Origin of the sequence: Fusicatenibacter sp., assembly GCF_050872605.1 — a bacterium.
In the GTDB taxonomy this organism is placed as follows: Bacteria; Bacillota; Clostridia; order Lachnospirales; family Lachnospiraceae; genus Fusicatenibacter.
Genome location: NZ_JBNMHD010000025.1, coordinates 1 through 46,113, shown reverse-complemented (window position 1 = coordinate 46,113; position 46,113 = coordinate 1). Strand labels below are relative to the sequence as shown.

Here is a 46,113-nt window from a genome sequence, read left to right as displayed (position 1 = left end):
GACCCGAAAATAATGCAAAAAAGGCAGTGCTGCAGAGCGCGAATTGCAAGGAACAGATTTGAAGGCGTACCGGGGTACGACGAAAATCTGTGACGCAGTAATTCACGCTCTGCGGTGCTGAATTTTTTGCATTATTTTCGAGGATTGCTATAAGCATCCGAATAAATTCACTGCATCAAAAAGACACAGCGGGAAGTATCCTTCTGCTTCCCGCTGTGTCTTTTTTGTTATTTTTCTACTATATAGTATGTTTCATATTATGCTCTCGGAACGCTGACAATGCGCAGATCGTATTTCTTCAGCATCTCGCCGCCCTGTACTTTTTCTCCAGTCAGGATATCTTCTTTTCCGTCGAAGACTGCCGGAAGCGGAAGCTCCTCATCCTTGAAGTTGATGATAAAGTACAGATCCTCGCCGTCTGCCTGGCGTTTTGTGATTTCCAGTGCGGTTGCTTCTTCGATGACCGGCTGAATAGCTGCGCCGTCTGCTGCCATGGCAAGTACTTTTGCAAGGCCGTTCTCGGAGAGGTCGGTTCCGACATAGTATACGATTCCTTTTCCGAACGAATTCTTCGCAACTGCGGTCATGCCTGCGTAGAAGTCATCCTCATATTTGGCAACTTCTTCGGCTCCCTCGAGGTGCATCAGGTCGCATACGAGACGGCACTCTTCCTCGGTTCCGTCTGCGAAACGGATCTTGTTTCTCTGCTCCGGTGCAAGAGCGTCGATCTCTTCTACCCATACGCCTGCCATTTTTCTGAGCGATCCCGGGTATCCGCCGAGATGAACGTTGTCCGACTGTCCGACGATACCGCTCATGTAGGTGGTGATGAGAGTTCCGCCTGCCTGTACATAAGCTTCCAGGCTCTCTGCCACACCGTCTTTTACCATGTAGAGAACCGGTGCTGCAACGAGGTCATATTTGGAGAAGTCCGCGTCGATCGGGATCATATCGACAGCGATGTTCTTGTTATAGAAGTAATTGTACATCTGCTCGATCTGATCTACGTAACGTAAATCGCGGTTCGGTCCGCTGGTGTACTCCAGTGCCCAGTAGTTTTCCCAGTCGAAGATGATGCCGACTTTTGCGTGGTTCTCGGAGCCCATCACACGGCTTCCGATTTTCTCCAGTTCTTTTCCGAGCTGGGTTACCTCACGGAAGACACGGGTATCTGCGGTTCCTGCGTGTGCGATAACAGCACCGTGGAATTTCTCGCATCCGCCGACGCTTCTTCTCAGCTGGAAGAACTGAATCGTGTCTGCGCCGTGTGCAACGGTCTGATAGCTCTGTGCGCGCATCTGGCCCGGTTTCTTTAAGGAGTTGTACGGCTGCCAGTTCTGCTGGCTCGGAGTCTGCTCCATCAGCATGAACGGTGCGTCTTTGAGGCCGCGCATCAGGTCGTGGGTCATGGCTACGTGGCTCCATGGCGTATTGTAGCTCGGGTAGTTGTCCCAGGATACGATATCCATTTCTTTTGCCCACTTGAAGTAGTCGAGGCCTTTGTACGTTCCCATCAGGTTTGTGGTGATCGGGGTTTCTTTGTCGTATTTACGGATCGCGTCGCGCTCCATTTTGTAGTTATTCAGCATGCCGTCGGAGTTGAAACGCATGTAGTCAAGAGAGATACCTGCGAATGCAGTGCCGCATCCCCATGCCATTCCGTCTCCCAGATCGTTCGGCGGTACAATCTCGTCCCAGTCGTAGATCGTGTGGCCCCAGAACTCCATGTTCCATGCCTTGTTGACTTCGTCGAGTGTTTTATATTTGTCTTTCAGCCATACGCGGAATGCCTTTGCACAGTTCTCGCAGTAGCACTCGCCGCCGTACTCATTGCTGATGTGCCAGCAGACGATGTTTTTGTTGTCGCCGTAGCGCTCAGCCAGTTTTTCTGCGAGGCGTTTTGCATATTTCTGGAAAACCGGGCTGTTCGGGCACGCATTGTGGCGATGGCCGAATTTGTGATGGCGTCCTTCGAAATCGGTCCTTGCCACTTCCGGATAACGGTGTACCATCCATGCCGGGAGTGCGCCGGTGGATGTTGCCATGACGATCTGAACGTCCTCTTTTGTCAGGGTGTCTACGATCTCGTCGAGCTCGGTGAAGTCGTACTCATTCTCGGACGGCTGGATTTTTGCCCAGGAAAATACGTTGATCGTGGTGCTGTTGATGCCGGCCTGATGGAAAAGTTTCATATCCTCATCCCAGATCTCTTTTGGCCACTGGTTCGGGTTGTAGTCTCCTCCGTATAACATTTTTTTGAATTTTGGCTGCATTTTTTTGGTTCCTCCTGTGTTTGGATATCTCGTTTTGATGGCTCTATTATATACTGGTCTTTGTGAGAAAAGTATGATATGCTTGTCTAAAAAGTATGAATTTTCGAAACTCATTCCGGAATCTTATTTTAGACTTTTCTTTCAGAAAGGAACTGACTGTTATGCCTATTTTCTTTAAACCATCCGCCTCGGATTTTTCCCTCTCCGCTGACAGCATCGGCAACCGCTGGCTGCAGGAGCCCGTTGTGCGCCCGAACGGCTTTCCCCTGTATCACTGGATCCAGACGGAACGCGGCGAAGGGCTGCTGACCCTCGAAGGCCAGGAACTTTTGCTGAAACCAGGCGACGGGGTTCTGATTGCTCCGCATGTGCCGCATGAATACCGCGAAAACGGCGGAAGCGGGATGTGGTTTACATCCTTTCTGACCTTTGACGGAAAACTCTCCGAGGATCTCTATAAAATCTGTGCCGTCGCGCCGTATCTTTTTGTCCCGGCCTCGGAGGGTACGTGGTTTCAGGAATGGATTGACCGCATGATCGACTCGCATTTTCTGAAAAATGAAATCGATGATACTGCGCTCTCCGTCGGATGCTTCGAGTTTCTGACACGGCTTTCCCAGCTCCGCACCGGCCTTTCCCGGACGGAGCATCCGCTGTATCTCCAGTATGTCCGCCCGGCAATGCAGGAAATCGAAAGTCACCTTTCCGACCCGCTCGATGTGGATGATCTGGCGGAACAACTCCATATCACGCCGCAGTACCTGACCCGCCTGTTCCAGCGTTTTGTCGGCAGCTCTGTCCGCTCGTACATCAGCGTTCTGCGCATCAGCCGCGCCAAGGAGCTTCTCATCAGCCGTCCTTACACTACGCTCGACGGCATCGCTGCCCTCTGCGGCTACCGCGATGTCAGTTACTTTATCTCGGTTTTCCGCCAGCAGACCGGGACAACGCCGAAGCAGTTCCGGAAGCTGTACGGCGTATAATCTGCAGCATCCCACTTTCCGGCACAAAAAAATCCCCCGTCTCATTTTACAGACGAAGGATCTTTTTTTCATTCTCTCTTATTTCATGCTTTTCAGAATGCTTCTCGCAACCGACAGTCCATTTGCGCTTGCCTGCTGGAGGCCGCGGGTCACGGATGCGCCGTCGCCGATGGCGCGGAGGCCTTTGACGCTGGTGCAGAAGTCTTTGTCTACGACAACTTTGTTGGAATAGAATTTTACCTCTACGCCGTACAGCAGAGTCTCATCGCTGGCGATACCCGGGGTAACTTTATCGAGGGCTTCGATCATCTCGGCAATGTCGACCATGATACGGTGCGGGAAGACCAGGGAAAGGTCGCCCGGAACGGCATCTTTTAAGGTCGGGATCAGGTTGTTGCGGCAGAGACGCTCTTCTGTCGTTCTTCTTCCGCGCTTGAAATCGCCGTACGTCTGAACAAGGATCTTGCCGTCGCAGAGCATGTTGGAGAGCTGTGCGATCTGTTTGCCGTACTCGATCGGGGTCTTGAACGGTTTCGTGAAGTTTTTCGATACCAGAAGGGCAAAGTTTGTATTGTTTGTCTTGAACTCCTGGGATTTGTAAGCGTGACCGTTTACAACTGCCAGACCGTTTTCATAATACTCGGTTGCCACCTCTCCGGACGGGTTCGTACAGAAGGTACGCACTTTGTCATCGAAGGTCGGGGTATAGTAAACGAGTTTTGCCTCGTACAGGTTCTTGTTCAGGAACTCCATGACCTCGTCGCGGACTTCCACGCGGACACCGATATCGACAGTTCCGACCTCGGTCTCAATGCCGTGACTGTTGCAGATATGGGAGAACCAGTCGGCTCCCTCTCGGCCTACTGCGGAGACAATCTCATCTGCCTCGTAAACCGTTCCGTCCTCAAGCGTTACAGCTGTCGCACGGCCGTCCTCGATCATAATATTATTGACCATCGTGTTGAATTTCATCTCCACGCCGATCTCTTTTAAGTGATCCTCGAGGCGGCTGTAAATCTTGTAGCCCTCCTCGGTTCCGAGATGGCGGATCGGACATTCGATCAGTTTCAGGTTGGCGTTGATCGCTCTGCGGCGGATCTCACGGATCTCTTTTTCTTTATCGACACCGTAAACGTTCTTGTCTGCGCCGAAATCCAGATAGATCTGGTCGGACTCGTGGATCAGCTCAACCGTCTTTTCATATCCTAAAATCTCCGGCAGATTTCCGCCGACATCCGGGGAAAGGGAAAGCTTTCCGTCGGAGAATGCGCCTGCTCCGGCAAATCCCGTTGTGATCGAGCACGGTTTGCAGTTCACGCATTTTTTCGTTTTTCTCTTTGGACACTGACGGCTTTCGATCGAACGTCCTTTTTCGATCATCAGCACCTTCAGATCCGGTTTTTCTTTCAGCAGTTCATAGGCACAGAAAATACCTGACGGGCCTGCGCCGATAATAATGACATCATATTTCATTCTTTTTTAATTTCCTCTCGTTTTTTACCCCATCACGATCAGATACTGGCCGTCCGGCAGGGCAAAGACTTCGCTCTGCTCTTCTAATTCTGCATCCGACATTTCTTCCACGTCCATGCCCTCTTCTTCCATGTAGGCGCGCACGTCGTCCAGATTGTCGGCAACGACTGCAAGGCAGTCCTCCAGAAAGGCCTCTGCCTCATCGTAATTTTCAGCCACCGGCTCATCGAATAACTGGCCCTGGTTCATTAAAAATGTGTTGATGCATTCTTCGGTATATTCTCCCATTCTGGTTTCCTCCTCTGTTCGTTTTATTGATTCTTTCTGTGAAAAAGCGTTAAGATTTCCTCCGGCCGGTCGAGCAGTTCCATCGCGTGGTTGTCGATCAGCTCCTGGCGCGGACGGAATCCCCACGTCACACCAACGGTAAACATGCCTGCGGCGTTTCCGGTCTGCATATCCGTATTGGTATCTCCAAAATATAGGCACTCTTCCGGTCTGGCGCCGAGTGCGTCTGCAATCGCGAGCGCACCGATCGGAGACGGCTTTCTCGGGATTTCTGCGGTCTGCCCCTGAATCCGGTTGAAAAATCCCGGTCCGTACACACTCTCCACGACGTGGATGGCCGCCTCGTGCGGCTTGTTGGAACATACGGCAATCGGAACTTCTTCCCGCAGCGCGGTCAGGGTTTCCCGCATATTAGGATACGGCTTTACATGATACAGCGGGTCCTCGTTGAACCACGCGCGGCCAAGGCGGATGCCCTCCTGCAGATAGTTCAGTTCTGCATCTCCGGCGTCTTTTAAGGCGCGCTCCACTGCCAGATCGAAACCGTCTCCGGCGTAAAAGTTGAAGGCTTCTACCGGGCGCGGCACAAGTCCAAAATGTTCCAGAACGCGGTTGACTGCATGCGCAATCGACTCTACGGTGTCTGCGATGGTGCCGTCCAGGTCAAAGATACAAGCTTTTATCATATTCTGACTTCCCTTCGTTGTCTCTTTTGTTCTTCGATTTTCTTTCTTCTCTCTCTTCTTGTCCGCAATCATTATATCCTGTATTTTCTCCCTGCGCAACCATATTTTCTTTTCCTGCACTTTGTGCTAAAATGAAGCTGTTTTTCAGATTCTTGGAAAGGAAAAAAACAAAATATGAATCAGACTTTGAAAATATTTTTTACCGATATGGACGATACCCTGCTGAATTCCGAAAAGCAGGTGACAAAAGAAAACATGGATGCCATTTCAGAGGCACTTGCCGCCGGCCACAAAATTGTGTTCAACACCGGCCGCCCGCTCTCCGGCTTTCTGCCGATCTTAAAAGAGCTCGGACTTGACCGCGAAGGCTGCTATGCCATCGCTTTCAACGGCGGACTGATTTACGACTGTGCTGCGCAAAAAACGCTGTACCGCCGCACGATTCCGCTCGAATATGCACGCGTCATTTTCGAAAAAACGCAGGAGGCAGGCCTCTACTGCCACACCTACTCCGACACCTCTCTTCTCTGCCGCCATGCGGGCGAGGAAACGCGTATTTACACGCAGGCAATCCACATTCCCGTTGTGGAGGATCCGCTTCTGCCGGAACACCTCTCCGAGGAGCCGTGCAAGATGATTGTAATTGATCTCCACGACCGTGCCAAAATGGATGCTTACCGCGCTGCCATGGAGCCGTGGGCGAAAGGAAAAATTTCGATGTTCTACTCCAGCCCGCATTACCTCGAGCATGTCCCGGAACACGTTTCCAAGGGCCATGCCGTGAAAAAACTCTGCGAGCTTCTTCAGATTCCGCTTGCCAACACCGTGGCCGCCGGAGATCAGGAAAATGATATTTCGATGATCGAGGCCGCTGCCATCGGTGCCGCCATGAAAAACGCAACCGATGCGGTAAAAGCAAGTGCGGATTATATCACAGAAAACGACTGCAACCACAGCGGTGTGGCAGAGATTCTTCGTAAGTTTATCCTTGCCTGATGCTGTTTCTGTGTCAAGAAACCTTCTTTTTCTTGTTTTCTTTGGCACTTTTTCCGAATTCTGTAAGATTTTACTTTCTTTTTTGTTGAAACTGTATTACAATAGTTTCAAAAGACAGCATTTGAAAGGAGACTTGAATCGATATGTCACGGAAATCAAAACGTATTCTGCTTACTCTGGCTTCTGCCGCTGTCGGCGCAGCCTGCGGTGCGGCAGTCTATTTTATCCGGAAAGGAAAAGCAGATCTTGAAACAGATTTTGACGATTTTAAAGACGAATTTGAAGAGGAAGAGTCCGCTCCTGCTGAACGTACTTATACGCCCCTTCCGAAAACGAAAAGTGCAGAGGATGCTGCACCGGATCCGGAATCTGCAGCTTGCAATGAGGGTTCCGAAACAGCTGATGCAGAAGCTGAAAGCGAAACCGCAGAGTCCGAAGAAGAAGACACGGAAAAAGAAAGCGGTGCGGACGATAGCGAAAGCGCATGTGAAGCGCCGAAAGCTGAATCTGGCGATGATGAAGCGGATTCTTGCAAGGAAGAAACAACAGAAGAAACTGCAGGCGCCGCAGAAGAAACACCGTCTACGGCGGATTGTGAAGTTTCTCCGCAGGAAAAAAGCGAAGTAACCGCAGAATAAAACCTAAAAACAGAATATAGAAACATAAGGAAGTAATTCCTGGGGAGGGAAACCTCCCCTTTTTTATGGAAAGGAGATTGTTATGGAACTTGCAAAACGCGATGACGTCCCTGCAGAACTTACATGGGACCTGTCTTTAATCTATCCAGCCGAGGAGGCCATGCTTGCCGATGCGCAGAAAATGAAAGAATTAAGTCTTTCTATGGAAGCATCCTACAAAGGAAACCTCACCGACGCAGCCACGATCAACCACTGCCTCGACGATTACCAGGAGGTCTACCGTCTGATCACACTGACCGCCAACTACTGCGATCTCGCCGTCTCTGTCGACTATTACAACAGTGCAAACCAGACGCGCAACGACCGCATCAACAGCCTGATCTCTGAGGTTTTCAGCCGTCTCACCTTTATCGAGAGCGAGCTTTCCGAACAGTCAGAGGATGTTTTGAACGAGGCCATGCAGCAGTCAGATACGAACCGCTGCTATCTCGCCGAGATTCTCCGCAACAAGGCACACCGCCTGAGTCCGGAAACCGAGCGTGCCATTTCCGCTCTGTCCCAGACCTTCTCAGCTCCATACCAGATCTACAACATGGCAAAACTTGCCGATATGAAATTTGATTCTTTCACCGTAAACGGAAAAGAATATCCGCTCGGCTACTCCCTGTTTGAAGATAATTATGAGTACGAAAAAGACACCGATATCCGCCGCAGTGCATTCTCCGCCTTTTCTGCAAAAATCAGACAGTATGAAAATGTAACGGCAGCTGCTTACAATGCCCAGCTGCAGACAGAAAAGACCATGGCCACGCTGCGCGGCTTCGATTCCGTCATCGACTCCCTTCTGTTCCCGCAGCAGGTCAGCCGCGAGCTGTACAACCGTCAGATCGATCTCATCACCACCCGTCTGGCTCCGCATATGCGCAAATATGCCCGCCTGCTGAAAAAGATCCACAACCTTGACCACATGACTTTCGCCGATCTGAAAATCGCCGTCGACCCGGAGTACGATCCGTCTGTCACGATCGAGGAATCGAAACAGTACATCGAAAAAGGCCTTGCCATTCTCGGCGACGATTACGTTTCCATGATTCAGGAGGCGTACAAAAAACGCTGGGTTGACTTTGCACAGAACCAGGGAAAATCCACCGGCGGCTTCTGCGCCAGCCCGTACGGAAAAGGTTCCTTTATTCTCTTAAGCTGGAATAACCGCATGGCAGATGTTTTCACGCTGGCGCATGAACTCGGCCACGCCGGCCATTTCCGTCTCTGCAACGGCGCACAGGCGATTCTCGATACCGAGGTTTCCTCTTATTTTGTCGAGGCGCCGTCTACCATGAACGAGCTTCTGATGGCTCATTATCTGCTGAAAACGAACCCGGACAAGCGGTTCCGCCGCTGGGTTTTAAGCTGTATGATCAGCAACACATATTATCACAACTTTGTCACCCATCTGATGGAGGCTGCTTACCAGCGCGAGGTTTACAAGCTCATCGATGCCGGCGACAGTGTACAGGCTGAGACGTTAAGCAGCATCATGAAAGAGACCCTGCAGAAGTTCTGGGGCGATGATGTGGAAATTTCCGATGACGCAGCGCTCACCTGGATGCGCCAGCCGCATTACTATATGGGACTTTACTCTTACACCTACAGCGCCGGACTGACCGTTGCCACACAGGTCTGCAAGCGCATCGAAAACGAAGGCCAGACCGCTGTCGATGACTGGAAAAAGGTACTGACTGCCGGAAGCACAAAGACACCGGAAGAACTGGCAAAGATGGCCGGCGTTGATATCTCGACGGATGCGCCGCTTCTCGATACGATTGAGACGATTGGATCGATCATCGATGAGATCTGCGAGCTGACCGAAGAGCTGGGCTGCTGATCCCGTCCGCATTGCAACTCTCTATCAAACAGTAAAAACGGATTGTTCCGTCAGTTTCTATCACTGACGAAGCAATCCGTTTTTTTCATATCTTTTTTCACGCATTCCAGCATTTTTTCAGAATCGCAGCTGCCTCTGCAATCTTCTCCTCCGAAAGCCCCGCATACCCGAGCAGCACCGTGCCGCCCTGTGCGGGATCTGCGGCAGCGCCGATGCAGTACCGCTCCAGCCCATACACACGCACGCCATCCTCTTTTGCCCGCTGTACCGCCTCCGCTTCAGAGAGTCCTTTCGGCAGGTGGACCAGCACATGGACACCCGCATTCTCGCCGGACACCGTGTACTCCCGCCCAAACTCCTTCAGAAGCCGGATCAGCAGGTCGTGCTTTCCTTTATACTGCGCACGCATCCGGTTCAGATGGCGCTCGAACGCGCCGCTCCGCATAAATTCTTCCAGAATCTTCTGATCCGTCTTCGAAACTGTCGCGGAAAAGCATCTTCCGTTCTCCTCGTAGGCAGGCAGCAGCGTCTCCGGCAGCACCATGTAGCTGATGCGGATGGACGGCGCAATCGCCCGCGAAAACGTTCCAAGATAGATCACTTTTCCCTCTGTGTCATTGCCCTGCAGTGCCGGGATCGGGCGGCCCTTGTAGCGGAATTCACTGTCGTAATCATCCTCGATCAGATACCGCCCATTTTCCCTCGATGCCCACGCAAGGAGCTGCATCCGCCGCTTCATCGGCATGACCATGCCCATCGGGAACTGGTGGGACGGCATGATGTACGCCAGATCCGCCCCGCTCTTTTCCAGCTCCGCCGGCCGCATGCCCGCTTCGTCCATTGAAATCGTGCACATCGCATAGCCGAGCTTTGCAAAGCAGCGGTAGGCACTGATATACGTCGGGTTTTCCATCGCCACTTTATGACCACGCCCTAAGATCACCGAAAGCAGCATCAGCAGATAATCATTTCCCGCTCCGACGATGATCTGCTCCGTGCGGCAGTTCACGCCGCGTGCGTGGTGCAGATAGTCGCGGATCGCCTCCCGGAGGCCGTGCTCGCCCTTCGCATCCCCGAGCTGGAACAGGCTGTCATCTGCGTCCAGCAGGACTTCTTTCGAGATCTTCTTCCAGCTGTTCTGCGGAAATCCGCCCGGCGCCGTGCCGGTCACCGCAAAATCGTAGCGGAACGGCGTCTGCTCCGCGGCATCATCCTCTTTTGTCTCCTCTTTCTTTTCATCGAGGCGGTACAGTCCCTCAATCTCACAGACAAAATATCCTTTGCACGGCACACTCTCCAGATACCCTTCGGATACGAGCTGCTCATACGCCAGATCCACGGTACTCCGGCTCACCGACAGATAGCCCGAAAGCGCCCGCGCCGACGGCAGCCGCTCCCCTGCACGGATCCGTCCGCCGCGGATTTCCTCGCGGATAAAACCGTAGATCTGCTCATAGAGCGGTGTCTTCCGGTGCGGATCCAGCGAAATCGTCAATTCATTCATCTTCCCATCTCCCCTGACAAAAAGCACAGCCGCCTGGGATGTCGGTTTCATCCAGGCGGCTGCTCTGTTCCATTTCAAAATTCTTATTTATTTCGCTGCCGGCAGCTTGAAAGAGCTCTTCAGGGATACGATGCGGTTGAACACCAGTGCATCCTCTCTGGAATCTTTTGCGTCTACACAGAAGAATCCGTTTCTGACAAACTGGAAGCTGTCGTATGCTTTCGCATCTTTTAAAGACGGCTCCAGATAGCACTCTTTTAATACGGTCAGGGAGTTCGGATTCAGGTTCATGGAACCATCCTCGTTGTAAACGCCCTTCTCCTCGTCGATCAGGTTTTCGTACAGACGGCACTCTGCTTTGACGGCTGTCTTTGCTGCTACCCAGTGGATCGTTCCTTTGACTTTTCTTCCGTCCGGGGAATTTCCTCCCTTGGACTCCGGATCGTACGTTCCATGGATTACGGTAATGTTTCCGTTCTCGTCTTTCTCGCATCCGGTGCAGGTTACAAAGTATGCGTTCATCAGGCGGACCTCATTGCCCGGGAACATACGGAAGTATTTGCGGACCGGCTCCTCCATGAAGTCTTCGCGCTCGATGTACAGCTCTCTTCCGAACGGTACCTGGCGGCTGCCAAGCTCCGGATTCTCGAGGTTGTTCTGTACTTCCAGCATCTCGATCTGGTCTTCCGGATAGTTGTCGATGACAAGTTTCACCGGATTTAAGACTGCCATGGTACGGGCTTTTTTCAGCTTCAGGTCCTCGCGGATGCAGTACTCCAGCATCGCATAGTCAACGGAGCTGTTTGCTTTTGATACACCGCACAGATCTACGAATTTCTTGATGGACTCCGGTGTAAAGCCTCTGCGGCGGAGTGCTGCGATGGATACGAGACGCGGATCATCCCAGCCGTCTACAACGCCGTCCTCTACCAGCTTTTTAATGTAACGTTTTCCGGTAACCACGTTGGTCAGATACAGTTTTGCGAACTCGATCTGGCGCGGCGGCATCGGATATTCCAGCTCACGTACAACCCAGTCGTACAGCGGACGGTGATCCTCAAACTCCAGGGTACAGATGGAATGGGTGATGCCTTCGATGGCGTCCTCGATCGGATGCGCGAAGTCGTACATCGGGTAGATGCACCAGGTATCGCCGGTTCTGTGGTGATGCATATGGGCTACACGGTAGATAACCGGGTCTCTCATGTTGATGTTCGGTGATGCCATATCGATTTTCGCACGGAGTACTTTGCTTCCGTCCTCGAATTCGCCGTTTTTCATGCGCTCGAACAGGTCCAGGTTTTCCTCTACGGAACGATTGCGGTACGGGCTCTCTTTTCCAGGCTCGGTTAAGGTTCCGCGGTACTCACGGATCTCCTCTGCGGACAGATCGCAGACGAATGCTTTTCCTTTTTTGATCAGTTTTACGGCTGCCTCATACATCTGCGGGAAATAATCGGATGCGTAGTACAGATGATCTTTCCAGTCTGCGCCAAGCCACTGGATATCGGCTTTGATGGAATCGACAAACTCGGTTTTCTCTTTTGTCGGGTTGGTATCATCGAAACGCATGTGGAACTCTCCGTTGTACTCCTGTGATAAACCGTAGTTTAACAGAATGGATTTTGCATGTCCGATATGAAGATAGCCGTTTGGCTCCGGCGGGAATCGTGTGCAGACATGGTCGTAAACGCCCTCTGCCAGATCTTTGTCAATCGCAAGCTCGATAAAATTTTTGGAAACAACTTCTTTTTCTTCCATAATAAGGTCAGGCCTCCCTCAAATCTTTTCGTTTGGAGCACTGCCCCGAAAAGGGCGCAAAATGCTCTGTGTATTTTATCACTATAACACAAAAGCATTCTCCTGCAAAGCATTTTTTTCGGTACACAAAGCCGCCGAAGCGGACCGGTGCCTATTCTTCTGCCTCGTGTGCGGTCACCTGGCGGTGCTCCACGGAGGTCGAGAACACGATCTGCGTCCGCGTCCGGCCGAAATGCTGCAGCTCCCCGATGAACTGGTCGAGCTCAATGGTGCTGACAAAAAGGCCCTCAATGAGCATGGAGTAATCACCGGTAACGCAATTACATTCCACGACATTGTGGACCTTTTCAATATAGGGATAAAATTCTTTCTTCTGAACCGGCTCAACCTCGAGGTTAATAAATGCTTTAATCGGATATCCTAAAAGCGCCGGATTTAATTTTACCTGATATCCTGTAATGTAGCCTTCCTTTTCCAGCCGCTCGATTCTGGCCGAGACTGCCGGGGAGGATAAAAATACATGTTCCGCAATTTCTTTCAGCGGCATCCTGGCGTTTTCCCGAAGGAGATTCAGGATTTTTGCATCGATATGATCGAGCTCATGGCGCGCCGCATCGTTTCTGCTTTTTTCATGTTTCATACGCTGCTCTCCTGTTTTTTCACTTTTATACTGTTCAGCATATCACGTTCGCCGTTTTTTGTCTACGAAAACGTGATCCGACAGAAGCCGGCTTTCGAAAAGAAAGAAAAAGTGCTTCTGTCCCTTGGTATTTAAAATCAAACGCAAAAATAAATAAGATTTCACAGTTCTTCGGCGGCGGTATTTACAAATTCTGTGGCTGGTGTTATTCTTCCGGTATCGACTGAAAAGCAAGAATTGTTTCAGACAATATATACAATTTAACTCGTGCAGAAAGAAGGAGATTATTATGAAAACAAGAATGGAAGCAGATTCAATTGGTACCCTGGAAGTCCCATCTGACGCCTACTATGGAGTACAGTCTCTCCGTGCAAAACGGAATTTTCCGATCACAGGAACACCGATCAACCCGGTCATGATCCAGAATCTCGCCAAAATCAAAAAGGCAGCTGCCATCTCCAACCGCGAAGCAGGACGTCTTCCGGAAGAAAAAGCGGCTGCCATTATCAATGCCAGTGATGAAATTATTTCCGGCAAATTAAAAGAAGAATTCATCGTTGACGGAATCCAGGGCGGTGCCGGAACAAGCGCCAACATGAACGCAAACGAAGTCATCGCAAACCGTGCTATTGAGCTTCTGGGCGGCACAAAGGGAGATTATTCTATTGTTCACCCGAATGATCACGTCAACATGGCACAGTCCACGAACGACGTTATCCCGACTGCCGGAAAGCTGACCGTTCTTGATCTGCTCCCGCATCTGCTGCACGCACTGGAATCTCTCCACGCTGCACTGCTCGGCAAGTCACAGGAGTTTGACCACATCCTGAAAATGGGAAGAACACAGCTTGAGGACGCTGTTCCGATGCGTCTCGGCCAGAGCTTCCACGCTTACGCAACGATGATTGAGCGTGACATCCGCCGCATCCACCGCACCAGCAAAGATCTCTATACGGTCAATCTCGGCGGAACCGCGATCGGCACGACCATCAATGCTTCGGACTATTATCTCCACCACATTGTTCCGACACTCGCCGCTGTCACAGGCTACCCGCTGATGCAGGCGGAGGATCTGTTTGATGCGACGGAGAACCTCGACTGCTTTGTGAATGTTTCGGGTTCTCTCAAGACCTGCGCCGTCAACCTTTCCAAGATGTGCAACGATCTGCGTCTTCTGTCCAGCGGTCCGCGCACCGGCTTCGGCGAGATCAACCTGCCGCCGATGCAGAACGGTTCCTCGATCATGCCTGGAAAGATCAACCCGGTTATCCCGGAGGTTGTGACACAGGTTGCGTTCCATGTCATCGGAAATGATACGGCCATCACGATGGCTGCTGAGGCAGGACAGATGGAGCTGAATGCGTTCGAGCCGGTTGTCTTCTATTCCCTGTTCTCCTCCATCACCTCGATGACAGGAGCCGTTACGACACTCGTGAAGAACTGTATTCTCGGCATTACGGCAAATGAGAAACGGTGTGAAGATCTCGTTTCGAAGAGCGTCGGCATCACGACAGCTCTCTGCCCGTATATCGGATATCAGAAAGCAGCTTCGATTGCGAAGAAATCGCTGAAGACAGGCGAGAGCGTTACCTCTCTCGTTCTGAAGGATGAGTTGCTGACGCAGAAGCAGCTCGACGACATTCTCGACCCGTACGCGCTGACCGGACCGGAACTGCCGGACGAGGATGATCTGGTGGGCTGAATCCGCTCTGTATCATATGAAAACACCAGAAAAAGACTTCCCGGATGTTATGTTTGTCCGGAAAGTCTTTTTCTCGTTCTGCTCTATCTGAAATTCTTCTTAGATTCTCGCTACGCCGCTCTTCTTGGCAGCCTCTGCAACTGCCGATGCGACTGCGTCTTTGACACGCGGATCAAACGCTGCTGGAAGGATGTAGTCTGCGTTCAGCTCCTCATCACTTACAAGGCCTGCAATCGCATACGCTGCTGCAACCTTCATCTCATCGTTGATATCCGATGCGCGCACGTCGAGCGCTCCGCGGAAGATGCCCGGGAAGCAGAGAACGTTGTTGACCTGGTTCGGGTAATCGCTTCTTCCGGTGCTGACAACGGCTGCTCCTGCGGCTTTCGCCTCATCCGGGAAGATCTCCGGGGTCGGATTTGCGCATGCAAAAATAATCGGGTCTTTTGCCATGGTGCGCACCATATCTGCGGTCAGGGTTCCCGGTGCGGAAACGCCGATGAAAATGTCGGCTCCTTTGATCACCTCGGCAAGGGTGCCTTTCTCATGGTTGTAGTTTGTGATCTTTGCCATCTCCTCTTTGATCGGGTTCAGGCCGTCGCGTCCCTCGTAGATCGCACCTTTGCGGTCGGTCATGATAACGTTTTTGAGGCCCATCGAGATCAGCAGGCGGATGATCGCGATTCCGGCTGCGCCGGCTCCTGAGGTGACGATTTTGACTTCATCCAGTTTCTTTCCGACGAGTTTTAACGCATTGATGACGCCGGCCAGTGTGATGACTGCGGTTCCATGCTGATCGTCGTGGAAAATCGGAATATCACAGCATTCCTTTAATTTCTTCTCAATCTCAAAGCATCTCGGTGCGGAGATATCCTCCAGGTTGACGCCGCCGAAGCTTCCGGCGAGAAGGCGCACGGTATTGACGATATCATCGACATCCTTGCTGCGCACGCAGAGCGGAATCGCATCGACACCGCCGAATTCTTTGAATAAAACGCATTTTCCTTCCATGACCGGCATACCGGCTTCCGGTCCGATATCTCCAAGTCCGAGGACTGCGGTTCCATCTGTAACAACAGCTACCGTGTTCCATCTTCTGGTCAGCTCGTAGCTCTTATTGACATCTTTCTGAATTTCCAGGCACGGCGCTGCCACACCCGGGGTATAGGCAAGACTTAAGGCATCCTTTGTATCTACGGCTGCACGGGATGTCATCTCGAGCTTTCCGCGTAATTCATAGTGCATCTTTAATGATTCTTTTGCGTAATCCATCGCTTTTTTTCCTCCATGTGGTGTATGAACGCGCCTCATTAATAATAGGAAGAGAGATTCACGCGTCATACAAGATGTCTGTTCGCTGCACCCCTATTATAGCAAGCATTGCTTAAAATTCAACCAGAGTTTTGATTAATGAAAAATTTTCCACTTTTCACTCAAAAATACCCTTTTCACTTGCGAAACTTTATCAAAAATGCCGTTTTACTTTTTTATTTCCCGCAAAAAAATCTGCCCACTCCAGCCCTTTTTTCAGACTGGAAATGGACAGATCGTTTTTTTATTCCGCTACAATATTCTGCAGCCAGACTCCTTTCTTGACAAGGGCAAATCCAATCACGCACTTGATCAGGTCAACCGACATAACCATAAAGTAGATTGCGTAGATCGAAAGTCCGGTAAAACGGCTCAGGCAGAAAGCCACCGGCACACTGACAACCCAGATGAAGACGCTGTCGAACAGGAACGTGATGATCGTTTTTCCACCGGAGCGCAGGGTAAAGTAGCTTGCATGCAGGAATGCATTGACCGGCATGAACATGGCCACTTCCACGATGAAGATTGCCGCCATGTGGCGTACTTCGTCCGTCGTGTTGTAGAGGCGTGGGAAGAGCGGAGCCACGAGCGCCATCAGCGCGCCGATCACAATGCAGAGTAATACGGAAAACGTGATCAGCTTCGTATCGGTATCCTTTGCCTCTTCCATTCTTCCGGCTCCGAGGAGCTGTCCGACGATAATGGCAACGGAATCGCCGAGTGCGATGAAAACGACGTTAAACAGGTTTGAGATCGTGTTGGAGATGTTCATCGCTGCTACAACGTTCAGGCCACGCACGGAGTAACACTGCATCAGGATCGCAACGCCGCCGGCCCAGAATGTTTCGTTCAGCATCAGAGGTGTTCCTTTGATGAGAATCTGTTTCGTCAAAGCCGCCGGAACACGGATCGTGCGGTACAGATGCTTCGTAAAGCGGTATTTTTCTTTGTTTCCGTGCGTACGGATCAGCACGATCGCCATCTCCACGTAACGGGACAGCACCGTTGCGGCTGCCGCACCGACAACGCCGAGCTGCGGTGCGCCGAATTTTCCGTAGATTAAAATATAATTAAAAATCAGATTGACAAATACGGCTGTAATACCGGCCTTCATCGGAAGCATCGTCTCGCCGCATTCGCGCAGCGTGCTGGCATAAAGCTGCACAAACAGGAACGGCGGGAGTCCCACCAGCATGACCTTCATATAAGAAATGCCATAGGCTAATGTCGCATTCATGTCCTGGCTTCCCTGATCGCCTGTCAGATAGAGGCGAATCAGAGGCTCGTGCGCACCAAGGAAAACAGTGATTGCCACTGCAGTCAGGATCACGCCGATCCAGAGTTTAAAACGGAAGGTGTTTCGCACACCCTCGTCGTTGCCCTGTCCGAAATACTGCGCAGTAAAAATTCCCGCACCGGATACCCCTCCGAAAATACAGAGGTTATAGATAAAAAGAAGCTGATTGACGATCGCAACACCGGACATCTGCTCGGTGCCGACCTGTCCTACCATGATGTTGTCGAGAAGACTGACAAAGTTGGTGATACCGTTCTGAATCATAATCGGCATCGCAACGCCAAGCACCATCAGGTAAAACCGTTTGTCCCCAATAAATTTTCTGTGTTTCTGCATGATTTCCCCCTTTTCTGTTGTAATGATAAATAAGTGACATAAATCGGAGCCTTTCTGGATTTCTCCAGTAAGGCTCCTGACAGTAATGCTTATTATACACGATTCTTTTTTAGAAAGAAAGATCCTTTTTATCTTTTTTATAGCTTTTTTTGACATCTTACTTTCTCTCGTCTGCTTCGATTCTCCTGTTGGTAAATAGTTTGTACAGGAAGGCAATCGGAATCAGGAAGGTGGCTGTGGTCATCGTCGCCGCCTCACCCTCTGTAAATCCAAGTCCTTTCATGTACGGTGCGTACAGATAGTAGACGAGTACGGCATAAACCGCTGCCCATGCAAACGAGTTGCACAAGTTTCCGAATTCCAGTGCTCCTACTCCTTTTGGATGTCCGAAAAAGGCTTTTCAGCAGCTTTCCAGCCGGCCCAGGAATTCTGCGCGGAGTTCTTCGAGGAATGCATCGGTCTTCGGGTACTGCTCGAAGGTCAGCGGTGCGCCTGCTTTTTCATCGATCAGCGCCGTTACTGCCGCTCTTCCGATTTTTGCCTCCAGTGCTTCGCAGATCCGGAGATCCTGGATGGCTTCGTACATGATTTCGCCGCGGATGGACGGATAGACGGCGTCTTTTCCCGGATAGACGATGAATCCGTCGCCGGACGGGAATGCGTGGTCGGCGGAGGTCGTCAGATATGGATTGATCGGGTAGCGGGACAGCTGGGAGTGATAAAAGTTGAATCCCCAGTGCAGAAAGCCTTTGATAGCAAATTTGTACAGCAGAAAACCGAGAATCCGCACGCGGCGGGACGGCATGGCCATAAAACTGTTCGGGTAAATCTTTCCCGGGTAACAGCAGTAATAGACCCACTGATTTTCGATTTCATGCTGCAGAAATTCTGTAATTTTGGCAACGCCTGTTACCGGGCATTCTACAAGCCCCTGCTCGTAGAAATCATAGTCAGATAACGCATCCATCGTTTTGCTGTCTCCGATCAGGGAACGAATCATCTCGGATGCTGCACGATAGCTCTCCATCTGATCGCGGGACGGCTCGTCGGAGATGTGGAAATATGTATGCTCACTGATTCCTTCCCGTACAAGCTCCTGCTCAAGGGCTCCGAGATACTGGCGCAGAAAAGCGGTGTATTCCGGCGAATCGGCCGGTGTGTGCCAGCCGAAACGGTACGTTTTTTCACCGTTTTCCGTCACCTGAATATTCGCCGCACATTTCGCTCCCCACTGGGAAAACAGGTGCGCCATCTCGAAATACTGGATGCCGTTTCGCTTGCAGATTTCGATAAAACGGTGGAATTTTGAGAAATCAAAATGATATGTCTCTCCTGTCTTCTCAATTTCCACCAGCTGCACGCACGGCCGCGTCGTACCGACTGCCGTGTCGAGCGGCGGGGTATGAATCGGGACGAGAATCATATTGATGCCCGCATCCGCTGCCGCCGCAAGATATTTTTCAATCCACGCCCAGTGCTCCTCAGAATAGATTTCCACGTTGTGCTGCGCCGCAATGCAGTCAGCATAGAACCATCGCGTGTAATGCAGCTTCTGCTCCGGCATGCGGCAGGAAAGAACGGTAAGCTCCATCGTCGTCTCCTCCACCGTCACATCCGCATCCGTCTCCCACGGCTGTTTCTCCTTCGTAAACCGCACAGTCACCAGATACGAACCCGCCGCCAGATCTTCTCTTGCATCAATCCGCACCCACAGAACCGTTCTCTGCTTCGAAACACTGACCTGAAATCCCTGTTCCGCAAGCGGCACCAGCACATCCGGCATCATCCCCGGCTCCAGCGAAAGATAATCCTCCTCTTCCAGCCCCTCCTCAATCGCCGGCTGATCCATCACCACATCCCGCACCAGATAAACCTTCACCTGCTCCGAAATCGGCGCCAAAACCTCCACCCGAAACTGCGCCCGCTCCTCATTTTCCAACACCACCTGATACGACACCCGCTCGCCCTGCAACGCTGTCATTGCTTCGACCTGCTCTATATTTTCCAGCGCTTCCTGCCGGATCTTCTTTAAATTGGAAATCTGTCTGATTTTCATAAAACCTCCCGATCTTTTAGAAAAATCACCGCAATGCACTGTATCCACAGGACACTTGAAGTGACTCTATCCTTACTGCACAATATACATTTCTTTTACTTCTTCCAGAATCTGCTCTTTTGTTCTGTCTGCCAGTCCCAGCTGCTTAATATCAACGCTTTCCGTCTGCATCCGCTGGACAAAATTTTGAATATCCTCATAAACACCTTGCGGAGCCATCACCTTGCTTGTTGGATCAATCAATTCTGTCAAGCGAAAAACATCATTCTTATGCTTCTTAATCTTCTTGCTAAATGGTTCGCTTTACCGGATTTACCAGTTTGCTCTCTGCCCTCTTAAACAGCATTTGCGGCGTATCCTCACGCGTTCTCAACATAATAAATAACGCTTCCAGCACATTCCCATACTTTGGCCGGTTCATCCGTAACCATAGTCATCGTATAAAGCATAGCAGCAAGCATCAAGAATGACTATAACTAAACTTACCTCAAAAGACGCCTACCTTTCGGTAAGCGTCTGCGATTATCCATATATTATTTTCTTTATCGTACTATATGCCCACTATTCTGCATGGGCAAAAGCATCCTTGTCTCCGTTTTGAAATAACGCCTGCATCTTTCGTCTCATACGCTTTCCCTCCTCACCTGTTTTTTTCGTTCTCGTATCTATCGTCATTTTATCACTCACCTAGGAAAATAGCAAGGCCACTGCCACCTTCAGCACTCCGGCCAGCACCATCACAAAAATTGGGTTCTTTTTGCCTTTCTGCAACAGAATGAGGCTGATGATAAAAATTACAACAAGACTCCAGTTTGTCTGTGCCCATCGAATAACGGTGTCTCCTTCGCGGCCCCAGAATGCTGTGACCAGAATCGAAATTCCCGCGGAGCCGATCATCGCCACGACCGCCGGGCGGAGCGAGTGAAGGATTCCCTGGAGCATTGCCATTTCACGGTATTTCAGATAGAGCTTCGCGAGCAGGGTGACAAGGATACAAGACGGCAGAATACAGCCAAGCGTTGCCGCAAGTGCGCCCGGAATACCGGCGATCTTAATTCCGACAAAAGTCGCCGAATTCACTGCAATCGGACCCGGGGTCATCTGGGAGATAGTGATCAGATCGGTAAACTCCGACATGGAAAGCCAGCCGTGGCCCTGCACTACCTGTCCCTGGATCAGCGGCATGGCAGCATAGCCTCCGCCAAAACTGAACAGACCGATCTGGAAAAAGCTTAAAAATAGCTGAAGATAAATCATTTCGCATTCCTCCGTCTCTCCAGAATCGTCCGCACCGCACCGATGGCACCGCAGACCAGAACAATATAGATCACATTCACGCTAAAAAAGCACGCCGCCGCAAACGCTCCCACAAGAATTACCAGCGACAGTTTGTCTTTTTCCTTCACAACGCCTGCTCCCATTTCATACGTCACCGATGCAATCACGGCCCCGACACCGGCCTGCATCCCTTCCAGCATCTGGCTCACAAAAAAGTTATCCCGGAATGCCTGATAGCAGACGGAAATCACGGAAATAATCAGAAACGGCGGAATGATTGTTCCGATAATCGAAACCAGCACACCAACCATTCCCGCCAGCTTATACCCGACAACAATCGCCCCGTTCACCGCAATCGGCCCCGGTGACGACTGCGCAATTGCCACCAGATCGAGCATCTCGTTCTCCTCAATCCAGTGATACTCATCCACAAACTTCTTCTTCATCAGCGTCACAATCACATAACCGCCGCCGAACGTAAACGCACTCAAATAAAGCGTGGAAAAAAACAGTTTCTGCAGTACCTTACGTTTTGATTCCATTGTTTTCTTCACCTCATTTTTTCTGTTGTCACTATTCTATCATCTCCACGCGGATTTTGCACGAAAAAACTATAAGAAATACGCTCTATGAAATTCCGTCAGTTTTTCTTTCTCACCGCCGTCTCCATCGGAAGCCCTGTATCATAGTCAAGCTGCCGCGGCTCGTATTCCTCGTTTTCGCGCTGTCTCGTATATCCCTCATTTTCCCAGTTCGGTGTGAAATCCGGTCTCCACGAACGCATCCTCCACTGATAGCCGCGATAGAGATCCCGCGTATCATTCATATGCGCAATCAGCTTGTCGTGCAGTTCATTTCGAACTTCCGCATACCGCTCGTCATCGATCAGATTTTGGATTTCATGCGGATCCGCCTGCATATCGTAAAATTCATCTGTATCGCAGAGGTGAATAACCAGCTTGTATCGGTCCGAAGTCACCGCCCGCATGACCTGCAGACCGCCGAAGCCGTCATGATCCACTTCATAACGGGTAAATTCTGTATAAACCTCATCGTTAATCTTCACAGACGGATCCTGAATCTGAGCAAGCATACTCTTTCCTTCCATCAGCTTCGGAACCGGCAGCCCGAAGTATTCCATTATCGTCGGTGCAAGATCAATATGGGATGCAGGAGCTTCCTCGACACAGCCGACAGCTCCGCCTTTTATGATCAACGGAATATTTGCCACCTCTTTATAGGCCGCCGCATTTTTCGAAAACAGCCGGTGTGCTCCCAGCATGTCGCCGTGATCCGAAGTAAAGATAACTAACGCATCTGGTGCGATCTGCCGGATCTTATCGAGCACGCGCCCGATTTCATAATCGACAAAGGAATTACATCCCAGGAATAGTGCCAAGCCATCTGATGCCTGATTGATCTTCTCTTCGGATGCATACAGATTCTTTCCTGCCCACAGCCGCTGCATAAACGGCTTTTTCGACAGATCATCCTGAAAACTCGGATTATGTTCAAATTGGAATCCGTCATACATATGATTGAATGGTGCTGGGCAAAGCGACGGTCCGTGCGGCTCATCGTAAGAAACGGTTAAGAAAAAGTCCTGATCCTGAAATTCCTCGAGATACCGGATTGCCCGATTTGAACAGCGGTGCGCATATGTAAACTCTTCTGAAAAACCTTCTTTGTATGCCTCTTTCGGATCCCTTGAGCGCACTTTATCTGCATCACTCAGTTCATTCAGATACGTTTTCATATCATACCAGTAATCCGGATTCCACCCTTCTGGGCATCTGCCGTTTCCAAAGTAGTCGCCGCCGTCCAGATGGTATTTTCCAATATAGCCGCATGCGATTCCATGATCACTCAAGCGCTGTCCGATCGTCTTTACATTATCCCCCATCGCAATACTGTTTGTCACCATGCCGTTCGTGTGTGGAAAAGTTCCTGTAAAAATTGCACTCCGCGCCGGTCCGCATACAGGCTGACACGTATATGCGTTTTCATATCGAATGCCCTCCGCTGCCAGGCGGTCCAGATTCGGAGTCTTCATTTTCTCGTTACCATAGCATCCTACCATATCTTTTCTCGTGGTATCCGTCATCAGAAATACAACTTGTCTTTTCATGTCTTATCCTCTCCCATCTCTTACCTTCTGTCCAAGTTCTGCAAATTTATCGTACCATTGCCCGAAAAAAAGCTGGTATCCTTCGCAGAAATCATTTTGATATATTCCATTTCTGTCCTTCGTCCTGTTCCGCATGCAGCCGCCACGGCATAAAGAAAAGAAACGACATTCCCGGCATTTCACACTCGGTGCCGACCGCCCGATAAAGGATTTTTCCAGCCGTTTCGCATCCACTGCATCCAGCCGGTCACGGTTCAGATTTCCCATATACCAGTCATCCATCACGTAAAAATCGCATGGATAGATGCTGCCGTCCGCCTCCACGACATACTGCTCACTGCAGATGCCACACTGCTCGCACGATTCCGGCTGGTACCCAGCCGCCATGCCGACATAATTTTCAAACTGACGGATATAGGGCTGACGCCCTTTTTTCAGATCCCGGTACCAGAGACCCGCGAGTTCTGACAGAAACTCCCCGTACTGCTGCGGCAGGAGTGAATACGGCCTCTCTCCCTTTCTTTCTCCATATGGGTCGAGGCACGCAATATACTGCTGAAACTGCCACCCGTTTCTCCGATACGATTCGTAGATCTCTTTCGTATGCTCCGCCAGCTGCGATGTCACAACCGTTAAAACATTAAACTCTACCCCCATCCGCGAAAACAGATCCGCCGTTCTTTTCACACGATCATACGTGCCGCCTCCATCTGCTCCGCATCGAAATGCATCGTGAATTTCCTGCGTACCGTCCACGGAAAGACCGATCAAAAAATGCTTTTCCCGGAAAAATTCACACCATTCCTCCGTAATCGCATACCCGTTCGTCTGAAACGCGTTGAATACCTGTACCCCGTTCCGGTTATATTTCTCCTGTAGTTCCACCGCCCTTCGAAAAAACTCAAGTCCGCGAAGCGACGGCTCTCCGCCCTGCCATGTATAGCTCACGACACCATCCGCTGGGAGCATCGTCTTCCGGATTACATTTTTCAGTGTCTCCTCACTCATCTGCCCATAACAGCTCTTTTCCCGCTTTTGTGCCTCATCACAGTAAAAGCAGTATGTGCAGCTCATATTGCAGAGCCCGGAAACCGGCTTTATCATCATGCTGATGTTCTTCATACCGCACATTTCTCCTGTTTTTCTGTTAAAAAGACCAGAGCCGCAAAAAAGCTCCGGTCTTCTCCTCTATTTCCTACGGATCATCAGATTCAGTTCAAAGGTAAAATTCTTTTCATTCAGCTGGTACTGTTCCAGAAGAGTCGGTCCGCAGCTGTTTGATCCGATGCCGCTCTGCGCATAATCGAGACAGAGCACAGTGCTTCCGCACGGCACAAGCTCGTAGCTGTGACGTTTTTCGGTCAGCTCTTCTGCAGTGTACAGCGATGCATTGAATGCAAACGTTTTCTCCCCTGCTGCCGTCAGAACAGCCGTATCACTCTCTACTTTCACATAATCGCAGTCACCGTGACTTCCATTCTCCTGCGGACGGATATAATCCTCATGTAGCTCTGCCACACATTTCTGGAAAATTTCATGACTTCCGCCGTGACGCTTGTCCACATAGCTCTCATCCGGTCCGATTCCAAGGTATGTGACCTTATCCATGCTCTTTTTCAGGAAAAGGCGAATGCCGAAACGTGGCAGGAACGGAAATTCCATATCTTTTTCCACCCGCATTTTCGCTGTAAGCAAACCATTCGGCCGGATCGTCCACGTCGTCTCTATGCAGAGTACCGGCTGTACAACAGGTGCTGTCACTGCCATCTTACTGGTAATACAGATATTCTCTCCATCGCATTCCCAGCTTGTCTCGTACGCTCTCGCATAGCTCTGGTCATACCGCGCCTTGAGCCATTTCAATTTGATCAGCTTGTCGTTGTCTGTCGGTGCACGCCAGATATTGAGTTCCATCGGGCAATCCAGAAGTTCCTCTCCCTCGACGTAAATCTGTTCAAACAGGCCGGTCTGCTTCCGATACGTATACGCAAAGCCTGCTTCTCTGCTATAAACATGAATCCGGCAGTCATCCTCTTCCACCTTTGGCGCTGGAAATTCTGGATTTACATCGGAAAGCAGTTCCACAACATCCTGATTCCGGTTATCCTCCGTCCTAATCTGGATTTCATCGAAACCGATAATCTCGCCTTCTTCCTGCAGTGCATTCGCATGGCTCAGATGATAAACTACTTTCAGGAAGCACTTTCCTTTCTCTGGAACCGGGATAGGAAGGTCTACAACGCCGTCGCACCCGGCAGGAATACCGTCTTTCAGATTCTGCTGTCCCGCCTGGATGAGATGTCCATCCACAGAAAGATAATATGCCAGATACAGATAATCCTTTAAATCCACAAAATTCATGTAATTGTGCAGAAGCATGGTTCCAGTTTTCTGGTCAAAGCTCATCACACGCGCCGGGCGGTACACATTCTTGTACTCACGAAGTCCCGTATGCGGTGTGCGGTCCGGATAGACCATACCGTCACAGCAGAAGTTGCCGTCGTGTACCTTTTCCCCATGATCTCCGCCGTAGAAATACATCGGCTTTCCGTTTTCTGCGGTTCCTTTGTAGATTGCGTGGTCACACCACTCCCAGATAAAGCCACCGCTCACAGTATCGTACTTTTCCATCTCTTGGAAGTAATCCTCTAGGTCTCCCGGGCCATTTCCCATGGAATGACCGTATTCAATCAGAAGAAACGGTTTTTTGGGCTTCTCTGCCATATATCCTTCAATCTCATCAATGGAGAAGTACATTCTGCCGTTGATATCAATATTGGAATAATCGTAAATGCGATCGTGGCTCTGGTATACGGAACTTTCATAGACCGTAAGACGGGTTGGGTCAAACTGTTTTGTCCACTTTAAGGCTTCTTCAAACGTACAGCCGTAGCCGCACTCATTTCCCATAGACCAGATCACAATACAAGGACGGTTTTTTTCTCTCGTCACACAGAGCTTCGTGCGATCCATTGTCGCTGGAATAAAGTCAGGATTATTGGAAATCCTACGGTTCCAGTTTTCCGCTACATTTTCCCATTCCGCATTTTCCAGATACTGCATCTGCGCACCATGGCTCTCGTTGTCTGCCTCGGCAATGGAGAAGAAGCCATACTCATCGAGAAGCTGGTAAAAATACGGTACATTCGGATAATGACTGCTGCGGACAGCATTAAAGTTATGCTGCTTGATCAAACGCAGATCCTTTTCCATCTGCTCCTGGCTGACTACAGAACCAGTCACCGGATCGGAATCGTGGCGGTTGATGCCTTTCCACTTGATCTTCTTTCCGTTAACGTAAATCACATTTCCCTCACAGTGGATTTCACGGATTCCGACGCGTTCCGTAATTGTTTCATATCCGGTACGGAATACCATCTGATACAGATATGGATCCTCGGAGTTCCAAAGATGCGGGTTCTGCACCGTAAATACTGCTTTCTCCGCAAAATTCTCATCTCCTGCAAGCGGCTCGAAGCTTCCTGTTCCGATCAGATTTCCGTCTCCGTCAAACAGCTGAATTTCCGTCTGCTCCCCGTTCTTTTCTCCGAGGAAATCGGCACGGATCTCAACTTCTGCAGATTCTTTTCCCAGTTTTGTCGTGATGAAGTAGTCATATAATACGTATTCTGGCCGTTTTAAGATGTAAACATCTCGGAAAATGCCGCTTAACCGGAATTTATCCTGATCCTCCATGTAGGTTCCGTCGCACCATTTCAGGACAAGCACAGCAAGGCAGTTTTTTCCCTCCCGGATCACCTCTGTCACATCAAACTCACTCGTCGCATGAGATACCTGACTATAGCCGACGTATGTTCCGTTCAGCCACACGTAAAAGCAGGAATCCACACCCTCGAAATTCAGGTATGCTTTCGGAGCACTTTTTTCACGCTGATACGTAAACTCATGGATATACGTTCCGCATGGATTATCTACCGGCACATACGGCGGATCCAATGGAATCGGATACTGTACATTGGCATACTGCTGACTGTCATATCCGAAATTCTGCCAGTTTCCCGGTACCGGAATTTCATCATACGATTCCAGATCCTCTTTTTTCTGATAAAATGGCTCATTCAAATCATAAATGCTCTTATAATAACGGAATTTCCAGTTTCCGTTTAAAAGCTGCATCCGGTCAGACTCCTCCCGGTTGTGCACCAACGCACCCATCGGCCGGGATGCCGGAATGTAATAGGAATGGCTGGGCATGGTATTTTCATGCAGCACATTCAGATTTTCAAAATATTTCGGTACAATCATAAAGCTTCCTCCTGTTTAATAATCCAGCCTGTCTTTGTTCCTGTTTTTTATTCTTTCCTATTTCCTACAAATTTCTTTTCTTACAAATACCAGTATATTCTACTTTTTCGTAAAAACACATAAACTGTATTTGCGAAAACATGTACAAAATGTTATAATTTAGGTCAGCAACTTGTTTGCTTCCTGTTTTTATTTCTTATTTTTCTAATTTCTCACAAATTTCAGCTTTGATTTTATGCAACTTAACAAGGAGGTACATAAATTGTATATTAATTCTGGCTACTGGCATCAGACACGGCTGGATTTCAAGGATAAAAAGCATCCTCTTTTTATCGGAAGTTGCGGCACTTACCGCCTGTATACAGTAAAAAGACTTCCGACGCACCGTCCGCGCGGACGACTGGACTATCAGCTTCTTTACGTTGCTTCCGGTAAAGCGCATTTCTATTTTTCCGGCGAGGAAAAGATCATTTCTGCCGGAAATATGGTTCTGTACCGTCCCAAAGAGGAACAGCGCTATTACTATTACGCGGCAGAACAGCCCGAAATCTACTGGGTGCATTTTACCGGAAACAATGTCAAAAATATTCTGCGCAAATACGGGATTACAGACGATACCCGCATGATTTATTCCGGCGTCTCAATGGAATACAAACGACTCTATCTCTCCATGATCCAGGAACTTCAGATGAAGCGCGAAGATTATGAGGAACTGCTTGTGCATTATTTTATGCAACTTCTGATTTCCATCCACCGCCAGATTCTTGTAAAACCACGCAAAAAGAATCTGATGCTGATGGACGAGATGGACCGTGCCGTCGACTATTTCCGCGAGCACTACAACGAAGCCATCAGCATCGAAACATATGCTGCAGACCATAACATTAGCGTTGGATGGTTTATCCAGAACTTCAAGCAGTATACGCAGACAACACCGGCGCAGTATATCCAGTCTCTGCGCATCACGAATGCAAAATTGCTTCTGGAAACTACGAATTATAATGTATCCGAGATTTCAAATCTCGTCGACTATGAAAATCCGTTGTATTTCAGCCGGTTCTTCAAAAAGCAATGCGGTATGTCGCCGGTTCAGTTCCGAAAACAGCTTCTTGCTGCGGATGCGAAAAACAGCGATACAACTTGATTGTATTATTTCGTATCGAAAAAATGTGTTTGAAAGACAGCTTACAGCTGGACTTTTCAAACACATTTTTTTGATCTTCTTTTATTTTCTCTTCTTCTGCATTGCCCGGAAATGATAAAATGCCCCGATCATACCTGCATCGTTCTTATATTCTGCCATGCAGATCTTCGTATTTTTCCACACCTGTGGAATCAAATACTGCATCAGAGCCTTTTCCAGCCGCGGCCGGACGTACGATTCCTGTTCCATGATACCGCCTCCGAGAATCACCGTCTCCGGGTTTGCCACATAACAGATATTGGCAATTCCAAGTGCCAGAATGTCGATCAGCCGGTCGATTTCTTCCGTACAGATCCGATCGCCTTCTCCGGCGTATTGATATTTCCCTCGGCGATCACTTTATGTTTTACACCTGCAAGGATCTTCCGCAGAATCTCGAAATCGTTTTCCTCAATGCGGTCGTTTTCACTCTGCTCCGTATAGCCGACCAGCGTCGTGCCGATAAAATCAAAACCGAGTTCATCCGCATGCAGTGCCTCCTCGACTGTCGAGCAGTCTGCCATCCAGAGCTGTGATGGATACTTTTCTTTCATCTCACGGAAAAAGACATCGAGACTCTTTCCGCCCGGCCGTGCCGTACCTGTCGCATCCATCGCGATGATTTCCGTTTCCAAGCCGAAGAAAAGCTCCCTCGCTGTTCCGCAGATTTTTCTTTTCCGCCTCCGGCGCAAGATCCGTTACAATCTCTCCAAGACTGAAATAGTTCATGATGTTCTCCTCTTAAAAAATGCCCCTTTTCAAGTAAACATATCTGATTCTGCATCTGATTTTTATTTACTCAAAAAGGGGCATCGCGGAAGTGTGCATTACTCGTTTATCTCAGATCTTCATCTGGTGTGTTTTTGTTACTCTGCTTTGGCAGCCTTCCATGCATCGTACTGGGTCTGTGCCTCTTTCAGGACATCCTGATATCCGGCCTCATCCAAGGCGCTCTGGTACTCGTCAATCACGGACGCAACATCTGCAGATGCATATCCGCCGTTCTCCAGCACAAAACCATACTGTTCGAAAACGTTTACGCATGCACTGTACTGTGCTTCTACGTTAGATTTGTCAAAGCGGAAACCTGCTGCGCAGGAAGTTTCTGCCTCGTTGTTCATCTTCTCATACATTTCTACCTTGTTATCCGGCTCATTCTCAAGCAGAGTCAGCGGGATGACAGAGCAGGATTCCCATGCGCTGTGAGAATAAGCCTCAGAATCCTGAACAACTTTTCCTTCATCATTTAAGGTGTAGTCCTCACCCTCAATACCATAGGTATAAAGGTCTGCTAATTTCGTATCGGTGTACAAAAGTCCCAGGAAGTCGATGCATGCTTTCGCCTGATCTTCACTGGAGTTTGCAGTAATCGCATAGCAGGAGCCAAGTGTTGAAGTTGAATGCATATATTTCTTGGTAAGGCCCTCTACAATTGCCTCATCCTGTTTGTCACGTCCCTCAGAATTTTCCTCATCGTTTGGAACACAGGTCCACCAGTTCCAGCCCCAGTCCTGGGTCTGTGCCAGTGTGTCCGATGTTGTCTTTGTCACTTCATCTTCTGAAATATATCCTTTTTCTGCCCAATCACACATCAGAGTTGTAAATTCTTTATATTTTTCTGTCTGAATTGGATTGACAACTTCATCTGTCGCTCTGTCTACGCCCAGGAAAGAATAGCTGGCAAAGAAATCAAAATCATTCATATAAAGACGGGCGAACATCGCTGTTTTTCCTGTGGTGTATGGATATTTAATTCCATCATTCTTGCAGTCTTCCAGGAATGGCTCGATATCTTTCAGTGTTTTCACCTTAGAAAGATCCCATCCAAATTTGTCTACGAGTTCCTGACGGGTCTTCAGATCGTATCCCTCATATGCCTCTTTGTAAACCGGAATAAAGTAATCTTTTCCATCATACTGTGCTGCCGTCCAGATTCCTTCCGGCATGGAATCATAAAGCGTAGTTCCCGGAAGCAGATCCGTAATGTCATAGACTGCATTCTGTCTGTACAGATCATCCGTACCAATAGTGGACTGCCAGCTTGCGGTTGTAAGAAGATTGATTTCATTATTTGCCAGCGCCAGATTTGCCTTATCGTTAAACTCACCAGATGCAATATCGTGAAGTTCTACTTCTACATTAATCTTATCGCCGATATAAGCATTGATAGCATCCTGTACTTTCTGTACCTGTGCGCTATCCGGATTCGCCAGCATCCAGCTTGCACGATAGATGCTGATCTTTGTTTTGCCATCGGAAGTTTTCTCCGTATTGCCGCTTCCCGACGTGCCATTCGAAGACTCTCCCAATGTACTCTTGGCGTCAGTTGTTCCGGAATCACTTCCGCACGCTGCCAGAGAGCCTGCTGCCAGCGCGGATGCCAGCATCACTGCGAGGATTTTACTTGTTCTTTTCTTCATCTTTGTTACCCTCCTTGAGTAGTTTTGTATGTTCAGAACTTACGGTACCTTCACCGCAGTTCCGGATACCATTGTTCCATCACCCTTTGACAGATCCTACGGTCAGACCTTTGACAAAGTATTTCTGGAAGAACGGATACGCAATCATGATCGGTCCTATGACTACGATTACCGTTGCCATTGTTGCAGAATACTGCGGTACAGTTCCTCCGATAGCTGCCAACGCGACTGCCGGAATGTTTCTGGAGTTCAGCAGCACCTCGATGCTCTTCTGAATATTGACCAGCAGTAACTGCAACGGTTTCTTGGAATCACTCGTGATATAAAGCAGTGCATTCTGCCAGTCATTCCAGTATGCCGTTGCCATCATAAATCCAACGGCTGCAAGGGTTGGTTTCATCAGCGGAAGGGTGATCTGAAAGAAGGTTCGGTACTCTCCGGCTCCGTCGATCTTAGCCGCTTCCATCAGCTCTTCCGGGATGCTGTTTGCTATGTAGGTACGGATGATAATCACGTTCATGGTCGTAACACAGAGCGGAAAAATCAGCAGCCAGATGCTGTCTTTCATGTGGTAATACGAAGTATAAATAACGTAGCAGGAAAGCTGTCCTCCGTTAAACAGCATCGGGATCAACATGTAAACCGATAAAAATTTGCTCAGGCGAAAACCTTTTCGGCTGATGGAATAAGCAAACATACTCATGACAAACAGTCCAATAAACGTACCGCCTACGGTAATGAAAATGGTGACTCCGTACGATACTGCAAGCTGTTTTCCGTATTTTAATACGGCATTCATACCGGCTGTCGACCATTTTGCCGGGAAATAGCTGAAGCCGTTTGCTGCAATCGTTTTCTCATCTGTGAAGGCCGAGATAAAGACCAGAATGATCGGCAGCGCGCAGAACAGGGTATATAAAATCAGACCGCAAAGTAAAATAATCTGTCCGACTCCGGCTCTCTTGGATGCCGGAACATAATTGTGATTGTTTTTCTTACTCATAACTTTCCAATGCCTCCTGACTTAGAACAGTGCGTTTTCCGGTGCCATTTTACGAACCAGCCCATTCGCAAAGAGCATCATGAACAGTCCGACAACTGACTGGAAGAATGTGGTTGCTGCAGTAAATCCGAAGTTCGAATTCTTAAAGATCGAGTTCAAAACGTAGGAATCAATAACCTGTGTCGTTGAATACAGCACGCCGCTGTTTCTTGTTACCTGATAGAACAGACCTGTATCAGATCTCATGATATTGCCGACACTGAGGAGCAACATAACGGTAATCATCGGGAGAAGAGACGGAAGGGTAATGTGGCGGATCTGCTGCCATTTGTTCGCACCGTCGATCTCGGCAGCCTCATAAAGTGAGGTATCGATACCAGCGAGAACGGACATATAGAGAACGGAGCCGTAACCAACGCTGTTCCACATTTTTACAATCGTCAGGATCCACGGCCATGCCTTCGGCGTCGAGTAAAATCTTGTCGCAATGTTGAATGTGTTGTTCAGAATTCCGGTATCGGTGCTCAGATATGCGTAAACGATAAACTGAACCGCCGCATAAGAAATGAAAACCGGGATAATCATAACGGTCTGCATTGCCTTGCTGGCTTTTTTGAACACACACTGGTCAATTGCAATGGCAAGCACAACATTCAGAAAAGTTCCGAGAGCGGTAAAGATCACGTAATACATCAGAGTATTTTTTGTCATCGTGATGAAAGTCGATTTGGATGCAAGCAGGAATTTGAAGTTTTCAATTCCATTCCATGGACTTGTCCAGATTCCTTTGGAATAGTCGAATGACTTGAACGCCATCACCAGACCTGCCATGGGAATATAGCTGAAAAACAGCAGAATCAGAAACGCCGGAAGCGCCATGACCACATGCGCTCTATGTTTCCATGTGTTTTGGAGAAAATCTTTCATTTTCATACCTCCTTCTTCCTCTGTTCTTTTTTGCGGCAGAGGTTCCGCATCATGTTTATCCCGCTTCTGTCAGTTTCTTTACCGACCGTCCGGGATAAATTTTTCCTTCCACAAGAAGATGCTCCACCAGGCATATTTTCGGCTGTTCAATCTCTTCGATCAGTTTTTCTGCCAGTCGTCTTCCGAGCAGTTCGGAATCCTGCTTTAACGTTGCAAGCGCAGGTTCCAGATACTTTCCGATCTCGATACCATCGTATCCGATGGTCGAGATATCCTCCGGCACTCTTTTCCCCGCCAGTGTAATGGCATTGAATCCGCCGATGTAGGCGAAATCATCCGGAAACAGAATGCAGGTCGGACAGATTCTGCACTTCAGAAGCGCTTCGGTCTCCAGATACGTTTTCGTCGTATCGCGGTATGCCGCCTCCCGCACATATTCCGGCGGAACTTCAATCCCAAGCTCTTTGCATGCCCGGTAAAACGAGGAAACGCGGCTTTTTGTCTCCGCTGATTCTTCTCCGTGGATGTATGCAATTCTTCTGTGCCCCATTTCAAAGGCATAACGGACAAGATCGGAAATTCCTTTTACAGTGTCTGACACAACTGCGCTTCTGTCGTTGAAAACATGATCAAAGGTCACGACCGGGAGATCGCTTTCCACCAGCTCCTGAATTTCCGGATCGTGGAAATCGGTACAGAGGACTGCCACACCGTCAAACCGGCGGTATTTGCAGTGCTCCAGATACGTCATCCTGTGATCCCAGGCGCAAAGATTTCCGTTTTTGCTGACAAAGGTGATGTCATACCCTTTTTCTTCCGCGCAGCACTTCAGGCTGTTCAAAACGGTTGCATAATGGTCGTGTGTCAGATCATTTCCTGATTTTCCCGAAAAAAGGACCCCGATATTGTAAGTTCTGTTCGTCTTCAATACTTTCGATGCAAAATTGGGAACGTAGCCCATCCTTCTTGCCGTTTCCCGAACTCTCTCTTTCGTCTCCTCGCCGACGTCGTGATGGTTATTCAGCGCTTTGCTGACCGTCGCCACAGAAACACCGCATGCGGCCGAGACGTCCTTGATTGATACCATAGATCCCAATCCTTTCCGGTTTTACTTAAACCTTTTCGTTTCCTGCCCTTCTTCCTTTCCTCCTTCCCGCTCGTTCGATTACTTGTGATTATAGACAAGAATCTGAACAAATTACATAAACAGAATTTTGGAAAACATGCACAAAATATTGTATTTTCCCAAATTTTTTTCATCTTTTGTATTTTCTTTTATATTAATACTGCATTTTTACTAATTTCGTTCCTTTATTTTTGTGCATTTTTTCTTTTTGTTTGCAAAAAAAGACGACCACACATTACTTTTGCAAGTTCTCATGTGTGATCGTCCAGCTAAAACCTTTTCGTTTATCTATCTGTATGAACCATCAGTTCTTTATTTGCCTTCTCTACGTTCATCCGCGACATCAGAATCGTGATCACGATGCAGAGCACGGCAGGAATCCATAAATACATCATATGAAGCATATTCAGGCAGGAATCCGGCTGAACCGTCAGTTCCTTGTCAAAACGGCTGAATTCCAGCAGCCATCCGGTGATTGCTGTTCCCAGTCCGCCGCCCAGTTTTACACCAAGGGATGTACAGGAATACATCGTTCCGTCTACTCTTTTGTGCTTCGTTAAATACGTATACTCCGAGCAGTTCGCAATCACCGCATTCATATCGCCCTGCCACGGACCCATGCCGAATGCTGCAACTGCCGTGAACAGCAGCATCAGCGGAACACTTCCATAATACGCTGCCGGAATTACCAGAATTCTTCCCAGCGTTCCAATGACATATCCGGTAAGGTTCAGCTTGTACAGTCCTCCCCAGCGCGTCACAAGCTGCGGTGTGACAAGCAGAGCCGCAATCAGCGGAATATTGATCGCCCATGAAAACACAGGAAACAGATTTTCATTGTTCAGCACATACATCATGTAATAGATTCCCATACTGAGCATTGCGGAATAAATCTGCTGCAAAATATAGGTTACGCAGATCATCAGATAATACTTGTTGGAAAAGAGGAGTCCTGCCGCCTCTGCCATACTGTATTTTTCTTCTTTTTCTGCTTTGGTTCCTTCTTCCTCCGGAAGCTCTTTCACCGATAAAACAGATATTGTGTTGACAACAAGTCCGATTACCGCATATACAATTGCCACAGCCCGCCATCCTGCTGCTCCGCCGCCCATCATTGAAACAAATTTAATGGTAATCGACTGGATCAGTAAGCTCGTTGAAAACGCAAAAATAAAGCGATAGGAACCCATCTCCACTCTTTCTTTGCTGTTTCTCGTAATCAATGCCGTCAGCGCTGAATAGGCAATATTATTTGCCGTATAGAACACAGCATTCAGCAGCGAATAGGCAATAAAAAACCAGATATACTGTGCCGTCTCGCCGATATTCTCCGGAATTGCAAAAATAGCCACCAGCGTTACGGCACACCCAATGTAACCATACAGCATCCACGGCCTTGCCTTTCCCATTTTCGTTTTGGTCTTGTCAATCATTGCTCCGAAGAACACATCCGTTACGCCGTCAAACAGTTTTGAAACGGCAATCAGTGTTCCTACGATACCGGATTTCAGTCCGACGGTATTCGTCAGATAAATCAATACAAACGTTGACAGAAATGCATACACCACATTTCCGGCAATATCACCGGATCCATAGCCCACTTTGTTGTACCACTTTAAATATCGTTTTTCTTCCATTTCCCTTCTCCTGTGACTATTGTCTTTTTGCTGCACAAAAAAAGAAATACCAGATTCCATCCTGCTATTCCTTCTTTCACACCAGTTCCTGTTCTTATTATAGCCACAGATTTCCGGAAAATATATATCCTGCATTTTCCAAAACATGCACAAAATGTTACACTTCCAGAAAATGGCCTGCTCCGAAGTCATTGCAGACCTGCTTCAGTGCATCCACATTGTTGCAGAAATTGTCGCGTTTCATCTCATTTTTCTGCTCCGTCAGTGTCCCTGAATACGATATGGCTGTCCACAGCATCACCACAATCAATACCACATTGCACACAATCAGCGCTTTCTTTCCCCCAAGCGAATGACGCATCTTCTTTTTCCATAACGAAAAGATCCCGGTTTCCCGGGATCTTTCTTAGCAAGCTGATGACGGGAATCGAACCCGTGACCTCCGCCTTACCAAGGCGACGCTCTACCGACTGAGCCACATCAGCACTCGCAAGTTGTTTTGTTTTTGTTAGCTCCTTGCTACATTTGGTATTCTATCAAAACTATAGTGAATTGTCAACAGTTTTTTCTACAAATTTGAAAATTTTTATTTGTTCACAGATTTTCCTGCACTTTTTACAATTCACCGTAATTTTTTCGGCTGTTTTCCCATCTCACGAACAGACCTCCCGCACTTTACTGCGGATTCGCTGCAGTGCATTGTCGATTGCCTTCGGCTGCTTTCCAAGTTTTTCTGCAATCTGCGTATAATCGTACCCTTTCAGATACAATTCCAGCACCTGGTACTCAAATTTGCTGAGCCGTTCTTTGATCCGCTCATACATGCCGATTACGTTTTCCCGGCTGATCATGATCTCCTCCGGTGTCTCCTCGTCCACCAGGCGCAGCTCCTGCTCGGAAACCGGTTCGCTTAACGAGACGAAGCTGTTCAGCGGCTGATGCTTCTGGCGCTGGGACGATGCCACTGCCGAATACATCTGGCGGTCGATGCACAGGCCGGCGAAGGTGGCAAACGATGCCTCCTTCCCCGGTTTGTAGTCACGCACTGCCTTAAAAAGTCCGAGCATGCCCTCCTGGATCAGATCCTCGTGATCTCCGCCCACCAGGTACAGCGCCCTCGCCCTGGTCCGCACCAGCGATTTGTATTTGTCGATCAGATAATCGGTAATCTCGCGTTCTCCTGCCCGCAGACGCGCAATCAGCTCCTCATCCGTACAGGTATCGTAATCTTTCACCATCATATCTCTTGTATCCTTCATCTTTCTTCCGCCGGAGCGTAATTTAATTTCCTGTAATTTCTAGCAGCTTCTCTGTCTTACAATCTCATAAGCGAGCACGCCTGCTGCCACGGAAGCGTTCAGGGAGTCGATATCGCCTTTCATCGGAATTGTGGCTGTGAAGTCGCAGTTTTCTCTCACCAGACGGCTGACACCCTCTCCCTCATTTCCGATTACAAGGCCGATCGGTCCTTTGAGGTCGAGATCATACATTCTCTGTCCGTTCATGTCCGCGCAGACAAACCAGATGCCCTTTTCCTTCAGCATTTCCATGGTCTGCACCAGATTCGTCACCTTTGCCACCGGTGTGTAATTTAATGCACCTGCCGACGTTTTGGCAACGGTTGCTGTCAGGCCGACTGCGCGGTGCTTCGGCACGATGACACCATGTGCGCCTGCCAGGTTTGCGGTACGGATGATCGCACCGAGGTTATGCGGATCCTCAATGCCGTCCAGCAGAAGGATAAATGGCGGCTCCCCTTTCTCCTCTGCGCGCGCGAGGATGTCCTCAACGGCTGCATAACTGTAGGAAGCCACCTGTGCAATGACACCCTGATGCTTTCCGGTGGTGGACAGCTCGTCAAGACGTTCTTTTTCTACATAATTGATGATGGTATCGTGTTTTTTCGCCTCGCGGATGATCGTACGGATCGGGCCGTCCTGGCTGCTCGCAAGGACGAACAGCTTGTCCACGGTCTTGCCGGAGCGGAACGCCTCGATGACAGCGTTTCTTCCCTCTACCATGCCGCCTGTAAACTCCTCATCCGCCTGCTGTACTTCCTGTTTTCTGTCTCTGTCACGGTAATCTCGTTTCCCCTTAAAGTCACGTTTTTTTCCGTCTCTTCTCTCAAAGTTTTTCTTGTCGTTTCTGTTGTTTTCTCTCATATCATTCCTGTTCCGCGGCCCCAAAAGCAGTGGGAACTTTTGCTTTTTCAAAAGCCCCACTGCCCTGCCGCTTTTTTTATTTTCTGAATCTTATCTGCTCTCACACTTCGCCAAGTCCTGCCCGGATCAGGTCGATCATCCGCTTGTAATCCCCTTTCAGGTACAGATACCCCATCACGGCCTCAAACCCGGTTGCCCGGCGGTAGTCGATCGTGGACGCATTTTTTGCCTTGGTATAGGATTTCGCATTTCTGCCTCTTTTATAAATCTGTTTTTCCTCTTCGGTAAACAGCGGCTCCAGAATTTCAATCATCGCCGACTGTTTCTCCGCCTTTACAAGCCCTGCCGCATGGCGGTGCAGCTTGTTGACCTGCATATTTGCTTTCCGCACCAGAATCGTGCGGATGACGATCTCATACGCAGCATCCCCGATATAGGCCAGCGTAAGCGGTGAATACGTGCGGATATCATGCGGTTCCAGTCCAAACAGCTCCGAAAGATAATCCTTCTCCCCGAAAATCGCCTCCGGGAAAAGTTCTCTTTTTTCTGTTTCTGTTTTTTCTATTTCTGTATTGCTCTGTTCCGTCACCTGTCTTTATGTCCTTTCTTTTTTCCTCATCTGACGCAGCTCGCCCTCCAGCTCGAGCACACGGTTCGTAAGTTCCGTATTCTCCTGCTGCAGCACCTTGATATCCTCGAAAATCGGATCCGGCAGATGGATGTGATCCATACTGTTTCTCGGAATCCGCACATCATTCTGCTTTACAATGTGCCCCGGCACGCCGACAACCGTACAGTTCGGCGGAACCTCCTCAATCACAACCGATCCGGCTCCGATTTTGGAATTTTCCCCGATCGTAAACGATCCGATGATCTTCGCACCGGCGCTGACCATAACATTGTCCTTCAGCGTCGGATGACGTTTTCCGGTCTCCTTGCCATTACCGCCGAGCGTCACGCCCTGATACAGCGTCACGTTGTCTCCGATGACGGTCGTCTCTCCAATGATAACGCCTGCTCCATGGTCGATAAACAGTCCCTTTCCGATCGTCGCACCCGGATGGATTTCGATACCGGTTTTTCTCGCTGCCCGCTGTGAAATCCATCTGGCCAGAAAGTAATGGCCTTTCAGATATAGCTTGTGCGCCCGTCTGTACTTCAGCATAACACGAAATGAGGGATACAGCAAGACTTCCATGGGAGAATGTATCGCCGGATCCTCCTGAATCACCTGAAATTCCTCTTTAAAATACGCGAAAAAACTCATCTTTCCTCTCCTTGCCTCCTGCCGGGACTTTTCCGGATTTTTTATTTCTTACCACCTTTTTTGCCCGAAGGGCAATATTCAAAAACGGAGCTGTTTCATCTCCGATAAAGACGAAATAGCTCCGTGGTTCCACTTTACTTTAAGGGCATGCATACCCTCTTCTTTTCTTCTGCATAACGTGCAGGACCCGTGCCGGACTACCCACTTTTTCCGCTTCACCCGGTCAGCTTCCGGACGCACTTCAAAAACCCTCATTTCAGGCAGCTTCCAGCCCCATTTGTCTGCCATTCTCTGTGAAACAATTCTGATTTTCTACTTTTTCCGTTCCAAGCCTTTTTCTGTTTCTGTTTGTTCTAGTTTATGCAAATTTTTCCCGTTTGTCAAGCAAATTTCCGCCGGATCCACTTGCTGATTTCGACCGCCGGAATGACAAGCAGTCCAAGGCCGATCGCCACATCATATTCCAACGCGCTGATCCGCTCAAAACCGAACGCACTCGACAGTGCCGGGATGTAAATGACGGCGGATGTGAGGACAAATGAGAGTGCCATCGCGCCCCACAGATACTTGTTCTGATGCTTCATATGGAAAATAGAACCCTTCCGTGATCTCATATTGAAGGAATGGAAAATTTCCACCATAGAGAGTGTCAGAAACGCCATCGACATGCCGTCCGGGCTGTTGACGATTTCCCAGCGGCCGGCTTCCAGATAGTGGCCGATGAAGTAGGACGCCAGCGTCAGCACCGTAATCACGATGCCCTGAAACGCAACATCAAAGCCGAGACCGTCCGCGAAAATACCGTCATCCGCATTTCTCGGCGGGCGTTTCATGATGTCTGCCTCACCGTCCTCCATACCGAGCGCCAGCGCCGGGAAGCAGTCCGTAATCAGGTTGATCCAGAGCAGATGCACCGGATTTAAAATCGTAAAGCCCATCAGCGTCGCGCAGAAAATCGACAGCACCTCAGCAAGGTTCGATGCCAGAAGGAACTGAATTGCCTTGCGGATATTATCGTAGATTCGTCTTCCTTCCTCAACCGCTGCGATGATCGTCGCAAAGTTGTCGTCCGCGAGCACCATATCTGCCACGTTTTTCGTCACATCCGTTCCCGTGATGCCCATTCCGATGCCGATATCCGCACGCTTGATCGACGGCGCATCGTTGACTCCGTCTCCTGTCATCGCGGTGATTCTGCCTTTCCGCTTCCACGCATCGACGATCCGCACTTTATGCTCCGGCTGGACGCGTGCGTAAACAGCATATTCCTCGATTCTCCGGTCAAGCTCTTCATCGCTTAACTGGTCAATCTCGGCTCCCGTTACCGCTTTCCGGCCCGCCTCCAGAATACCAAGCTCTTTTGCAATAGCAACCGCTGTGTCTTTGTGGTCACCCGTAATCATCACTGGACGGATGCCTGCCCCGCGGCATTCCCGGATCGCATCGACTACTTCCGGCCGCACCGGATCAATCATACCGCAAAGTCCTAAAAAGCAGAGATCCTGCTCCAGAAATTCCGGCTCCTGGGAGGACGGCATCTGGTTCCACGCTCTTCCTGCTGCCGCCAGCACGCGGAGTGCCTGATCTGCCATCGCCTTGTTCTGCGACAGGATTTCCTGCCGGAATGCTTCTGTCATCGGCTGTTTTCTGCCGTCACGCCAAACGGAGGTACACCGCTTCAGAATCTCATCCGGTGCGCCTTTTGTGCAGGAAAAATACGTTCCGTCGGCTGCGCGGTGGATCGTTGTCATGCGTTTCCGCATCGAATCAAACGGCGCTTCCCCGACACGCGGATACTGAACGGACAGGCTCTTCTTCGGGCATCCCTCTTTCTGCGCATCGTTGACCAGCGCACATTCCGTCGGTTCTCCGACTGCCTCGCCGTTTTCGTCCGGCTCCGCATCGGAGCAGAGTGCCATAACGGATACGAGACGTTTTACATCGCTTCCCTCATGTTTTACCACGGTCATCTTATTCTGGGTCAGCGTTCCTGTCTTATCCGAGCAGATCACCTGCGTACAGCCGAGCGTCTCGACAGCCGTCAGTTTCCGGATCACCGCATTCCGCTTTGACATTTTGGTCACACCGATGGAAAGCACGATTGTGACAACTGCTGCAAGTCCTTCCGGAATTGCCGCTACGGCAAGGCTGACGGCTACCATAAAGGTATTTAAGATGTTCTGCGGCGTCACGCCCTCTTTTAAAATACCGACAATGAAAATCACGGCACAGATGGCGAGCACCATCACGCTTAAGATTTTGCTGAGCTGGTTCAGCCGCTTCTGCAGCGGTGTGCTCTCATCCGCCGACTGCGTCAGAACATGGGCGATTTTTCCCATCTCGGTTTTCATACCCGTTCCGGTGATAACAGCGCGGCCGCGGCCATAGACAACGGTGCTTCCCATATAGACCATGTTTTTCCGGTCCCCGAGCGGAACCTCGCTGGCTGCGCCGGCGTTCAGAACATCCGCTGTTTTATTGACCGGGACAGATTCTCCGGTCAGCGCTGCTTCCTCGATTTTCATGCTGGCGCTCTCTAAAATACGGCCATCCGCCGGAACAGCATCGCCCGCTTCGAGAATTACAATATCACCGGGTACGAGCTCCTCGCTTTTTTTCACTTCCATTTTCCCGCCGCGCATCACCTTCGACGTGGCTGCCGCGATCTCCTGCAGAGCTTCAATCGCTTTCTCTGCCTTGCTCTCCTGCAGAACACCGAGCACCGCATTAATGATGACAACGGTGAGAATAATGATCACATCCGCGTACGATTCGCCTTCATACGCCGATGTGATGCCGGAAATCAGCGCTGCGGCGAGCAGGATCAGGATCATCGGATCTTTCAGCTCCTCGAAAAACCGCTGCAGATTGCTCTTCTTTTTTCCCGCCGCCAGCCGGTTCGGTCCGTGTTCGGAAAGCCGCCGCGCAGCTTCCGCCTGGGAAAGTCCCTGCTCCGTTGTCTGTAACTCATCCAGAATCTTCGAACTTTTTTCCAGATACTCTTTCATTTCCATCCGTCCTTTCTTCCGAAAACGCTTTTTTTGCGTTCCTGTGATAAGTTCCCACTGGTACACCGGTCTCTTTCTATATAGAAAAAGACCTATCCGCACCATATTTGTTGATACAGATAAGTCTTGTCATTTCATACAAAGCCAGAAGAAATGCTTTTTCTTCGGTTGTTGGCCTTATAGCGTCACGTATGCCGCCGACTACTCCCTTATTCTTCTTCCAGTCTACCACATCTTCCGGCCTTGTGCAATCGCATTTCTCTTTTATTCTTCTGCGTTCTTTGCGCATCCCGGGCAGCCGCTGCATCCGCCCGCGATCCGGTCGTCCGGCATCAGGTCGAGTGCCTTGGAAATGCAGCAGATCGCCTGTGCGGAAATTCCCTCTTTCTTTCCGGTAAAGCCAAGTCCTTCCTCGGTCGTTGCCTTGATATTGACCTGATCCTCTTCGAGATGAAGCGCCTCCGCCACATTTTTCACCATCGTGTCGATGTATGGCAGGAGCTTCGGCTTCTGTGCAATAACGGTTGCATCGATATTTTCAATCAGATACATCCGCTCCTCGAGCATCTCACCCACTTTTTTCAGCAGTTCGATGCTGTCTGCGCCCTCATACGCCGGATCGTTGTCCGGAAAATGGCGTCCGATGTCCCGCAGTGCTGCAGCGCCGAGAAGCGCATCCATAATGGCATGGACCAGCACATCCGCATCGGAATGTCCCAGAAGGCCATATTCATACGGGATTTCCACACCGCCCAGAATCAGTTTCCGGTTTTCCACCAGTTTATGCACATCGTAACCCATTCCTACTCGCATTGTTCGTTCCTCCGCTTCGTTACTTTCTAGTTAAATCCATACAGCTTCTGCGCTACCTTGTAGGCATAGACTGCAATTTTCTGTCCCGGTTTTGATTTGCTGCTCATAACAGTTCCGAAAATGCCGTGGCGGATGCGGAAGTAATCGGCTGCATCCTCCTGTTTCAGGTATCTCCACAGATCGTTCTTTTTCTCGAGATTTTCTTCCGTTCCGGAGCGCATCATCATCACGGAAGAAACCGTCATAATAATGGTCAGATAGCTGATCATATATTTCCGCAGGTGCTTCGACAGCCCTTTCTTATCACCAAGGTAATCGATCATCAGCTTGTTGACACGGATCTGCTGGTCAATTCTGCCGATCATGACCTTCTCGTTAACCGACTGGTCGGCTCTTCCGATAAAGTAGCGGTAGAAATTGACATCGAGATAATACATCGTTTTGACGTACGGAAGCGGAATAAACGCAACCAGATTATCCACATAGAAGGTGTGCTCCGGAAGCTTCATACCGCACTCTCTTAAAAGAGAAGTCCGGTAAATCAGCGAATGCATCAGCAGATAATGTGTTTTGCCGAGAGACTTCGCCTCGTCCCATCCGAAAAAGCGGCCTTCCGGCAGCGATTTCGCATAGCGCATCACACGTTTTCTCTTGGCGCCCTCTTTTTCATACACATAGTTGCTGATCAGAAGGTCGAGTGTTTTCGGTCCGCGTACGACTTCTGCCAGAACATTTAAAATCTTCTGGTATGCCTCCGGATTTACCCAGTCATCACTGTCCACAACCTTAAAGTACAGACCCGTCGCATTTTCCACACCTGTGTTGACTGCTCCGCCGTGGCCCTTGTTTTCCTGATGAATCGCTTTTACAATCGTCGGATATTTTTCCTGATAGCGGTCTGCAATCTCTGCGGTTCCGTCCTTGGAACCATCGTCCACGATCAGAATTTCTACTTCTTCTCCGCCGGCCAGCAGCGAATCGATACATTTCTCCATATATGCTTCTGAATTATAGCATGGTACTGCAATTGATAAAATCTTCATCTTTTTTCTCCCTGCTCTTTTTTGCTCTTATGCCGTTTCAGGCACGTTCCAGATCTGTGTATTTTGCATATTCCGCAAACGCAGACGGAATGGCATATCTTTCTGCGGCGGTTTTCGCATCCGCAAAAATCAGGCCGGCTTTCTGTTCCCCTTCCTGCTCCACATCGTTTCCTGCAATTTTAATGGCATATCCTGTGATATGCCACTCGACATGGGAAAAAATGTGCTTGTACGGCGGCAATGCCTGAATATGAAGCGGCGTCACGCCGAATTTTTCTGCCTCTTCAAGTGCTTCCTGTTCGGAGAGCACGCCATCGAAGTTCGGGAACTCGTAAAGTCCCGCCAGAAGTCCTTTTTTCGGCCGTTTCCGCACTGCTGTGTGCGCACCGTCCAGAAATAACAAAACGGTTCTGTCTTCGATTCTGCGCGGCTTTGCGCTCTTTTTAAACGGATATTCCGTCCAGGTCTGATGCTGTCCTGCCAGACACTGGTCAAAAAGCGGACAGACCTCACATTTTGGTGCGCCGTTCGGCAGACAGACCATTGCGCCGAGATCCATCATCGCCTGATTGAAGGCTCCCGGATCTTCTGCTGGCATAATTTCGGTCAGCTCTGCTTCCACGCGGTTTTTCACGGACTGTTTTAAAATGTCCTCACCGTCCTCCCGGAGGCGTGCCATCACACGGAGCACATTTCCGTCCACCGCCGGCACCGGAATGCCAAACGCGATCGATGCAACGGCTCCCGCCGTGTAATTTCCGATTCCCGGAAGTCCTTTTAAGGCTTCGTAATCTGCCGGAAATACACCGTCATACACTTCCATAATTTTCTGTGCGGCCTTCTGCATATTCCGCACACGGTTATAGTAACCAAGGCCTTCCCAGAGCTTCAAAAGCTTTTCCTCGGGACAGACCGCAAGTGCTGCGACATTGGGCAGTTCACGCATAAACCTCTCATAAAACGGCTTGACCGCCTCCACCCTCGTCTGCTGGAGCATAATCTCGGAAACCCAGATTTCATACGGGTTCTTTTTTTCTCTCCACGGCAGCACTCTTTTATTTTCGCCATACCATTTCAGTAATGGCTTCGTAATTGTATCCTGCATAGTAATCTCCTGTTAATAGGCCATTCTTATTTTGCCACATTTTCCTCCAAAATGCAAAATAAACATTGCGCTCTCACGCGTTTTTGATTAAAATTAATAAATACTTTAAAAGAATAACCAAAACCCTTAAGATATGGAGGAAAAACTCTTGATCGACAGTATTATTTTTGATGTGGACGGCACCCTTTGGGACTCCACAGACGTTGTTGCCGACGCATGGAATCAGATTATGGAAAAAGAAACTGATATGACACCAAACCTCACCGGAGCCGTGTTAAAAGGCCTGTTCGGCCGCCTGCTCCCGGATATCGCCGCCGTCATTTTCCACGAATATCCAAAGGAGCGCCAGTTAGAACTGATCGAGGCATGCTGTGCCAAAGAGCATGAGGCACTTCTTGCGACACCGGCTCCTGTTTATCCGGGACTTACCGATGCACTTTCTATTCTTTCCAGACATTACCCGCTTTATATCGTAAGCAACTGCCAGGCGGGCTATATCGAAGTTTTTCTGGAAGCCACAGGCCTCGGTCACTATTTCAAAGGCCATCTCTGCCCTGGCGATACCGGAAAGGCAAAGGCAGACAACATCCGTACAATCATCGAACAGAACCATCTGCAGCACGCGGTCTATGTCGGCGATACCGACGGCGACCACAAGGCGACACGCGAGGCCGGAATCCCGTTTGTCCATGCCGCATACGGTTTTGGTCAGACCGAAAACCCGGACTACACCATCACTTCCCCGATGAATCTTGTCACACTGTTCGTACCGGAAGATTATAGCAAGACCCGAAAATAATGCAAAAAAGGCAGTGCTGCAGAGCGCGAATTGCAAGGAACAGATTTGAAGGCGTACCGGGGTACGACGAAAATCTGTGACGCAGTAATTCACGCTCTGCGGTGCTGAATTTTTTGCAT

General features: G+C 49.4%; 40 protein-coding genes, 1 tRNA gene, 1 pseudogene and 1 other annotated feature. Of the genes and pseudogenes, 7 read left to right on the top strand and 35 right to left on the bottom strand.

Annotated elements, in window-relative coordinates; genetic code table 11:
* Positions 1 to 257: 257 nt before the first annotated feature.
* Positions 258 to 2,273: a beta-galactosidase gene (locus tag ACY2VT_RS08920; protein ID WP_461879624.1), complete on the bottom strand. Its 2,016-nt coding sequence runs from the start codon at positions 2,271 to 2,273 to the stop codon at positions 258 to 260.
* A 161-nt stretch (positions 2,274 to 2,434) separates the two neighbouring features.
* Between ACY2VT_RS08920 and ACY2VT_RS08915 the strand changes: the two genes are divergently transcribed.
* Complete coding sequence (locus ACY2VT_RS08915; protein WP_461879623.1) at positions 2,435 to 3,256, top strand: helix-turn-helix transcriptional regulator; 822 nt, start codon at positions 2,435 to 2,437, stop codon at positions 3,254 to 3,256.
* A 78-nt stretch (positions 3,257 to 3,334) separates the two neighbouring features.
* Here ACY2VT_RS08915 and ACY2VT_RS08910 read toward each other — a convergent pair whose 3' ends face one another.
* From ACY2VT_RS08910 to ACY2VT_RS08895, 4 genes are read right to left on the bottom strand one after another with little or no spacing between them, the layout of a single operon-like run.
* On the bottom strand, positions 3,335 to 4,729 hold the full coding sequence (locus ACY2VT_RS08910; RefSeq protein WP_461878206.1) for an NAD(P)/FAD-dependent oxidoreductase: 1,395 nt from the start codon (positions 4,727 to 4,729) through the stop codon (positions 3,335 to 3,337).
* A gap of 24 nt (positions 4,730 to 4,753) precedes the next feature.
* Positions 4,754 to 5,017, bottom strand: coding sequence for a hypothetical protein (locus tag ACY2VT_RS08905; protein ID WP_055221292.1), 264 nt, complete (start codon positions 5,015 to 5,017; stop codon positions 4,754 to 4,756).
* 23 nt (positions 5,018 to 5,040) lie between these two features.
* Positions 5,041 to 5,703, bottom strand: coding sequence for an HAD family hydrolase (locus ACY2VT_RS08900; protein WP_461873903.1), 663 nt, complete (start codon positions 5,701 to 5,703; stop codon positions 5,041 to 5,043).
* Positions 5,681 to 5,806 (bottom strand): hypothetical protein, encoded by a 126-nt coding sequence (locus ACY2VT_RS08895; RefSeq protein WP_459919895.1) that lies wholly within the window; start codon positions 5,804 to 5,806, stop codon positions 5,681 to 5,683. Before ACY2VT_RS08895 ends, ACY2VT_RS08900 begins: the two co-directional genes overlap by 23 nt.
* A 71-nt stretch (positions 5,807 to 5,877) precedes the next feature.
* Between ACY2VT_RS08895 and ACY2VT_RS08890 the strand changes: the two genes are divergently transcribed.
* From ACY2VT_RS08890 to pepF, 3 genes are all read left to right on the top strand, one after another.
* A complete protein-coding gene (locus tag ACY2VT_RS08890) occupies positions 5,878 to 6,699 on the top strand; it encodes a Cof-type HAD-IIB family hydrolase (protein ID WP_461879622.1) in 822 nt (273 codons plus the stop codon).
* Positions 6,700 to 6,842: 143 nt separating this feature from the next.
* Positions 6,843 to 7,337: a hypothetical protein gene (locus tag ACY2VT_RS08885; RefSeq protein ID WP_461879621.1), complete on the top strand. Its 495-nt coding sequence runs from the start codon at positions 6,843 to 6,845 to the stop codon at positions 7,335 to 7,337.
* Positions 7,338 to 7,419: 82 nt separating this feature from the next.
* Positions 7,420 to 9,222: an oligoendopeptidase F gene (gene pepF, locus ACY2VT_RS08880; RefSeq protein ID WP_461879620.1), complete on the top strand. Its 1,803-nt coding sequence runs from the start codon at positions 7,420 to 7,422 to the stop codon at positions 9,220 to 9,222.
* Between the two features lie 97 nt (positions 9,223 to 9,319).
* Here the strand turns inward: pepF and pdxR are convergent, their stop codons facing one another.
* The 3 genes from pdxR to ACY2VT_RS08865 all read right to left on the bottom strand — a co-directional run bounded on the left by pdxR (position 9,320) and on the right by ACY2VT_RS08865 (position 13,127).
* Positions 9,320 to 10,726, bottom strand: a complete 1,407-nt coding sequence (pdxR, locus tag ACY2VT_RS08875) for a MocR-like pyridoxine biosynthesis transcription factor PdxR (RefSeq protein WP_461879628.1) — start codon at positions 10,724 to 10,726, stop codon at positions 9,320 to 9,322.
* Between the two features lie 87 nt (positions 10,727 to 10,813).
* Complete coding sequence (locus ACY2VT_RS08870) at positions 10,814 to 12,487, bottom strand: glutamine--tRNA ligase/YqeY domain fusion protein (protein WP_461879619.1); 1,674 nt, start codon at positions 12,485 to 12,487, stop codon at positions 10,814 to 10,816.
* 151 nt (positions 12,488 to 12,638) lie between these two features.
* Positions 12,639 to 13,127, bottom strand: coding sequence for an Lrp/AsnC family transcriptional regulator (locus ACY2VT_RS08865; RefSeq protein ID WP_461873911.1), 489 nt, complete (start codon positions 13,125 to 13,127; stop codon positions 12,639 to 12,641).
* 289 nt (positions 13,128 to 13,416) lie between these two features.
* Here ACY2VT_RS08865 and ACY2VT_RS08860 point away from each other — a divergent pair, with 289 nt between their 5' ends.
* The gene (locus tag ACY2VT_RS08860; RefSeq protein WP_461879618.1) at positions 13,417 to 14,829 is read left to right on the top strand and encodes an aspartate ammonia-lyase; all 1,413 of its coding nucleotides are present in this window, start codon (positions 13,417 to 13,419) and stop codon (positions 14,827 to 14,829) included.
* Between the two features lie 99 nt (positions 14,830 to 14,928).
* Here the strand turns inward: ACY2VT_RS08860 and ACY2VT_RS08855 are convergent, their stop codons facing one another.
* From ACY2VT_RS08855 to ACY2VT_RS08810, 10 genes are all read right to left on the bottom strand, one after another.
* Positions 14,929 to 16,101, bottom strand: coding sequence for an NAD(P)-dependent malic enzyme (locus tag ACY2VT_RS08855; RefSeq protein WP_461879617.1), 1,173 nt, complete (start codon positions 16,099 to 16,101; stop codon positions 14,929 to 14,931).
* 283 nt (positions 16,102 to 16,384) lie between these two features.
* A complete protein-coding gene (locus tag ACY2VT_RS08850; protein WP_461879616.1) occupies positions 16,385 to 17,773 on the bottom strand; it encodes an MATE family efflux transporter in 1,389 nt (462 codons plus the stop codon).
* Between the two features lie 157 nt (positions 17,774 to 17,930).
* Positions 17,931 to 18,122, bottom strand: a complete 192-nt coding sequence (locus ACY2VT_RS08845) for a hypothetical protein (protein ID WP_461879615.1) — start codon at positions 18,120 to 18,122, stop codon at positions 17,931 to 17,933.
* 51 nt (positions 18,123 to 18,173) lie between these two features.
* Positions 18,174 to 19,829 (bottom strand): DUF4091 domain-containing protein, encoded by a 1,656-nt coding sequence (locus ACY2VT_RS08840; RefSeq protein WP_461879614.1) that lies wholly within the window; start codon positions 19,827 to 19,829, stop codon positions 18,174 to 18,176.
* Between the two features lie 72 nt (positions 19,830 to 19,901).
* Entirely contained in the window at positions 19,902 to 20,072 is a 171-nt protein-coding gene (locus ACY2VT_RS08835) for a hypothetical protein (RefSeq protein WP_461879613.1), read from the bottom strand.
* Positions 20,073 to 20,516: 444 nt separating this feature from the next.
* Positions 20,517 to 21,086: a chromate transporter gene (locus ACY2VT_RS08830; protein WP_461879612.1), complete on the bottom strand. Its 570-nt coding sequence runs from the start codon at positions 21,084 to 21,086 to the stop codon at positions 20,517 to 20,519.
* Positions 21,083 to 21,649: a chromate transporter gene (locus tag ACY2VT_RS08825; RefSeq protein WP_461879611.1), complete on the bottom strand. Its 567-nt coding sequence runs from the start codon at positions 21,647 to 21,649 to the stop codon at positions 21,083 to 21,085. Before ACY2VT_RS08825 ends, ACY2VT_RS08830 begins: the two co-directional genes overlap by 4 nt.
* 98 nt (positions 21,650 to 21,747) lie before the next feature.
* Positions 21,748 to 23,235, bottom strand: coding sequence for a sulfatase-like hydrolase/transferase (locus tag ACY2VT_RS08820; RefSeq protein ID WP_461879610.1), 1,488 nt, complete (start codon positions 23,233 to 23,235; stop codon positions 21,748 to 21,750).
* 3 nt (positions 23,236 to 23,238) lie between these two features.
* Positions 23,239 to 24,357, bottom strand: coding sequence for an anaerobic sulfatase maturase (locus tag ACY2VT_RS08815; RefSeq protein ID WP_461879609.1), 1,119 nt, complete (start codon positions 24,355 to 24,357; stop codon positions 23,239 to 23,241).
* A gap of 66 nt (positions 24,358 to 24,423) precedes the next feature.
* Positions 24,424 to 27,501, bottom strand: a complete 3,078-nt coding sequence (locus tag ACY2VT_RS08810) for a glycoside hydrolase family 2 TIM barrel-domain containing protein (protein ID WP_461879608.1) — start codon at positions 27,499 to 27,501, stop codon at positions 24,424 to 24,426.
* A 262-nt stretch (positions 27,502 to 27,763) separates the two neighbouring features.
* On the opposite strand from ACY2VT_RS08810, the gene ACY2VT_RS08805 reads away from it, so the two are divergent.
* Positions 27,764 to 28,645, top strand: a complete 882-nt coding sequence (locus tag ACY2VT_RS08805; RefSeq protein ID WP_461879607.1) for an AraC family transcriptional regulator — start codon at positions 27,764 to 27,766, stop codon at positions 28,643 to 28,645.
* Positions 28,646 to 28,726: 81 nt separating this feature from the next.
* Here ACY2VT_RS08805 and ACY2VT_RS08800 read toward each other — a convergent pair whose 3' ends face one another.
* The 17 genes and pseudogenes from ACY2VT_RS08800 to mutY form a co-directional block, all read right to left on the bottom strand.
* Positions 28,727 to 28,963: an ROK family protein gene (locus ACY2VT_RS08800; protein ID WP_461879627.1), complete on the bottom strand. Its 237-nt coding sequence runs from the start codon at positions 28,961 to 28,963 to the stop codon at positions 28,727 to 28,729.
* 41 nt (positions 28,964 to 29,004) lie between these two features.
* Positions 29,005 to 29,319 (bottom strand): annotated as a pseudogene (locus ACY2VT_RS08795) (beta/alpha barrel domain-containing protein); the annotation flags it as partial.
* Positions 29,320 to 29,550: 231 nt separating this feature from the next.
* Positions 29,551 to 31,104, bottom strand: a complete 1,554-nt coding sequence (locus tag ACY2VT_RS08790; RefSeq protein ID WP_461879606.1) for an ABC transporter substrate-binding protein — start codon at positions 31,102 to 31,104, stop codon at positions 29,551 to 29,553.
* Positions 31,105 to 31,183: 79 nt separating this feature from the next.
* Positions 31,184 to 32,107, bottom strand: coding sequence for a carbohydrate ABC transporter permease (locus tag ACY2VT_RS08785; protein ID WP_461873936.1), 924 nt, complete (start codon positions 32,105 to 32,107; stop codon positions 31,184 to 31,186).
* Between the two features lie 21 nt (positions 32,108 to 32,128).
* The gene (locus tag ACY2VT_RS08780) at positions 32,129 to 33,034 is read right to left on the bottom strand and encodes an ABC transporter permease (protein WP_461873937.1); all 906 of its coding nucleotides are present in this window, start codon (positions 33,032 to 33,034) and stop codon (positions 32,129 to 32,131) included.
* Between the two features lie 55 nt (positions 33,035 to 33,089).
* The gene (locus tag ACY2VT_RS08775; protein ID WP_461879605.1) at positions 33,090 to 34,121 is read right to left on the bottom strand and encodes a LacI family DNA-binding transcriptional regulator; all 1,032 of its coding nucleotides are present in this window, start codon (positions 34,119 to 34,121) and stop codon (positions 33,090 to 33,092) included.
* Between the two features lie 323 nt (positions 34,122 to 34,444).
* Positions 34,445 to 35,797: an MFS transporter gene (locus ACY2VT_RS08770; RefSeq protein WP_461873939.1), complete on the bottom strand. Its 1,353-nt coding sequence runs from the start codon at positions 35,795 to 35,797 to the stop codon at positions 34,445 to 34,447.
* Positions 35,798 to 35,954: 157 nt separating this feature from the next.
* Positions 35,955 to 36,158 carry a hypothetical protein gene (locus ACY2VT_RS08765; protein ID WP_461873940.1) on the bottom strand — a complete coding sequence of 68 codons (204 nt, stop codon included), beginning with the start codon at positions 36,156 to 36,158 and terminating at the stop codon, positions 35,955 to 35,957.
* Positions 36,159 to 36,209: 51 nt separating this feature from the next.
* Positions 36,210 to 36,282 (bottom strand) — tRNA-Thr (locus ACY2VT_RS08760).
* 168 nt (positions 36,283 to 36,450) lie between these two features.
* Complete coding sequence (gene sigH / locus ACY2VT_RS08755; RefSeq protein ID WP_238061801.1) at positions 36,451 to 37,056, bottom strand: RNA polymerase sporulation sigma factor SigH; 606 nt, start codon at positions 37,054 to 37,056, stop codon at positions 36,451 to 36,453.
* Positions 37,057 to 37,095: 39 nt separating this feature from the next.
* Positions 37,096 to 37,818, bottom strand: a complete 723-nt coding sequence (rlmB, locus tag ACY2VT_RS08750; protein WP_461879626.1) for a 23S rRNA (guanosine(2251)-2'-O)-methyltransferase RlmB — start codon at positions 37,816 to 37,818, stop codon at positions 37,096 to 37,098.
* Between the two features lie 241 nt (positions 37,819 to 38,059).
* Positions 38,060 to 38,479, bottom strand: a complete 420-nt coding sequence (locus ACY2VT_RS08745; protein ID WP_461873952.1) for a Mini-ribonuclease 3 — start codon at positions 38,477 to 38,479, stop codon at positions 38,060 to 38,062.
* Positions 38,480 to 38,554: 75 nt separating this feature from the next.
* Entirely contained in the window at positions 38,555 to 39,226 is a 672-nt protein-coding gene (epsC, locus tag ACY2VT_RS08740; protein ID WP_461879604.1) for a serine O-acetyltransferase EpsC, read from the bottom strand.
* A gap of 103 nt (positions 39,227 to 39,329) precedes the next feature.
* Positions 39,330 to 39,564 (bottom strand) — a binding site (T-box leader).
* Between the two features lie 42 nt (positions 39,565 to 39,606).
* Complete coding sequence (locus ACY2VT_RS08735; protein WP_461879625.1) at positions 39,607 to 42,234, bottom strand: cation-translocating P-type ATPase; 2,628 nt, start codon at positions 42,232 to 42,234, stop codon at positions 39,607 to 39,609.
* Positions 42,235 to 42,498: 264 nt separating this feature from the next.
* The gene (gene ispF / locus ACY2VT_RS08730; protein ID WP_022463066.1) at positions 42,499 to 43,047 is read right to left on the bottom strand and encodes a 2-C-methyl-D-erythritol 2,4-cyclodiphosphate synthase; all 549 of its coding nucleotides are present in this window, start codon (positions 43,045 to 43,047) and stop codon (positions 42,499 to 42,501) included.
* 26 nt (positions 43,048 to 43,073) lie between these two features.
* Positions 43,074 to 44,090, bottom strand: coding sequence for a glycosyltransferase family 2 protein (locus ACY2VT_RS08725; RefSeq protein ID WP_461873943.1), 1,017 nt, complete (start codon positions 44,088 to 44,090; stop codon positions 43,074 to 43,076).
* A gap of 37 nt (positions 44,091 to 44,127) precedes the next feature.
* Positions 44,128 to 45,195: an A/G-specific adenine glycosylase gene (gene mutY / locus ACY2VT_RS08720; protein WP_461879603.1), complete on the bottom strand. Its 1,068-nt coding sequence runs from the start codon at positions 45,193 to 45,195 to the stop codon at positions 44,128 to 44,130.
* A 148-nt stretch (positions 45,196 to 45,343) separates the two neighbouring features.
* On the opposite strand from mutY, the gene ACY2VT_RS08715 reads away from it, so the two are divergent.
* Positions 45,344 to 45,994, top strand: a complete 651-nt coding sequence (locus ACY2VT_RS08715) for an HAD family hydrolase (RefSeq protein WP_461879602.1) — start codon at positions 45,344 to 45,346, stop codon at positions 45,992 to 45,994.
* Positions 45,995 to 46,113 lie beyond the last annotated feature (119 nt).

Excerpts from the sequence above, each read along its gene's own strand:
- ACY2VT_RS08895 (WP_459919895.1), bottom strand. The coding sequence starts at position 5,806 with ATGGTTGCGCAGGGAGAAAATACAGGATATAATGATTGCGGACAAGAA.
- sigH (WP_238061801.1), bottom strand. The coding sequence starts at position 37,056 with ATGAAGGATACAAGAGATATGATGGTGAAAGATTACGATACCTGTACG.
- pdxR (WP_461879628.1), bottom strand. The coding sequence starts at position 10,726 with ATGAATGAATTGACGATTTCGCTGGATCCGCACCGGAAGACACCGCTC.
- ACY2VT_RS08890 (WP_461879622.1), top strand. The coding sequence starts at position 5,878 with ATGAATCAGACTTTGAAAATATTTTTTACCGATATGGACGATACCCTG.
- ACY2VT_RS08815 (WP_461879609.1), bottom strand. The coding sequence starts at position 24,357 with ATGAAGAACATCAGCATGATGATAAAGCCGGTTTCCGGGCTCTGCAAT.
- ACY2VT_RS08855 (WP_461879617.1), bottom strand. The coding sequence starts at position 16,101 with ATGGATTACGCAAAAGAATCATTAAAGATGCACTATGAATTACGCGGA.
- ACY2VT_RS08735 (WP_461879625.1), bottom strand. The coding sequence starts at position 42,234 with ATGAAAGAGTATCTGGAAAAAAGTTCGAAGATTCTGGATGAGTTACAG.
- ACY2VT_RS08780 (WP_461873937.1), bottom strand. The coding sequence starts at position 33,034 with ATGAAAGATTTTCTCCAAAACACATGGAAACATAGAGCGCATGTGGTC.
- ACY2VT_RS08830 (WP_461879612.1), bottom strand. The coding sequence starts at position 21,086 with ATGATTTATCTTCAGCTATTTTTAAGCTTTTTCCAGATCGGTCTGTTC.
- ACY2VT_RS08900 (WP_461873903.1), bottom strand. The coding sequence starts at position 5,703 with ATGATAAAAGCTTGTATCTTTGACCTGGACGGCACCATCGCAGACACC.
- ACY2VT_RS08790 (WP_461879606.1), bottom strand. The coding sequence starts at position 31,104 with ATGAAGAAAAGAACAAGTAAAATCCTCGCAGTGATGCTGGCATCCGCG.
- ACY2VT_RS08840 (WP_461879614.1), bottom strand. The coding sequence starts at position 19,829 with ATGAAAATCAGACAGATTTCCAATTTAAAGAAGATCCGGCAGGAAGCG.
- mutY (WP_461879603.1), bottom strand. The coding sequence starts at position 45,195 with ATGCAGGATACAATTACGAAGCCATTACTGAAATGGTATGGCGAAAAT.
- ACY2VT_RS08885 (WP_461879621.1), top strand. The coding sequence starts at position 6,843 with ATGTCACGGAAATCAAAACGTATTCTGCTTACTCTGGCTTCTGCCGCT.
- epsC (WP_461879604.1), bottom strand. The coding sequence starts at position 39,226 with ATGAGTTTTTTCGCGTATTTTAAAGAGGAATTTCAGGTGATTCAGGAG.
- pepF (WP_461879620.1), top strand. The coding sequence starts at position 7,420 with ATGGAACTTGCAAAACGCGATGACGTCCCTGCAGAACTTACATGGGAC.
- ACY2VT_RS08870 (WP_461879619.1), bottom strand. The coding sequence starts at position 12,487 with ATGGAAGAAAAAGAAGTTGTTTCCAAAAATTTTATCGAGCTTGCGATT.
- ispF (WP_022463066.1), bottom strand. The coding sequence starts at position 43,047 with ATGCGAGTAGGAATGGGTTACGATGTGCATAAACTGGTGGAAAACCGG.
- ACY2VT_RS08865 (WP_461873911.1), bottom strand. The coding sequence starts at position 13,127 with ATGAAACATGAAAAAAGCAGAAACGATGCGGCGCGCCATGAGCTCGAT.
- ACY2VT_RS08775 (WP_461879605.1), bottom strand. The coding sequence starts at position 34,121 with ATGGTATCAATCAAGGACGTCTCGGCCGCATGCGGTGTTTCTGTGGCG.
- rlmB (WP_461879626.1), bottom strand. The coding sequence starts at position 37,818 with ATGGTAGAGGGAAGAAACGCTGTCATCGAGGCGTTCCGCTCCGGCAAG.
- ACY2VT_RS08850 (WP_461879616.1), bottom strand. The coding sequence starts at position 17,773 with ATGCAGAAACACAGAAAATTTATTGGGGACAAACGGTTTTACCTGATG.
- ACY2VT_RS08820 (WP_461879610.1), bottom strand. The coding sequence starts at position 23,235 with ATGAAAAGACAAGTTGTATTTCTGATGACGGATACCACGAGAAAAGAT.
- ACY2VT_RS08915 (WP_461879623.1), top strand. The coding sequence starts at position 2,435 with ATGCCTATTTTCTTTAAACCATCCGCCTCGGATTTTTCCCTCTCCGCT.
- ACY2VT_RS08905 (WP_055221292.1), bottom strand. The coding sequence starts at position 5,017 with ATGGGAGAATATACCGAAGAATGCATCAACACATTTTTAATGAACCAG.
- ACY2VT_RS08765 (WP_461873940.1), bottom strand. The coding sequence starts at position 36,158 with ATGCGTCATTCGCTTGGGGGAAAGAAAGCGCTGATTGTGTGCAATGTG.
- ACY2VT_RS08825 (WP_461879611.1), bottom strand. The coding sequence starts at position 21,649 with ATGGAATCAAAACGTAAGGTACTGCAGAAACTGTTTTTTTCCACGCTT.
- ACY2VT_RS08770 (WP_461873939.1), bottom strand. The coding sequence starts at position 35,797 with ATGGAAGAAAAACGATATTTAAAGTGGTACAACAAAGTGGGCTATGGA.
- ACY2VT_RS08785 (WP_461873936.1), bottom strand. The coding sequence starts at position 32,107 with ATGAGTAAGAAAAACAATCACAATTATGTTCCGGCATCCAAGAGAGCC.
- ACY2VT_RS08860 (WP_461879618.1), top strand. The coding sequence starts at position 13,417 with ATGAAAACAAGAATGGAAGCAGATTCAATTGGTACCCTGGAAGTCCCA.
- ACY2VT_RS08910 (WP_461878206.1), bottom strand. The coding sequence starts at position 4,729 with ATGAAATATGATGTCATTATTATCGGCGCAGGCCCGTCAGGTATTTTC.
- ACY2VT_RS08810 (WP_461879608.1), bottom strand. The coding sequence starts at position 27,501 with ATGATTGTACCGAAATATTTTGAAAATCTGAATGTGCTGCATGAAAAT.
- ACY2VT_RS08725 (WP_461873943.1), bottom strand. The coding sequence starts at position 44,090 with ATGAAGATTTTATCAATTGCAGTACCATGCTATAATTCAGAAGCATAT.
- ACY2VT_RS08920 (WP_461879624.1), bottom strand. The coding sequence starts at position 2,273 with ATGCAGCCAAAATTCAAAAAAATGTTATACGGAGGAGACTACAACCCG.